The organism is Hydrogenophaga sp., assembly GCF_026125825.1.
GTDB lineage: Bacteria > Pseudomonadota > Gammaproteobacteria > Burkholderiales > Burkholderiaceae_C > Hydrogenophaga.
In genome coordinates, this window is sequence record NZ_JAHCKK010000026.1 from 1 (window position 1) to 49,843 (window position 49,843).

Consider the following 49,843-nt stretch of genomic DNA (forward strand, 5'->3'; position numbering starts at 1 on the left):
CGCGTCGCTGCAGTGCATGCAGGCCACCGAGATCGACTTCTCGCCAGGAATGCCGTCGTTGAGCGTGACCACGCGGCGGCGGTTCACGCCCCAGGGCACCTCGTGCTCGTTCTTGCAGGCGGTGACGCAACCGTTGCATTCGATGCAGCGTTCGGCGTCACAGATGAATTTCATTCGTGCCATGTGTTGCTCCTGGTCTTATGCTTTTTCGACGTTGCAGATCGTGGTCTTGGTTTCCTGCATCATCGTGACGATGTCGTAACCGTAGGTCGTGCCGGTGTTGACGGCCTCGCCGCGCACCACAGGGAAGGCGCCATCGGGGTAGTAAGGCTTCATGTCCACGCCTTGCCAGCGGCCCGAGAAGTGGAACGGCAGCCACACCGTGTCCGGCCCCACGCGCTCGGTCACCAGCGCCTGCACATTCAGGCGCGCGCCGGTCGGGGTGTTCACCCACACGCGCTCGCCATTGCGCACGCCGCGCTCGGCCGCGGTCTTGGGGTTGATCTCGACGAACATCTCCTGCTGCAGCTCGGCCAGCCAGGGGTTGGAACGCGTCTCCTCGCCACCGCCCTCGTACTCGACCAGTCGGCCCGAGGTCATGATGAGCGGGAATTTCTCGTGCATCTTGTCGTCCACGTTCTTCTGCTGGAGCGACTTGTAGAGGATGGGCAGGCGCCAGCGCGTCTTTTGGTCGTCGTGGCTCGGGTACTTGGCGATGAGGTCCGGTCGCGTGCCGTAGATCGGCTCGCGGTGCTGCGGAACGGCGTCGGGGAAGTTCCACACCACGGCGCGCGCCTTGGCGTTGCCAAACGGGTGGCAGCCATGCGCCATGGCCACGCGGATGATGGCGCCGCTCGGGTCGGTCTTCCAGTTCTTGCCTTCGGCGGCCTTCTGCTCGGCTTCGCTGAGGTCGGCCCACCATCCCAGCTTCTTGAGGAGCACGTGGTCGAACTCGGGGTAGCCGGTGGTGATTTCCGAACCGACCGAGTGGGAACCGTCTTCGGCCAGCAGGGACTTGCCCTCGCGCTCCACGCCGAAGTTGGCGCGGAAGTTGCCGCCGCCGTCCATCACGTGCTTGGAGGTGTCGTACAGGTTGGGCGAGCCGGGGTGCTTGATCTGCGGCGTGCCGTAGCAGGGCCAGGGCAGGCCGAAGTAGTCGCCGGTCATGTCGTAGCCGGTCTCCTTGTCCACCACCTTGCCCTTGGCCTTGAGCGTCTTCACGTCAAAGGCGTTCATGTTGCGCATGTGGGCCTTGAGGCGCTCGGGGCTCTGGCCGGTGTAGCCGATGGTCCAGACCGACTTGTTGATCTCGCGCAGGATGTCCTCGGGCACGGGCTCGTCCATGCCCTTGACCTTCTGCATCTTGTAGTTCTTGCTGAGCTCGGCGGCAAAGCCGAGCTTTTCAGCGAACTGGTGCATGATCATGTGGTCGCTGCGGCTCTCCCACAGCGGTTCGATGACCTTCTCGCGCCACTGCAGCGAACGGTTGGACGCGGTGCAGGAACCGCTGGTTTCGAACTGCGTGGCCGCCGGCAGCAGGTAGACCGCGCGGTTGGGGTTGAGGTCTTCGGGCTTGCCCGGCATGGCCGCCATCGACGCGGTGGCCGACGGGTACGGGTCCACGACCACCAGCAGGTCCAGCTTGTCCATCGCGCGCTTCATCTCCAGACCGCGGGTCTGCGAGTTGGGCGCATGGCCCCAATAGAACACACCGCGCAGGTTCGGGCCCTGGTCGATCAGCTCGTTGTTCTCGAGCACACCGTCGATCCAGCGCGAGACCGTGATGCCGGGCTTCTCCATCGTGCCGTCGGCGTACTGCTTTTTGATCCACTCGTAGTCCACGCCCCAGGCGTTGGCGAAGTGGCGCCACGAGCCGGCGGCCAGGCCGTAGTAGCCGGGCAGCGAGTCGGGGTTGGGGCCGACGTCGGTCGCGCCCTGCACGTTGTCGTGACCGCGGAAGATGTTGGTGCCGCCACCGCTCTTGCCCACGTTGCCCAGCGCGAGTTGCAGGATGCACGAGGCGCGCACCATGGCGTTGCCGATGGTGTGCTGCGTCTGGCCCATGCACCAGACGATGGTGGCCGGCTTGGCCTCGGCCAGCATCTTGGCCACCTTGAACATCTGCTCTTCCTTGACACCGCAGGCCTCTTCCACGGCCGCTGGCGTCCACTTCGCCATCACGTCGGCCCTGATGGCCTCCATGCCATAGACGCGGTCATTGATGTACTGCTTGTCTTCCCAGCCATTCTTGAAGACGTGGTACAGCACGCCGAAGAGGAAGGGGATGTCGGTGCCGGAGCGGATGCGCACGTACTCGTCGGCCTTGGCCGCGGTGCGCGTGAAGCGGGGGTCCACCACGATCATCTTGCAGCCGGTTTCCTTGGCGTGCAGCATGTGCAGCATGGAGACCGGGTGCGCCTCGGCGGCGTTGGAGCCGATGTACAACGCGCACTTGCTGTTCTGCATGTCGTTGTACGAGTTGGTCATGGCGCCATAACCCCAGGTGTTCGCGACGCCGGCCACCGTGGTGGAGTGGCAGATGCGCGCCTGGTGGTCGCAGTTGTTGGTGCCCCAGAAGCTCACGAACTTGCGCATGAGGTACGCCTGTTCGTTGCTGTGCTTGGAGGAACCGATGAAGTAGACCGAGTCGGGGCCGCTGGCCTCGCGCAGTTCCTTCATCTTCGCGGTGATCTCGTCGAGGGCGGTGTCCCAGCTGATGCGCTGGTACTTGCCGTTGACCAGCTTCATCGGGTAGCGCAGGCGGTACTCGCCATGGCCGTGCTCGCGCAGCGAGGCGCCCTTGGCGCAGTGCGCGCCGAGGTTGATGGGCGAGTCGAACACCGGCTCCTGGCGCACCCAGACGCCGTTCTCCACGATCGCGTCGGCCGCGCAGCCCACCGAGCAGTGGGTGCAGATGGTGCGCTTGACCTCGATCTTGCCCGAGCCGTCGATGGACTTGGCGCCCGAAGCCGCCTCGGCTTTCTTCACCAGCGTGAGCTGGCTCGCCGCCAGGCCGACGCCCACACCCAGGCCCGAGCGGCGCAGGAAAGCGCGGCGGTCCATGGTGGGCAGCGCGGTCGACAGGCCACGCTGCAGGCGGTGCACGAAGCCGGAGGATGTGGAAGCGGACGCACGCGAAACGTGCGCGCCCGACGGGGATTTCTTGGTCAGCAACATGGGGTGCGCTCCTGTTCGCTCAGATGCGGGTGGTCTGGTAATACTGCTTGACGTGATCGCTCAGCGAGTAACCACCGCCCTTGGTCGGCGCCGGCTTGGGCTCGGCGGCGGCCGCAGCCTCCTCGGGCGCCACGCGGGGCAACAGGGTGGCCGCGGCGGCCAGGGCGCCCACGGTGGAAGCGCCGGCAAACAGGGTGCGGCGCTTGAGGTTCGGACGGCCTTCTTCGGGCGTGGATCGTGGGGACTTGTTCATGCATGTCTCCTGTGGGTACCGGTCCCGCATCACAACATGCGGGCCTTTTGCATACGTGGAATCTAACCCGCCCCCACCCCCTATGCAAGCCATCCACAAGGCCGCCACGGCTGTGAAATGCGAGCGGTTCTCATCGCCGCATGTCGCAGCGCAGCATGCTGCTGCGCTTCCGAATTCATAGCCAGAACCGTGCCATGGTGCCGGCGTGCGGCGGCGCTCGAACGAACCACGAGGGGTTGCGGGGCGAAGCGCTTCGCGACCTAGGGATAACCCATGAGACGAACCGCCTACCTGGCGCGGCGCACCGTCAAACTGTCCATCGAGGGCGCGACAAATTGTCGCGACGGGTCAGCGGTGCAAACGGTCGGGAATGCGGCAATACCCCACTGTTTTCGTAGGCTTACTCCGTAGAATCCTACGGGGTGGACACCCCCTTTCTTCCCCCTTCGCCCGAAAGAACCCTGGAGGGTTGGCCCGACTGGTCGATCCTGATCGTCGACGACGAGCAGGGCATGCTCAACTTCCTCGTCAAGACGCTCGCACCGCGCTGCCACTTCGTGATGAGCGCGTCCAGTGCCGAGGACGGCGCGCAATGGCTGCGCGGCCACCACGTGGACCTGGTGATCCTCGACATCTCGCTGCCCGGCAAGAGTGGTGTGGTCTGGCTCAAGGAGTTGCGCGAACAGGGCTTCACGGGCGAGGTGATCCTCATCACCGCCTTTGCCGACCTGGACACCGCCATCGAAGCGCTGCGCGCGGGCGCTTCGGACTTCATCCTCAAGCCGTTTCGGGTGCCGCAGATCCTCAACGCGGTGAAGCACTGCTACGAGCGCTCGCGCCTGCGGCGCGAGAACTTCGTGCTGCGCCGCGCCGTGGTCACCAGCACACCCGGGCGCGCCGCGCTGGTCGGCGCCTCGACCGCGATGCAGCGGCTGCGCGCGTCGATCGCGCGCGTGGCCCCGGTCAACAGCACCGTGCTGCTGCAGGGCGAGTCGGGCACCGGCAAGGAGCTGGTGGCGCGCGAGCTGCACGCACTCGGCAGCCGTGCGGCCGGCCCCTTCGTGCCGGTCAACTGCGCGGCCGTCTCGCCCGAGCTGATCGAGAGCGAGCTGTTCGGCCACGCCAAAGGCGCATTCAGCGGCGCCACGCGAGCGCGCGACGGCCTGTTCCACTATGCGCAGGGCGGCACGCTGTTCCTCGACGAGATCGCCGAGCTGCCGCTGTCCATCCAGGCCGCGCTGCTGCGCGCGATCGAAGACCTCAACATCCGGCCGGTGGGCAGCGAACAGCTGGTGCCGCTGAACCTGCGCATCGTCGCGGCCACCAACCGGCAACTCAGCGAGGAAGTGGCGGCCGGCCGCTTCCGCAAGGACCTCTACTTCCGGCTCCAGGTGGTGGATCTCACACTGCCGCCGCTGCGCGAGCACAAGGACGACATTGCCGAACTGGTGGCGCACTTCATCGCGCAGCTGGCGCCCTCGCTGGGCGTGGAGCCGCTGACCATCAGCGAACCCGAGATGGACTTCCTGCGCCAGTACGACTGGCCCGGCAACGTGCGCGAGTTGCGCAACCTGATCGAGCGCTCGCTGATCCTGGGCAGCCTCAACGTGTCGGCGCTCTACCCGGGCCAGACGCACCGCCTGGCGACCAGCAGCGCCACGCCCACCGATCTGCACACGCTGGAGAAGATGCACATCCTCTCGGTGCTCGACTCGGTGCAGGGCGACAAGACGCGCGCGGCCCAGTTGCTGGGCGTCTCGCGCCGCACACTCGAACGCCGCGTGGCCGAATGGAACAGCCTGTGACGCCAGCCCTGCCGCGCTTCGCGCGTCCCCCTCAAGGGGGCGATGCGGGCGGCCTGGCACAGCCGGGGCCCCGGCATCTCTGGGTCAGACCGTGCGGGACACACGCATGAATCCGTGGCGCGCTCCCCGCTGGCTGGCCGGTTCGGTGCGCAACAAGCTGCTGGCGATGGCGCTGCTGCCCCTGCTGGTGGCGTTTCCGATGCTGGTGCTGGCCCTGGCGCTGTGGGGCAACGTGGCCTACGACCGCCTGCTCATCACCAAAGTTCGCAGCGACCTGGCGGTGGCGCACGGCTACTTCGAGCAGGTGCTCAGCGAGGTCGGCTCGGGCACGCAGGGCGTGGCCGGCTCGCAGGCGCTCTACACCGCGCTGCGGCCCGCCAACCCCACGGAGCGGCGCGAGGTCGGCGAACAGCTGGCCCTGGCCCGCGAGCGGCTCGGACTGGACTTCCTGCTGCTGTACACGCCGCAAGGCCAGCCGCTGGCGCGCGCGGTGCCCTCCGGGCTGAGCCAGGCCGACGCGAGCGCGCCGATTCCGCTCATGCCCTCCGCGCTCGGTGGCGCGGTGAGCGAGAACGGCCGCGCCGCCGCGCGCGCGCGGTTGCTGGTGCTGGAGCCGGATGCATTGGATGCGCTGGCACCGCACCTCTCGCCGCGGCTGCGCATCCCGCTGGTGGCCACGCGCAACGCCGCGCCCGACACCCGCGAAACCGAGCACCGCGCCATGGTGATGCTGGCCACGCACCCTGTGCGCGATGCGGCCGGCCAGACCATCGCGCTGCTCGCGGGCGGTCTGCTGCTGAACCAGAACCTGGATTTCATCGACCACATCAACCGCATCGTGTACCCCGAGGGTTCTTTGCCATTCGGCAGCCAGGGCACGGCCACGCTGTTCATGGACGATGTGCGCATCACCACCAATGTGCGCCTGTTCCAGGACCAGCGCGCGATCGGCACACGGGTGTCGCAGACGGTGCGCGACGCGGTGCTCGGCCGAGGCCAGACCTGGCTGGACCGGGCCTTTGTGGTCAACGACTGGTACGTCTCGGCCTACGAGCCGTTGCTGGACGCGCATGACCAGCGCATCGGCATGCTGTACGTGGGCTACCTGGAGGCGCCGTTCCGGCTGGTGCGCTACGCGATGCTGGGGGTAATGGGCCTGATCTTCCTGGGCGTGATGGCGCTCTCGGCCTGGTTTTCGCTGCGCTGGGCGCGTAGCATCTTCCAGCCGGTGCAGCGCATGAACCGCACGATGCAGCTGGTGGAAGAAGGACAGTCGGCCGCGCGCGTGGGCGAGATCGCGGCGCGCGACGAGCTGGGCGCGCTGGCGGGCCATCTGGACGAGTTGCTCGACGTGATCGACGAGAAGACAGCCGCCCTGCAGCGCTGGGGCGAGGAGCTGGATCACAAGGTGGCCGAGCGCACGGCGGAGCTGGAGGCAAGCAACGCGTCGCTGCAGCTGGCGCAGCAGCAGTTGGTCAAGAGCGAGAAGCTGGCGGCGATCGGTCAGCTGACGGCGAGCATCGCGCACGAGATCAACAACCCGATCGCGGTGATGCAGGGCAACCTGGATCTGATGCGCGAGACGCTGGGGGCCGCGAGCCGGCCGGTGGCATCGGAGCTGAGGCTGCTAGACGAGCAGGTGGAGCGCATGCGCATCATCGTGACGCAGTTGCTGCAGTACGCGCGGCCGACGGAGTACGCCGGTTATGTGGAGACGCTGGACATCAACCGGACGATGGAGGACTGTCTGGTGCTGGTCGGGCATCTGCTGGCGCAGACGCACATTGCGGTGGAGCGGGATTTGCAGGCGACGCGGCGCGCGGGCTGCAATCGGCAGGAGTTGCAGCAGGTGGTGATCAATCTGTTGATCAACGCCATTCAGGCGATGCCGCAGGGTGGGGTGTTGCGGCTGTTGACGCGGGATTGGGTGGATGAGGCGGGGCGTGGGGGGGTGCGCTTGTGGGTGCAGGACACGGGCCCGGGTCTTTCCGCCGAGGTGCTGGAGCGGCTGTTCCGGCCCTTCTTCACGACGAAGAACGATGGGAACGGGCTGGGGTTGTGGATCAGCCAGGGCTTGGTGGAGCGCTATGGGGGGCACATCACGGCCGAGAACCTCTCCGGTGGTTCCGGTGCTTCCTTCTGCGTGGCTTTGTTGACAGAGCCCCATGCGCCTGAGGCTGCGCCGACCCGGGATGGGAGGCCTGGGGGGCTCTGAGCTTCTTTCTGGTTTTTCGCGCAACCCGGCAGAGCGAAATCCAAAACCTCAAGCCAACATATCGAAGCCCTGCGCCTCCACGTTGACAAACGCACGGGTGAACCCCGCCAGGGCCGCATAAAACGAAGCCTTGGGATGCCCGGCAATCGCATCGCACATCTGCAACACCCAGGGCTGCAGGTGCGTGGTGAAGAACTTCTGTTGCTGCGTGAGGTTGGCCACCTCCACCTCGTCGCCCGCGATGAGATAGCGCATCACCTCGCAGAGGTACGCGATGTGGTCTTCCGTCTCCGGCATGGTTTCGTCGCGCGCCAGACCCAGCACTGCGAGATCGCTGCGCAGGGCCGCCAGCGGCTTCTCGTTCAGGAAGCCACTGAGGTAGTGCGAGCCGAACACGAACACGTCCGGCTTGCCCACGCCGCCAAACAGCGCGTCGTACTCCGCCGCCACGGCCTCGTCGCTCAGTGCGCGCGCAGCCGCCACCACCTCGCGCCACGGCTCCTCCAGAAAACCGCCGGCCGCCGGCGCCTCGGTCACGGCCACGCGCAACTGCGCCATCAGCTCCGCCGGGGGGGGCGCGTAGTACAGCGCCGCCAGCAGACCATAGACCTCGGCGCGGGCCGTTTCTTCGTCCAGCGCGGAGGACGTGACGGGAATGGCGTTGTTCATGTCAGACATCGTGAATCCGGGTCTCGCCCGGGTTGGAATACAGGTCCACCACACGGCAGTCGCCGCACATCTTGAGGCGCTCGAGCGCCTCGCCCTGGAACATCGCATGGCCCGAAAGCTTGGCCAGCATCACCTCGATGCCCTTGAGCGTGCCAAACGGCTTGGCGCAGCGGATGCAGTGGTACGGCTGAGCCTCGTTGAGCACGCGCAACTGCTTGCGCTGCTCGCCCAGCAGCAACCGGGGTTGCAGGGTGATCGCGTCCTCCGGGCAGGTGCTGGCGCACAGGCCGCACTGCACGCAGTTCTTCTCGATGAAGCGCAGCTGCGGGCGCTCGGTGTTGTCCTGCAGCGCGCTGGCCGGGCAGGCGCTGACGCAGCTCAGGCACAGGGTGCAGGTGTCCTTGTTGACGGCGATCGTGCCAAGCAGCGACGCGCCAGGCAGCGCGATGGCTTCCACCGGCGCGCGCTGGGCCGCGCTGTCTTGCATCAGATGGTCGAGCGCGAGTTCCACCGTGGCGCGCTTCTCGGCCTGGATGGCGAAGGTCGCGCGCCGCTTCACGGTCTGTGCCGGTGCGTCACCGAGCGCGGCGTCCAGCGCCTTCACATCCCTGGCTTCGATCAGGCGGAAATGCCGACCGCTGTAGCCCAGGCCATTCACGATGGCCTGCGCCACGTCCATCTGCGCGCGCACCGCGTCGCGGTACTGCGGTGCTTCGTCGCCGGTCATCAGCACCCAGACCTGCGAGGCGCCGTAGGCGAAGGCGGAGAGCCACACGTCCAGCCCGATGGAGGCGGTGTGCCACAGCGGCACCGGGATCACGCGCGCAGGCACGCCGCGCACCTGCTTTCGGTCGAGCGAGGCCGCGCGGCCCAGCTCACCGACGAGCGTCCCCCCCGACGCCTCGCTGTGCAGCAGCAGGGCGGCGTCGTGGCCGCCGGCCTTGGCATAGGTGGCCAGCAGGGTGCGCAGTTTCACGCCCTGCTCGCTCGCGCGCGGGTAGGCATACGACAGCGCACCCGTGGGGCACACCATGGTGCAGGCGCCGCAGCCCACGCAGAGGTTGGGGTTGACGACGATCTGGTTGCGCTTGACCTCGCTGCGGATGGCCAGCGCCGAACAAATCTCGACGCAGGCATTGCAGCCCACGGTTTCGTTGCGGCCGTGCGCGCACAGCTTCTGCTTGTAGGTGAAGAACTTGGGTTTCTCGAATTCGCCGACCAGGTCGCGCAGCCGCACGACGGTGGCCATGGCTCCCTCGGCCTTGAGGCCACCACGCAGGTGGAAATAGCCCTGCGGGTGCGCGTGCTGGGCGAAGGCCGGTGCATCGCGCAGGTCGAGCACGAGGTCGAAGCGTTCGCTGTGGGTCTGCGGCTCGCGCTGGAAGTTGATGGCGCCCACGGCCTCGCAGGCCTTCACGCAGGCGCGGTGGTCCTGGCACTGGGCCAGGTCGATCTGGTAATCCAGGCCGATGGCGCCTTCCGGGCAGGCGGCCAGGCAGGCATTGCAGCGCGTGCACAGGTCGAGATCGATCGGGTTGTCGCTGCGCCATTGCACGTCGAAGGCGCCCAGCCAGCCTTGCACCTGCTCCAGCGCGCCCGCGATCACAGGGTATTGCCGCGCCTGCATGCCCCGCCCACCCGTGGCCATGAGGCTGACCTCGAGCACGTCGCCCACCATGCCGGCGATGGGCTCGCTCTCGTCCAGCGCCCCGATGATCAGCAGGCGCCCCGTGCTCTGGTAACTCACGGTGGGCACCGGCTCGGGCTCGGGCAGGCGCGCCGCTGCAAGCAGGGCGGCCATCTTGGGCATGGCTTGCGCGCCTTCGCGGCCCCAGCCGCCGGTTTCGCGGATGTTCACGAAATGGATCGGCCGCACATCCAGCGGCACCGCGCCCTCGGTCTGTTCCGAGAGCTCGGTGAAAAGCCGGCTTTCCTGCGTGCAGGCCACCACGAGTTCGTCCTTGCTGCGACAGGCCTTCTGAAAGGCGGGCGCGTCGCGGCGGCACAGCGTGGTGTGCAGGCTCAGGTCTTCATCCAGCGCGTCGCCCAGAACTTGGGGGTTCAGGGACATCGTCTGGTTGCAATTGCAGATCAGCGTGGTCATCGTGGGGTGCCGCGTCTTGGGCGGCTGCATGGGGCTCGCGGGTGTCGGCGACAGGGCTGTCGTCGACGGCGTCGTTGGCTTGGGCCTGTGGGTCGGCCGTGGTGCCGGTGGGTGTGTCGGTGGACGGGGTGGCGGCGGTGGGCTTGACCTCGTTGGGATCGTCGACCAGCTTGAGGAACTGCGCCCCCACCATCTTGGCCATTTCGGCGGCGGTGATGGGGCTGGGCTGGGAGTAGTCGTCGATGTAGATGTCCAACCCGTCCATCACGTTGTAGTGCGGGTCGGTGAACAGCTTCTTCACGGCGGCGTTGCGCACGCTGGCGGGCACGTCGCGCGCCACGAAGGCCGAGTAGTCTGAATCGGGCGTGAGGCGGGCCACGTCGTCCAGCGTGAGCGCGGGTGGGGGCTCGGCAGGCGTGTCGGCAGGCGTGTCGGCGGGCGCAGGCACGGGCACGGGTGCCGGCTGCGCCACCACCGCGGCGGCGGCCGGGGCCACGGCTGGGGCGGGCGGCTCGGGCGGCAAGGGCTCACCGCTGCGCACCTGCACCTTGCGGCGCGACCAGCGCGAGAAGAAGTTGCTGTCGTCTTCAGCGGCCATGCTCATGCTCCGGGCGGCCCACCGCCACGCAGCTTGCTGGTGCTGATGCGCACAGGCTGGCCGAAGCGGTCGGTCAGCGGCTTGAAGCTGTCGGGCCGTTTGCGGCGCTTGGGCTCGGGCTGGTAGGTGGTGTCCACGAAGGCGCGCAGCCAGCCCACCACCTCGTCGGGCGCGGCGACCTGGTCCACGCGCTCCTGCGCATCGAGCCAGCGGCCCGCATCGTGGTAACTCAGCGTGACGATCTGCGGCACGGCCATGGGCTCGCCGTCAAGCAGGCGCTCTTCGTCGGCGCGCCAGAACACCCAGAAGCAGGGGCTCGGGCTGTTGAGGTTGAGGAAATAGCCTTCGGCGTCGTCGCGGAACAGCTCGACGCGAAAGCGCGGAAACAGCCAGTGCGTGGCCTGGGCGTCGACGCCGTGGGCGTCCACCGGCTCGACCGCCTGGGGCTCATGGCTTTCGTGCTCGGGTGCCGGGCCGGTCTCGTCGGGATCGCTGTGCACCATCACGTCGGCCAGCACCCAGCGCCAGGCCTGCCAGCGGCTCATGGGACCGCTCACCGGCTCGCGGCGCATCACCACGTCGACCTCGATGGCGGGTCGGCTGCGGGTGGTGGGCAACGTATGTTCAATCTTCATAGGAAGACCGCAATGTAAGCCATCCACCCTGGGCGAGCGCACGGCGGTGCGCATCACCCCGCCCCCCACTGCGGCATGCGCGGGGAAACCCTGAGCGATGGCGCGCCAGCCACGCCCCGACCCCGGACGCCTGGGCACTGCCTTTGCCGGGCCTGCGGTGTCGCCCCCTCGGGGTGACGCACCGCAGGCGCGGCGCGGGGCAGGTTCAGTACGTCTCGAGGTGCAGCCGGCCTTCGCGCTTGAGCGCGCCGCCCACGGTGTCCCAGTTCAGGCCTGCGCCCTGCGCCACGTCGCGCAGCGCGAGCACCACGCCCTCTTCCATGCTCTTGAGACCGCACACATAGAAGTACGTGTTCGGGTCCTGCAGCAGCACGGCCAGGTCGGCTGCGCGTTCGCGCATCACGTCCTGCACATAGCGTTTGGGCTGGCCAGGCGTGCGGCTGAACGCGAAGTTGGTGTCGATGAAGTCCTTGGGCAGGCTTTGCAGCGGGCCGAAGTAAGGCAGCTCTTCCTGCGTGCGCGCGCCGAAGAACAGCAGCAGCTTGCCGCCCTCGAACTTGCCCGAGGCGCGCAGGCGCCGGCGCCACTCGGTCATGGCGCGCATGGGCGCGCTGCCGGTGCCGGTGCAGATCATCACGATGTTCGAACGCGGGTGGTTGGGCATGAGGAAGCTGGTGCCGAACGGCCCGATCACCTCCACCTTGTCGCCCACCTTGAGGTCGCACATGTAGTTGCTGGCCACCCCGCGCACCGGTTCGCCGTCGTGGTCTTCGAGCACGCGCTTGATGGTCAGCGACAGGTTGTTGTACCCCGGCCGCTCGCCGTTGCGCGGGCTGGCGATGGAGTATTGGCGCGCATGGTGGCGGCGGCCGATGTCGTCGACGCCCGGCGGCACGATGCCGATGCTCTGCCCCTCCAGCACCGGGAAAGGCATGGCGCCGAAATCCAGCACAATGTGGTGGGTGTCGTAGTCGCTGCCGGCGGTCTTGCCGACCTCTGTCACGCGCACGTTGCCCACCACGGTGGCGGTCACGGTCTTCTGCGCGGCCTTGGGGCCATAGAGGTTGCTGTAGGCGTGCGCGGCCGACCAGGGCGGCAGCGTCGAGCCAAAGGACGACGAATTGAAGGCTTCCTCACCGCTGGGGTCTTTCGCCACCGCAGGCGCGGCGGCAGGCGGCGGGGCCACGGAAACGTCGGCCTCGGCGTTCGCCAGGCCCTCGAGCTCCTCGGGCGGCAGCTCGGCCGGCAGCGATTCCCAGGTGAGCTGCTCGGCGGTCGTGTAGGCGCGCACGCGCGGCATCATGCGCCAGTTGTCGATCGAGCCCGTGGGGCACGGCGAGATGCAGTCCATGCACAGGTTGCACTTGGACGCATCGACCACGTAGTTGAGGTTGTCGTGCGTGATCGCCTGCACGGGGCAGATCGCTTCGCAGGTGTTGCAGCGGATGCAGATCTCGGGATCGATCAGGTGCTGCTTGATGACAGCGGCTTCGGCAACAGCGTTCATGTTGGTGTCTCCAGGAATCGAGACAGTGTAGGAGCGAGTAGATGTTCAACCAAGGTCGCCGCGGCACTGGCTTGGCCAGGCCGCCAGCGACGCCCCCTGGGGGGAGACGCGCCACAGGTGCGGCGCGGGGGGATCAACGATCAGCCAAACCTGACGTATTCGAAATCGACCGGTTGGCGGTTGATGCCCATGACGGGCGGCGCGATCCAGCCGGCGAACTTGCCGGGGTCGACCACACGGCCCATGAGCGAGGCGACGAAGGCGAAGTCTTCCGGCGTCGGCAGCCATTCGCTTTTCTTCGCGGCCCATTCGGCCTCGCTGACCACGCGGCCTTCGGGCGACATCTTGATGCCTGCGAGCGCGCCAATCTGGCGGTTGAAGGCCTTGTGCGGCACGGTCAGGCGCGTCGGGATGCCCGCTTTTTCCAGCACCTTGTTCCAGCGGTTCACGCCGGCCACGGAGTCGGCGATGAAATCGTCGCGCAGCACTTCGTTGAGCGCGTTGAGCATGGGCACGTCCTTCTCGACGAGCTGGCCGTCCTTGACTTCGAGCACCTTGTAGGTCTGGCCCTTGAGCACGTGGTCGTCGGTGCGCTTGCCTTCTTCGTAACGGCCCTTGAGACCGGAGCTGTAGAAGATGGCGGCGTTGCTCGACTGGTCGGCCCCGAACAGGTCGATGGTGACGCTGTAGTGGAAGTTCAGGTAGCGCTGGATCGTGCCCAGGTCGATGGCGCCGGCTGCGCGCACCTTCTGCGCGTCGTCGGTCTTGAGTTCGTTCATCACCTGCGCGGTGCGCGTGAGCACGCGCGAGACACCGCTCTCGCCCACGAACATGTGGTGGGCTTCTTCGGTCAGCATGAACTTGGTCGTGCGCGCCAGCGGGTCGAACGCGGACTCCGCCAGGGCCGAGAGCTGGAACTTGCCGTCGCGGTCGGTGAAGTAGGTGAACATGAAGAAGGCCAGCCAGTCGGGCGTCTTCTCATTGAACGCGCCCAGGATGCGCGGGTTGTCCTGGCTGCCCGAGGTGCGCTGCAGCAGCGCCTCGGCTTCTTCGCGGCCGTCGCGGCCAAAGTGCTTGTGCAGCAGGTAGACCATGGCCCACAGGTGGCGGCCTTCTTCCACGTTGATCTGGAACAGGTTGCGCAGGTCGTACATGCTGGGCGCGGTCAGGCCCAGGTGGCGCTGCTGCTCGACCGAGGCGGGCTCGGTGTCGCCCTGCGTGACGATGATGCGGCGCAGGTTGGCGCGGTGTTCGCCGGGCACGTCCTGCCATGCCTTTTCACCCATGTGGTCGCCGAAGTGCACCTTGCGCTCGGCATCGCCCGGGTTCAGGAAAATGCCCCAGCGGTAGTCGCGCATCTTCACGTGGCCGAACTGGGCCCAGCCTTGCGGGTCCACACTGACCGCGGTGCGCAGGTACACCTCGTGGTTGGTCGAGCCCTCGGGACCCACGTCGTCCCACCAGTTGATGAAGTTGGGCTGCCAGCCTTCGAGCGCGCGCTGCAGTGTGCGGTCCTCGCTCAGGTTGACGTTGTTGGGGATCTTCTCGCTGTAGTTGATGCTGGACATGGCGTTTCTCCTGGGGCGGTTATGGGTAGGAAGACACGGGTCGAGGACAGAAGGTCAAGGGGCGCAGGGGGGGGCTTCTCAAACCCGGTTGAAATCGAAGGCGGCTTTGTCGCCCTTGCCGTAGACCTTGAGCGCGCCCTTTTCGCCGACGGCGTTGGGGCGGATGAAGATCCAGTTCTGCCAGGCGGTGAGGCGCCCGAAAATGCGGGTGGCCATGTTTTCCTTTTGCGCGAAACGCAGGTTGGCTTCCAGGCCGGTGAGCGCGTCGGGCGACATGGAAGCGCGTTCCTCGAGTGCCATGCGCACTTCGTCGGCCCAGTCGATGTCGTCGGGCGCGGCGGTCACCAGGCCCAGGGCCAGCGCGGCGTCGGCGTCCAGCGCCTGCCCGATGGCCGCGCGCGCGGCTTCCATCGGGGCCGTTTCCTCGTAGAAGCGGCGCTGCAGTCGCGACTGCTCGTTGACCATGGGCAGGAAGCCGAAGTTGAACTCGTCGAGCTGCAGCTTGGGCGCGGCATCGGCATCGTCGGGCAGGGCCAGCATGTAAGCGCGGTCGGCGCAGAAGGCCAGCTCGGCCAGCGAACCGGCGAAGCACGAGCCGGATTCGATCAGCGCAAACAGGCTGCGCGAGGACACGTCCAGGCGGGCGAAGGTGCGGCGCATCAGGCCCAGGGTCTCGCGCACCAGCCAATGGTCCTTGTTCGCGAGCATCAGCGCGTCGCTGGCGAGCACGGCGGCGGCATCGCCTTCGGTCTTGAGCAACCAGGTGCCGATGTCGAGTTCGTTGGTGCGCAGGCAGAGGATGGCGTCGTCGAGTTCGCGCGCCATCTGCAGCGGCCACCAGGCGGCGCCCGCGGCCTCGATGCCGGCGATGTCCTTCGGCTGCGCGCCGGCCGGTGCTTTGACCGTGAGGGTGACGTTGCGCTTGGCGCGGTCGATCGCCACGTTCACATACTGGTAGCTGATGCCGTCGGCGCGATCGGTGCGCTCGACGCGGGTCAGGGCCACGCCCTTGGCGCCAGCCGGGCGGTCGCTCTGGGCGGCCAGCGCGGCGGCGCGCTCCTTCACGTGGGCGGCAAACTGCTGCGGCTTCGCGATCGAATCGACCAGGCGCCAGTCCACGGCCTTCTGGCCGCGCACACCTTCGCTGGTGGTGCAGAAGATGTCGGCCAGGTCGTGGCGCACGTGGCGCTTGTCGGTCACGCGGGTCAGGCCGCCCGTGCCGGGCAACACGCCGAGCAGCGGCACCTCGGGCAGCGAGACGGCCGAAGAGCGGTCGTCCACCAGCACGATCTCGTCGCAGGCAAGGGCCAGCTCGTAGCCGCCGCCGGCGCAGGCGCCGTTGAGGGCGGCGACAAACTTCAGGCCACTGTATTTGGAGGAGTCTTCGATGCCGTTGCGGGTCTCGTTGGTGAACTTGCAGAAGTTCACCTTCCAGGCGTGGCTGGAGAGGCCCAGCATGAAGATGTTGGCGCCGGAGCAGAACACGCGGTCCTTGCCGCTGGTGACGACCACGGTGCGCACCTCGGGGTGCTCGAAACGCACGCGGTTGAGCGCGTCATGCAGTTCGATGTCCACGCCCAGGTCGTAACTGTTGAGCTTGAGCTTGTAGCCGGGGCGGATGCCGGCGTCTTCATTGATGTCGACGGCCAGGGTGGCCACATCGCCGTCGAAGGACAGCTTCCAGTGGCGGTACTGGCTGGGGTCGGTGCGGTAATCGACGGCGGGGGGCGTGGCGGTGGCGCTCATGGGGTGTCTCCGGGCGGTGTCTGAAGTCGATGGCGGTCCGCAGCGGACTGCGGCGGGTCAGGCCCGACGACCTGCACTCATGCGCCGGTCCGAACCTGGTGATGTGAATAATAATTCACAAAGTCGAAAACGTCAATGCACTTTCATGCATGTTTTTCTTCGAGCCCAATCGCCTCGCGCACCTGGGCCCGCAGCGCATGGAAAGCGTCTTCCAGGTTGTAGGCGCTGGTATCGAAGGCCATGTCGGCCTTGGAATAGAAAGCCGATCGCCCGGCCAGGATGCGCTTGAGGTCTTCCATGGCTTCGCGGCTCGCGGCCATGGGCCGCAGGTCACCCTGGGCGGCCACGCGGCCCATGTGGTCGGCCGGGTCGGCCTGCAGCCAGACCGTGGTGCAGTGCGACAGCAGCAGGTTGAAATTGGCCGCGTCGGACACCAGGCCGCCCGGGGTGGCGATCACCACCTCGGGGTAGATCTGGATCGCCTCCTCCAGGGCACGGCGCTCGTAGCGGCGGTAGGCCGGCGTGCCATAGAGGGAGTGGATTTCGTTGATGCTGCAGCCGGCGAACTTCTCGATCTCGCGGCTGAGCTCGATGAAGGCAAAACCCAGATCGTCGGCCAGGCGCTGGCCCAGGGTGGATTTGCCCGCGCCGCGCAGGCCGATGAGCGCAATGCGCGCCTTGCGCCCGGGGTCGCCGCCGCTGGCCGCGCCCCCGCCCAGCAGGCTGCCGATGGCGATGCGGGCACGCCGCAGGTCGGGTTCGCTGCGCTTTTCGAGCAGCTCACGGATCAGCAGCCATTCAGGTGAGCTTGTGCTCACATCACCGAGCAATTCAGCCAGGGAACACTGCAGCGCCTGCGCCACCTGCAGCAGCACGAGGATGGACGCGTTGCCGGTGCCGTACTCGAGGTTGGCCAGGTGCCGCTCGGACACATCGGCCGCGATCGCCACCGCCTTGCGCGTCATGCCCCGGCGTGAGCGCAAGGTGCGCACGCGCTCACCCAAAGCCACCAGAAAAGGGTGGCGCTCTTCTTCGGCACCGGGCTGCTTGGCCTCGCTGGCGGCCATCACGCCGGTCGCGTCGATGTCCATGTTGGGCTGACCTTTCTGTGGATCGGTTGGGCGGAAAAACCCTTGGGGGGCTTGCCATTCGGCAAAACATGCACTTTAATGCACAATCCGGAAAACGCAAGATAGTGCATTTATAGCGCCATTCTCCCCCTGAGGCCAGTGCCCGGGGGTCCGCCCACCCCACAGAGACAAGCACCATGACCACCTCTTCCCTGCTCCCCAATTTCCTCGGCGGCCAATGGCAGACCGGCACCGGCGAGGGCACACCGCTGTTCGACCCGGTGCTCGGCACCGAACTCGCGCGCGTGAGCAGCGCCGGGCTGGACCTGGCCGCCGGCTTCCGGTTCGCCCGCGAACAGGGTGGCCGGGCCCTGCGCGCCCTGAGCTACGGCGAACGCGCCGGGCTGCTGGCGGCCATCGTCAAGGTGCTGCAGGCCCACCGCGAGGCCTATGGCGAGATCGCCACCGCCAACTCGGGCACGACCGCCAAGGACTCGGCGGTGGATATCGACGGCGGCATCTTCACGCTCGGTTTCTATGCCAAACAAGGCGAGTCCCTGGGCGGCGCGCACGCGCTGCTCGATGGCGAGCGCATCCGCATGGGCAAGGACCCGGTGTTCCAGACCCAGCACGTGCTGCAACCCACGCACGGGGTGGCGCTGTTCATCAACGCCTTCAACTTTCCGAGCTGGGGCCTGTGGGAGAAGGCCGCGCCCGCCCTGCTCTCGGGCGTGCCGGTGATCATCAAGCCGGCCACGGCCACCGCCTGGCTCACGCAGCGCATGGTCAAGGACGTGATCGACGCGAACATCCTGCCGGTGGGCGCGCTCTCGGTGGTCTGCGGCTCTTCCGCCGGTCTGATGGATCAGCTGCAGCCGTTCGACGTGGTGTCGTTCACCGGTTCGGCCGACACCGCGGCCATCATCCGCAGCCACCCCGCCGTGGCCTGCGCCGGGGTGCGTTGCAACATCGAGGCCGACAGCCTCAACAGCGCCCTGCTCGACCCCGCCGCGACGGCCGACAGCGAGGCCTTCAACCTGCTGGTGAGCGAGGTGGTGCGCGAGATGACGGTCAAGAGCGGCCAGAAGTGCACCGCGATCCGCCGCGTGTTCGTGCCGCGCGCGCTGTACGACGCCGCCGCCCAGGCCATCGGCGCCAAGCTCACCAAGATCAGCGTGGGCAACCCGCGCAACGAGAGCGTGCGCATGGGTTCGCTGGTGAGCCAGGCGCAGAAGGCCAGCGTGCTCGAAGGCATCGCGAAGCTGCGCACCGAAGCCGAGGTGCTGTTCGACGGCAGCGGCGTGGCCCTGGTGGACGCCGACGCGGCGGTGGCCGCGTGCGTGGCCCCCACGCTGCTGGGCGCGCGCGAACCCGCGAAGGCGAAGGTGCTGCACGAGGTCGAGGTGTTCGGCCCGGTGGCCACGCTGATGGCCTACGACAGCATCGAAGAGGCTTACGAACTCATTCGCCGCGGCGAGGGCTCGCTGGTCTGCTCGGTCTACAGCGCCGACCCGGCCTTCACCGCCGGCGCGGCGCTGGCATTGGGCTCGGCCCACGGCCGCGTGCACGCCATCTCGCCCGACGTGGCGGCCAGCCAGACCGGCCACGGCAACGTGATGCCCATGTCGCTGCACGGCGGCCCCGGCCGCGCCGGCGGCGGCGAAGAACTCGGTGGCCTGCGCGCACTGGGCTTCTACCACCGCCGCAGCGCGGTGCAGGCCAGCAGCGCCGCACTGGACGCGCTGGCCGCCTCGGCGGTAGCCTTGAAATACTGAGCCCGAACCCCGCGAATCGCAGAGGAGACAACCCCATGGACACCAACGTCGCGCCACCCCCCGAGCGCTTCAACTTCGCGCGCCACCTGCTCGAGCTCAACAGCGGCCGAGCGGCCAAGACCGCCCTGATCGACGACCAGGGCCGGCTGAGCTACGGCGAACTCGGCGACCAGGTGCGGCGCTTTGCCGCCGCGCTCCATGCGCTGGGCCTGCGCCGCGAGGAGCGCGTGCTGCTGCTCATGCATGACAGCAGCGACTGGGTGGTGGCTTTTCTCGGCGCGCTGCACGCAGGCGTGGTGCCGGTGGCGGTGAACACCCTGCTGACCGCGCAGGACTACGCGTACATGATGGCCAACAGCCGCGCGCAGGCCGCGCTGGTGTCGGCCGCGCTGCTGCCCACGCTGCAGACCGCGCTGGACCACCTGAACACCCAGGGCGGCCACGAGGTGAAACACGTCATTGCCTCGCGCTCCACCGGCGCCCTGCCCGAGGGGGTGCACCACTTCACGACCCTGGTGGGCAGCCACGCGGCGGCGGCGCAGGCCGCCGACACGCACGGCGATGAGCCCGCGTTCTGGCTGTATTCATCGGGCTCCACCGGCGCGCCCAAGGGCACGGTGCACACCCAGGCCAACCTGTACTGGACCGCCGAGCTGTATGGCAAGGGCGTGCTGGCGCTGCGCGAGGACGACGTGGTGTTCTCCGCCGCCAAGCTGTTTTTCGCCTACGGCCTGGGCAATGCGCTGAGCTTCCCGCTGACCGTGGGCGCCAGCGTGGTGCTGATGGCGGAGCGCCCGACACCGCAGGCTTGCTTCAAGCGCTTCAAGGAGCTGCAGCCCACGGTGTTCTACGGCGCACCCACCGGCTACGGCGGGATGCTCGCCGCGGCAGACCTGCCCACCCGGAGCGAGGTGGCGCTGCGCCTGTGCTCCTCGGCGGGCGAAGCCCTCCCGCAGGACATCGGCCAGCGCTGGACGAATCACTTTGGCGTGGAGATCATCGACGGCATCGGTTCCACCGAGATGCTGCATGTGTTCCTCTCCAATCGCCCCGGCGACGTGCGCTACGGCACCACCGGCAAACCGGTGCCGGGTTACGAGATCGAGCTGCGCGGCGAGGACGGCCGGCCCGTGGCCGACGGCGAGATCGGCGACCTCTACATCAGGGGCCCCAGTGCCGCCTTGATGTACTGGAACAACCGCGGCAAGAGCCGCGACACCTTCCAGGGCGGCTGGACCAAGGCCGGCGACAAGTACACACGCGATGCGGACGGCTACTGCACCTACGCGGGCCGCAACGACGACATGCTCAAGGTCAGCGGCATCTACGTGAGCCCGTTCGAGGTGGAGGCCACGCTGGTGCAGCACCCGGCCGTCCTTGAAGCCGCCGTGATCGGCAAGACCGACGCCGACGGCCTGACCAAGACCAAGGCCTTCGTGGTGCTCAAGGCGGGCGCGCAGGCCACCGAGACCGAGCTGCAGGCCTTCGTGAAGGAAAGGCTCGCGCCCTACAAATACCCGCGCTTCATCGAGTTCCTGCCGGAGTTGCCGAAGACGGCGACGGGCAAGATCCAACGCTTCCGCCTGAGGGAGCGGGAGGCCCATTGAGCCTCCTGGCGCCATGAAAAAAGCCGGCCAGGGCCGGCTCTCGCCTGGGCAGCCAGGTCTCAGGTGTCCTTCGAGATCTTGATCGAGGGAAACTTGCTGGAGAAGTCCTTGGACTTGGCCGCGATCTTGATCGCCACCTGCCGCGCCACACCTTTGTAGAGGTTGGCGATCTCGCCCTCGGGGTCGGCCACCACGGTGGGCATGCCGCTGTCGGCCTGCACGCGGATGCTCATGTTCAGCGGCAGCGCGCCGAGGTAGTCCATGCCGTACTCGGCCGCCATTTTCTTGCCGCCGTCGGCACCGAAGATGTGCTCCACGTGGCCGCACTTCTCGCACACGTGCACCGCCATGTTTTCCACGATGCCCAGGATGGGCACGCCCACCTTCTCGAACATCTTGATGCCCTTGCGCGCGTCGAGCAGCGCGATGTCCTGCGGCGTGGTCACGATCACCGCACCGGTGAGCGGCACGCGCTGGCTCAGCGTGAGCTGGATGTCGCCGGTGCCTGGCGGCATGTCGACGATCAGGTAGTCGAGATCGGACCAGTTGGTCTGGCGCAGCAGCTGCTCCAGCGCCTGCGTGGCCATGGGCCCACGCCAGATCATGGCCTCGTCGCGGTCGATCAGGAAGCCGATGGAGATCACCTGCACGCCGTAGTTTTCCAGCGGGTCCATGGTCTTGCCGTCCGAGCTCTCGGGCCGGCCTTCCACGCCCATCATCATGGGCTGGCTGGGGCCGTAGATGTCGGCATCGAGGATGCCGACCTTGGCGCCTTCGGCGGCCAGCGCCAGCGCGAGGTTGACCGCCGTGGTGCTCTTGCCCACCCCGCCTTTGCCGGAGGCCACGGCGATGATGTTCTTCACGTTGGGCATGAGCTGCACGCCGCGCTGCACGGCATGCGCCACGATCTTCGTGCCCATGTTGACGGACACGTTGTCCACACCGGGCACGGCCTTGGCCGCCGCGATCAGCGCACGGCGCAGCGACGGCAGCTGGCTTTTGGCCGGGTAGCCCATCTCCACCTCGAACGAGACATCGCCATCGGCCACCTGCAGGTTTTTCAGCGCCTTGGTGGAGACAAAATCCTTGCCGGTGTTCGGATCGACAACGGCTTGCAGCGCGGTCAGCAGTGCCTGGGAATCAACGGCCATGGAAAACAGTCTCCTGAGAGGGGGTGGGGTATGGGTCTAGAGGGGGTGCGGGAGCGTGGGGAAGTCTACCGTGCCCCCCGGGTCAAGGGCATACACACAGGCGCCATGAGGGCATCGGCCCGTAAAATGGCCGGTTCCCCGACAGAAAGCCCTTCCCATGAGCCAGCGACGCCTGTTCGTCACCACCGCCCTGCCCTACGCCAACGGCCATTTCCACATCGGCCACATCATGGAGTACATCCAGGCCGACATCTGGGTGCGGTTCCAGCGCATGCAGGGCCACGATGTGAACTTCGTCTGCGCGGACGACGCGCACGGCGCACCCATCATGATCGCCGCCGACAAGGCGGGCAAAACCCCGCAGCAGTTCGTGGCCGACATCGCCGCTGGCCGAAAGCCCTACCTGGATGGTTTCCACATCGGCTTCGACAACTGGCACAGCACCGACGGCCCGGAGAACCACGTGCTGGCCCAGGACGTGTACCGCGCCCTCAAGGCCAACGGCCTGATCGAGACGCGCACCATCGAGCAGTTCTTCGACCCCGAGAAGAACATGTTCCTGCCCGACCGCTTCATCAAGGGCGAGTGCCCCAACTGCCACGCCAAGGACCAGTACGGCGACAACTGCGAGGTCTGCAGCAAGGTCTACAGCCCGACCGACCTGATCAACCCCTACTCGGCCCTCTCCGGCGCCAAACCGGTGCTCAGGCAGTCGGACCACTTCTTCTTCAAGCTCTCCGACCCGCGCTGCCTGGCCTTCCTGGACCAGTGGACGCAGAGCGGCGCGGTGCAGCCCGAGGTGCTCAACAAGATCAGCGAGTGGATCGAACCGGGTGAGGACGGCAAGCCCAGGATGGGCGACTGGGACATCAGCCGCGACGCGCCCTATTTCGGCATCGAGATCCCGGACGCGCCGGGCAAGTATTTCTATGTGTGGCTGGACGCCCCCGTGGGTTACCTCGCCTCGCTGAAGAACCTGTTCGACAAGACCGGTCGGGACTTCGACGCCTTCATGGCCGACCCGACCACCGAGCAGTACCACTTCATTGGCAAGGACATCATCACCTTCCACACCCTGTTCTGGCCCGCGATGCTGAAGTTCAGCGGCCGCAAGGTGCCCAACGCGGTGTTCGTGCATGGCTTTCTCACCATCAACAATGGCGAGAAGATGAGCAAGAGCCGGGGCACCGGCCTGGACCCGCTGAAGTACCTGCAGCTGGGCATGAACCCGGAGTGGCTGCGCTACTACCTGGCCGCCAAGCTGAGCAGCCGCAACGAAGACATCGACTTCAACCCCGAAGACTTCATGCTGCGCGTCAACAGCGACCTGGTGGGCAAGTACATCAACATCGCCTCGCGCGCGGCCGGCTTCATTGCCAAGCGCTTCGACGGCCGGCTGGGCGAGGTCTCGGCCGACGGCGACGCGCTGCTGGACCACCTGCAGAGCGCAGCCCCCCATGTCGCCGAGCTCTACGCCGAGCGCGAGTACGGCAAGGCGCTGCGCGAGATCATGCTGCTGGCCGACCGCGTGAACGCCTACGTGGACCAGAACAAACCCTGGGAACTGGCCAAACAGCAGGGCATGGACGGGCGTTTGCACGACGTGTGCACCACCTGCATCGAGGCCTTCCGCCTGCTCACGCTCTACCTCAAGCCGGTGCTGCCCGCGCTTGCCGCGCAGGTGGAGGACTTCCTGCAGGCCGCACCGTTGCAGTTCGCCCACACCACCCGCCTGCTCGGCAAGGGACACGCGATCAAGGCCTACCAGCACCTCATGCAGCGCGTGGACGTGAAGCAGCTCGACGCCCTGTTCGAGCCGCCGCCGGAGCCTGCCAAGCCCGCCACGGTGCCCGGGGGCGAGCCCATCGCCGACACGATTTCCATCGACGATTTCGCCAAGATCGACCTGCGCATCGCGCAGATCGTGAAATGCGAGGCGGTCGAGGGCTCGAGCAAGCTGCTGCGCCTCACGCTGGACGTGGGCGAGGGCCGCACGCGCAACGTGTTCAGCGGCATCGCCAGTGCCTATGCCCCCGAAGACCTGGTGGGCAAGCTCAGCGTGGTGGTGGCCAACCTTGCGCCCCGCAAGATGAAGTTCGGCGTCAGCGAAGGCATGGTGCTGGCCGCCAGCCACGCCGACGAGAACGCCGAGCCCGGCATCCACGTGCTCCACCCCTGGCCGGGCGCCACGCCCGGCATGCGGGTGCGCTGAACGGACACCCACCCGTGTTCAAACCGATCCGGGGTTTCACCAGTCTGCAGCGCACGCCGCAGACCGATCTGAAGCTCGGCTCGGTGCTGGCCTTTGTGGCCGGAGCGGCCAACGCGGGCGGCTTGCTGGCCGTGGGCCAGTACACCTCGCACATGACCGGCATGGTGTCGTCGGTGGCCGACCACCTGGTGCTGGGCGAACTCACGCTGGCCCTGGCCGGCCTGGGCTCGGTGCTGGCCTTCCTGCTCGGCGCCATGACCACGGCCTGGCTGGTGAACTGGGGCCTGCGCCACGAGCTGCGCAGTGCCTACGGCCTGCCCCTGGTGCTGGAGGCCGCCGCGCTGCTGGTGTTCGGCCTGTTTGGTGCCGCCATGGGGTTCATGACACCGGTCTTCCTGCCACTGACCGTGGTGCTGCTGTGCTTCATCATGGGACTGCAGAACGCGGTCATCACCAAGATCTCGCGCGCCACGATCCGCACCACCCACGTCACCGGCCTGGTGACCGACCTGGGCATCGAGCTGGGCAAGCTGCTGTACGTGAACCGGCAACCCGGCGCCGCACCGGTGCGGGCACACCGCGGGCGGCTGCGCGTGCACGGCCAGCTGATCGCCTGTTTCTTCTTCGGCGGGCTCGCGGGCGCCCTGGGCTTCAAGCACCTGGGGTTCATCAGCACCTTGCCGCTGGCCCTCATGCTCCTGCTGCTGGTGGCTCGCCCGGCGCTGGACGACTGGCAGCGGCTGCGCGCCGCCTGACGCCGCCGCTCAGCGGTTCTTGTCCAGGTCCGGGTCGCGCGCCGACATCGTGCGGACCACCTTGAGGTCGGCGTCGAACACCACGGTAAAGACCTGGGACTCCCCCACATTGGGGCTCTCGAGGTAGCGCCAGTCGTAGTGCGTCTCGCGCTTGAGCGCGTAGTTGGTGATCTTCATGGGCTTGCCCAGCATGCGGCGCACGGCCTCCATGGGCATGCCCGGCTGCACCTGGGCGAACGTGCGCGGGTTGAGCACCTGGCGCAGCGAGGCCATCTTGCCGTCGGGGCCGATGGTGATCATGTAGTTCGTGTGGCCCGCGGGCTGGCGGTTGTATTCGTAGATCTGCGCACCGTCCTCGCCCTCCCACACCGCCTCGGGCGCGCCGAAGCGTTCGCGCACGTCGGCTTCTGTGGACACACCCTCTTCCAGTTCGCTGATGTTCTGCGGATCGCAGGCGACGAGCAGGCCCGTCAGGCCGATCGCGCCCAGCAGCCCCAGCGCGCCACGCCACGTCTTGCCCCTCGCCGCTGTTCGCATGTCGGTCCTTGTCTGGAATCAAAAGGCCAGTCTAATGCCCGACCCCCTGGCTCAAGCTTGGCCGGCCGCGCGAACCGTAGCCAAAGGTAACATCGGCCCATGTTCCAAGGCCTGCCGCCCCTGGCGCCGTTTCGCCCCCGCCTGCTGAAAGACCTGCACGGCTACAACCGCGAGAAGTTCGCGCGCGACGTGGGTGCGGGCGCCACGGTGGGCATCGTGGCGCTGCCGCTGGCCATGGCCTTCGCGATCGCCAGCGGCCTCAAGCCCGAGGCCGGCCTGTGGACCGCGATCATTGCCGGCTTTCTGATTTCGGCACTGGGCGGCACCTCGATGCAGATCGGTGGCCCGGCCGGCGCCTTCATCGTCATCGTCTACGGCATCGTCGAACGCTATGGCGTGGCCAACCTGCTGATCGCCACCGCCAGCGCCGGCGTGCTGCTGTTCCTGCTGGGCCTGTTTCGCCTCGGCACGCTGGTGCGCTACGTGCCCGTGAGCGTGGTGATTGGCTTCACCAACGGCATCGCGGTGCTGATCGCGCTGTCGCAGGTGCGCGACCTGCTCGGGCTGGAGATCGCCAAGATGCCGGGCAGCTTCTTCGGCCAGATGAAGGCCCTGGCACAGCACATCGACAGCTTCAACCCCTTCGCGTTCGCGCTCGGCGGCCTGTGCGTGCTGGGCCTGTTTGTCTGGCCGCGCCTGTGGGCGGTGGACTTCCAGTTCCGCCGCCAGATCGAGAAACTGGACCGGGTCAGCGCGCTCAAGGCCACCTCGCGCCTGCCCGGGCCGGTGGTGGCCCTGGTCACGCTCACGCTGCTGGCCTGGGCCCTGAGCCTGCCGGTGGAAACCATCGGCACGCGCTTTGGCGGCATCCCGCGCGGCACGCCCGCCTTCGAACTGCCCGACTTCTCCTGGGAGACGGTGCGCCTGCTGGTCACGCCCACGCTGACCATCGCGCTGCTGGGCGCCATCGAATCGCTGCTGTGCGCGCGCGTGGCCGACCAGCTGAGCGACGCGCCCAAGCACGACCCCAACCAGGAGCTGATGGCGCAAGGCATCGCCAACGCCGTGGTGCCCTTCTTCGGCGGCATGCCCGCCACCGGCACCATCGCGCGCACCGTGACCAACATCCGCTCCGGCGCCGCCTCGCCGGTGGCGGGCATGGTGCACGCCCTCACGCTGGCCGCCGTGGTGCTGGTGGCCGCGCCGCTGGCGTACCACATCCCCTTGGCGGTGCTGGCCGGCGTGCTGCTGTTCGTGGCCTGGAACATGGGCGAGTGGCGAGAGTTCGGGCGCCTGAAGCAGTTCAGCAACCACTACCGGCTGATGCTGCTGTCCACCTTCTTCGTCACCATCGTCTTCGACCTGACCGTGGCGGTCGAGCTTGGCCTGGTGCTGGCGGTGGTGCTGTTCGTGCGCCGCCAGAGCGAGATCTTCCGGGCCGAGCCGGTGGCGCGCACCGAACAACAGGCCACCTACAAGCTCTACGGCTCGCTGTTCTTCGGTGCCGTGGCCAAGATCGATCCCATCGTCGCCGACGTGGAGCGCTCCCCCACGCCGCTCAATGTGATGCTCGACGCCAGTCAGATGATCTCGCTCGACACCACCGGCCTGGATGCGCTGGAACAGCTGCACAAGGCGGTGCACAAGCGCGGCGGCCACCTGGGCATGGTGGGCCTGCACGCCCAGCCACGTTCGCTGATCGAACGCTCAGGCTTCGCAGGGCGGCTGAGCACCTTTCAGTGATGGCTGGGGGCGGCCCGGTAAAATCGGCCTATTTCCCTCCGCGCACCACCGAACCCACCATGTCCATCTTCCGCCGCCCCGATTACCAGTCCGACACGACGCAGTTCATCGAGCAGCTCAAGGCCGGCAAGCCGGGGCTGGAGCAGTCGCAGCGCCAGGGCCGCGCCCTGCTCTGGGACAAGCAGATCGACCGCGAATTCCAGGCCAAGGCCGAAGCCGCCCGCGTGCCCCAGCAGCCCTACGTCTACCAGACCGGCTCCGACCACGCCTGATCAGGCCCCGGCATGAGCGATCCGCACACGCTCAACGAGGCCCCGCAGGGCCTGGACGAGGTCCTGCCATCGGTGGTGGACCACGTCGCGCTGGCGCGGCTCTACGGCGAACCGCTGTTTGCCATGCCGCGCGACCTGTACATCCCGCCGGACGCGCTGCAAATCTTCCTGGAGGCCTTCGAGGGCCCGCTGGATCTGCTGCTCTACCTGATCCGCAAGCAGAACTTCAACATCCTCGACATTCCGATGGCGGCCGTGACCCGCCAGTACCTCACCTACGTCGATGAGATTCGCGCCAGCAACCTGGAGCTGGCGGCCGAGTACCTGCTGATGGCGGCCATGCTGATCGAGATCAAGTCGCGCATGCTGCTGCCGCCCAAGAAGACGGCCGAGGGCGAGGAACCCGAAGACCCGCGCGCCGAACTGGTGCGCCGCCTGCTCGAATACGAGCAGATGAAGCTCGCCGCCCACCGCCTGGCCGACAGCCCGCAATACGGCCGCGATTTCCTGCGTGCCCAGGTCTACGTGGAACAGGCCCTGGTGCCGCGCTTCCCCGATGTGAGCGCGATCGACCTGCAAAGCGCGTGGCGCGACATCCTCAAACGCGCCAGGCTCGTGCAGCACCACAAGATCAGCCGCGAGGAGCTCTCCGTGCGCGAGCACATGAGCATCGTGTTGCGCCATTTGCAGGGCCGCAAGTTCGTCGAGTTCGGTGAGCTGTTCGATCCGTCGCAAGGCTCGCCAGTGCTGGTGGTCACCTTCATCGCCATGCTCGAACTCGCCAAAGAGACGCTCATCGAGTTGACCCAGGCCGAGGCCTTCGCCCCCATCTACGTCCGGCTCGCCTACACCCCTGCATGAGCACCCCACGCTGCGCCGCTGCGCGGGTCGGCCACCTTGGGAGCGGCCCGGCGTCGGCCCTGTCCCTCTTCATCCTCTCAACGCCATGACTGATCCACACCGCTTCGACGTCCTCATCATCGGCAGCGGCCTGGCCGGTCTCACCGCCGCGCTGCACCTGGCCAAGACCCATCGCGTGGCGGTGATCACCAAGCGAGCGCTCAGCGACGGCTCGAGCAATTGGGCGCAAGGCGGCATTGCCGCCGTGCTGGCCGAGGGGGACAGCGTGGCCTCGCACGTGGAAGACACCCTGGTCGCCGGCGCCGGTCTGTGTGACCTGGAGGCCACGCAGTTCACCGTGGAGAATGCACCGGCCGCGATCGCCTGGCTGCAGGAACTCGGCGTGCCCTTCTCACTGGAAGACGGCGAGCTGCACCTGACCCGGGAGGGCGGCCACAGCCACCGCCGCATCGTGCACGCGGCCGACGCCACCGGCGCGGCCGTGCAGGCCACGCTGATCGAGCGCGTGCGCGGCACGCCCGAGATCCGGCTGTTCGAGAACCACATGTTGGTGGACCTCATCACCGACCGCCGCCAGCCGGGCGCCAATGCCCAGCCGCGCTGCTTCGGCGCCTACGTGCTCGACACTGAGCGCGACGAAGTCCTGACCTTCAGCGCCACACACACCGTGCTGGCCACGGGCGGGGCGGGCAAGGTCTACCTGTACACCACCAACCCCGACACCGCGACCGGTGACGGCATCGCCGCCGCCTGGCGCGCCGGGTGCCGGGCAGGCAATATGGAGTTCATCCAGTTCCACCCGACCTGCCTGTACCACCCGCATGCCAAGAGCTTTCTCATCACCGAGGCGGTGCGCGGCGAAGGCGGCCACCTCAAGCTGCCGCCCCACCTGGGCAGCCACCGCTTCATGCCCGACCACGACCCCCGCGCCGAGCTCGCCCCGCGCGACGTGGTGGCGCGCGCGATCGATTTCGAAATGAAGAAGCACGGGCTGGACTGCGTGTACCTCGACATCTCGCACCAGCCACCCGAGTTCCTGCGCGAGCACTTCCCCAATATCCTGGCGCGCTGCGCCGAACTGGGCATCGACATCACGCGCGAGCCCATACCGGTGGTGCCGGCCGCGCACTACACCTGCGGCGGCGTGGTGACCGATCTGGCGGGCCACACCGACATCGCCGGCCTCTACGCGGTGGGCGAAACAACCTGCACCGGCCTGCACGGCGCCAACCGCCTGGCCAGCAACTCCCTGGTGGAATGCATGGTGTTCGCGCAGGGCGCGGTCAACGCGATTCGCAACGCGCCCAGCGCGCCCGCCGCACCCACCACGCCGCTGTGGGACGACAGCCGCGTGACCGACGCGGACGAGCAGGTGGTGATCTCGCACAACTGGGACGAGCTGCGCCGCTTCATGTGGGATTACGTGGGCATCGTGCGCACCAACAAGCGCCTGGAACGAGCGGCGCACCGCATCGCGCTGCTGCAGAGCGAGATCCAGGAGTTCTATTCGCAGTTCCACGTCACGCGCGACCTGCTGGAGTTGCGCAACCTGGTGCAGGTGGCCGACCTGATCGTGACATCGGCCCAGTTGCGGCACGAAAGCCGCGGCCTGCACTTCAGCCGCGATTACCCCGGGCTGCTGCCCGAGGCGAAACCGACGATCTTGGTACCGCCCGCGCGCTGAAGCGCCCCAAGGGAGGCGATGCCTGCGGCCTGGCCAAGCCAGCTCCGCGGCATCCTGGGTCACGACACTCGCTATGCCGCGCCGATGTTGGGCACCAGCGCGCCAGGGTTCTGGCCATTGCGCTGCGCGGCCGTGAAGGCGAGCATGCGGTCGATCGGCCGACGCGCCAGCGGGATCAGCGCCGGGTCGACGTGGATCTCGTTGAGGCCCTTTTCGAGAATCTGCGCGACGCCCGCCAGGCCGTTCATCGCCATCCAGGGGCAGTGTGCGCAGCTCTTGCAGGTGGCGCTGTTGCCGGCGGTCGGTGCCTCGATGAACACCTTGCCCGGGTTCTGCTGGCGCAGCATGTGCATCATGCCGTTGTCGGTGGCGACGATGAACTCCGGCGCATCCAGCGTTCGCGCGGCCTTCAGGATCGCCGAGGTCGAGCCCACGGCATCGGCCAGCGCGATCACGTCGGCCGGGCTTTCCGGGTGCACCAGCACCTTGGCCCTGGGGTGCTCCTTCTTGAGCGCCTCGAGCTCGAAGGCCTTGAACTCGTCATGCACGATGCACGAGCCGGTCCACATCACCATGTCGGCGCCGGTCTCGCGCTGGATGTAGGCGCCCAGGTGCTTGTCGGGCGCCCACAGGATCTTGTGGCCCTTGTCCTTGAGGGCCTGCACGATGTCGAGCGCGCAGCTGGAGGTGACCAGCCAGTCCGAACGCGCCTTCACGGCCGCACTGGTGTTGGCGTAGACCACCACGGTGCGGTCGGGATGGGCGTCACAGAAGGTATTGAATTCATCGATCGGACACCCCAGGTCGAGCGAGCAGTTCGCGTCGAGGTCCGGCATGAGCACGGTCTTCTCGGGGCTCAGGATCTTGGCCGTCTCGCCCATGAAGCGCACGCCCGAGACCACCAGCGTGGTCGCGGCGTGGTCGCGCCCGAAACGCGCCATCTCCAGCGAATCGCTGACGATGCCGCCGGTCTCGATGGCGAGGTCCTGCAGGTCGGGGTGCACGTAGTAGTGCGACACCATGACCGCGTTGCGCTCCTTGAGCAGCTGGCGGATGCGCTCCTTGAGCGCAGCGCGCTGCCTGGGGCCGGGCTCGACCGGCACGCGCGCCCAGGCATGCTGCGTGGGGCAGGCCGGCTGTTCGTATTCCACGTCGATGACGGAAGAGTCTGCGGTATTCATGGGGTCGTTGTGTCTGGGAGTTCCGCGCTTCAGAGCGTCTGGAAGCGCATGGAAAAATCGGTGGCCTTGACGTCCTTGGTGAGGGCGCCGACAGAGATGCGGTCAACCCCGGTTTCTGCAAGGGCCCGCACGGTGTCCAGGTTCACACCACCGGAGATTTCAAGCACCGCGCGGCCCGCGTTGAGCCGCACCGCCGCGTGGAGCGTGGGGATGTCCATGTTGTCGAGCAGGACCATGGTGGCGCCGCAGGCCAGGGCCTCTTCGAGCTGGGCCAGGGTCTCGACCTCGATCTCGACGAAACGCGCCTCGGGCGCGGTCTCGCGCACACGCTGCAGCACCTGCGCCACGCCGCCGGCCGCGGCGATGTGGTTTTCCTTGATCAGCACCGCGTCGTACAGGCCGATGCGGTGGTTCACGCCGCCGCCGGTCTTGACCGCGTACTTCTGGGCCAGGCGCAGGCCTGGCAGCGTCTTGCGCGTGTCCACGATCTGCGCGCGCGTGCCGGCCACCGTGTCGACAAAGGTGGCGGTCTTGGTGGCCACGGCCGAGAGCAGCTGCAGGAAATTGAGTGCGGTGCGCTCGGCGGTGAGCAGCGATTGCGCGCGGCCTTGGATGGAGAGCACGGTCTGGTCGGCAGCGCAGCGCTGGCCTTCGCCGACGTGCCAGGTCAAGGTGGCCTCGGGGTCGAGCGCGTGCACGGCGGCCTCCACCCAGGGCGTGCCGCAGATCACGGCCGCTTCGCGCGCCAGAATGCGGGCCTGCGCGGGACGCTGCGCGTCCACCAACGCGGCGGTCAGGTCACCGGTGCCCACGTCTTCGGCCAGCGCCTGCGCCACATCGCGCCGGGCCAGCTCCTGCACGTCGGCCAGGGTGAATTCAGAGAGGTGTTTCATGGGGCGCAAGCATAGCGGTTTGGTCTATAGTGCCCGATTCTCACCCACCCCCAACCCCTGCGGGAATTCCAGATGAGCACCCCCACAACCCCCACGCCCATGGCCACCCCCTACGGCACCCTGCCCGCGGCCTCGCCCCTGCCCCAGCGCAAACCGGTGAGCCTGCCGCGGTTGAGTGAGCTGCGCGAGCGCGGCGAAAAGATCACCATGCTCACCGCCTACGACGCGACCTTCGCCGCCGTGGCCGACGCCGCCGGCGTGGAGTGCATCCTGGTCGGTGATTCGCTGGGCATGGTGTGCCAGGGCCTGCCCAGCACGGCGGGGGTGACGCTGGAGACCATGGCCTACCACGTGGAGAGCGTGGCTCGCGGCCTGCGCCGCGTGCAGGGCACGGCCTGGCTGCTCGGTGACCTGCCGTTCGGCAGCTACCACGAGTCCAAGGAGCAGGCCATGCGCAGCGCGGCGCAGCTGGTGCACGCGGGTGCCCACATGATCAAGCTCGAAGGCGGCGGCTGGACCGCCGATACCGTGCGCTTTCTCGTGGAACGCGGCATCCCTGTGTGCGCCCACCTGGGCCTGACCCCGCAGACCGTGCACGCCCTGGGCGGCTACCGCGTGCAGGGCCGTGGCGACGCGGCCGCACTCACGCTCAAGCGCCACGCGCTGGAGCTGCAAGACGCCGGCGCCACCATGCTGGTGCTCGAGATGGTGCCGGCCGCGCTGTCGGCCGAGATCACCGGCCAGCTGCCGCATTGCCACACCATCGGCATCGGTGCGGGCAAGGGCACGGCAGGCCAGGTGCTGGTGATGCACGACATGCTCGGCGTGAACCTGGGCAAGAACCCGAAGTTTGTGCGCAACTTCATGGAAGGCGCCAGCAGCGTGCGCGATGCCATGGCCGCCTACGTGGCCGCCGTGAAGGACGGCAGTTTCCCCGACGACAGCCTGCACGCCTGGTAAATCAACGATCCACCCATGAAACTCGTTCACACCATCGAAGAGCTGCGCGCCGCGCTGCGGCCCTTCAACGCGCCTGCCCTCGTGCCCACCATGGGCAACCTGCACGCCGGCCACCTGGACCTGGTGCGCGCCGCCAAGCCGCTGGGCGACGTGACCGTGGCCAGCATCTTCGTCAACCGCCTGCAGTTCGCGCCGCACGAGGACTTCGACACCTACCCCCGCACCCTGCAGGCCGACTGCGACAAGCTCGCAGCCGAAGGCTGCGACGTGGTGTTCGCCCCATCGGAGAAAGAGCTGTACCCCGAGCCCCAGGGCTTCAAGGTGCAGCCGCCCGCCGAACTGGCCGACATCCTCGAAGGCCATTTCAGGCCCGGCTTCTTCACCGGGGTCTGCACCGTGGTGATGAAGCTGTTCCAGTGCGCGCTCACCGAAGGCAAGGGCCCGCGCCACGCGGTCTTCGGGCAGAAGGACTACCAGCAGCAGATGGTGATCCGCCGCATGGCTCAGCAGTTCGCCTTGCCGGTGAACATCGTGAGCGTGCCCACCCAGCGCGCGGCCGACGGCCTGGCGCTGAGTTCGCGCAATGGTTATCTGAGCGAGACCGAGCGCGCCGAGGCGGTGCAGCTCTCGCTGGCCTTGCGGGCGCTCGGGCGCGATGCCCTGGCCGCCGCCGATGGCCTGGCGCGGCACCTGCCGGGCCTGGAGGAGCGTGCCATGAAGGCCCTGGCCGCGCGCGGCTGGCAGCCCGACTACCTCACCGTGCGCCGCCGCACCGATCTGCAGGTGCCGCAGGCCGGCGACCCACTGGTCGTGCTGGGCGCGGCGCGCCTGGGCAAGACACGGCTGATCGACAACTTTGAAATCTGAGCTTCGGAGGTTCGCCATGCTGCAACTGCGCCCCAACTGCGAATGCTGCAACCGGGACCTGCCCAACGAAAGCACCGAGGCGCGCATCTGCACCTTTGAATGCACGTTCTGCAGCGACTGCGCGGACACCCGGCTGAACCACACCTGCCCCAACTGTGGCGGCGAATTGGTGCGCCGCCCGCGCCGACCGGCCGCGGCACTGGCGCGCCATCCGGCCTCGACCGAGCGCGTGCTCCAACCCGAAGGCTGCGCGCCGGCGGCCGCCTAGAGGCCTTCTTCTTTCGGGTCGCGCCCCATGAGCGCGGCCACGGCCTGCGCTGGCTTCAGACGGCCCTCGATCAAGGCCACCACGCCCTCGCTGATCGGCATGTCCACGCCGAGCAGGCGCGCGCGCTGCACCGCGGTGCGCGCGCTGTACACGCCTTCGGCCACGTGGCCCAGCGAATCCACCGCCTGCTGAAGGCTCATGCCCTGCGCCAGCAACTGGCCGACCCGGCGGTTGCGCGAGAGGTCGCCGGTGGCGGTGAGAACCAGATCGCCCAGGCCCGACAGGCCCATGAATGTCTCGGCTCGTGCGCCCAGGGCCAGCCCCAGGCGCGTCATTTCAGCCAGGCCACGCGTGATCAACGCGGCGCGCGCGTTCAGACCCAGCTCCAGGCCATCGCACAGGCCGGTGGCGATGGCCAGCAGGTTTTTCACCGCGCCGCCCACTTCGACGCCCACGATGTCCTCGTTGGCATACACGCGCAGCGTGGGACTGTGGAACGCGGCAACCAGCACGTCGCGCACGCTGGCGTGTTCGCTCGCCGCCACCAGCGCGGTCGGCTGGCCCCGCGCCACTTCCTGCGCGAAGCTCGGACCGCTGAGCACCCCGGCCTTGAGCCGCGGCGCCACCTGGGCACGCACCTCATGGCCCAACAGGCCAACGCCCCCTTCGCGCGGTGCCTCGAAGCCTTTGCACAGCCAGGCCACGGGCGCAGGATGCGAGGCCAGCGCCTCCAACATGCCGCGCAGGCCCGACATGGGCGTGGCGATGATCAGCAGGTCGGCACCGGCCAGCATCTTCGAGGCGGCATCGAGCCGACCGTCCTCGATGCCCATCGACGGTGGCAAGGCCACACCCGGCAGGTAGCGCCGGTTCTCGCGCCGCGTGCGCATCTCATCGGCCTGCTGCGCGTCGCGCGCCCACAGCGTCACCTGGCGGAACTCGCCGCCTTGGGCGGCCGCGCCGACGGCCAGCGCGGTGCCCCAGGCGCCCGCTCCGAGCACGACGATGTTCATGGGTCCCCCGCGAGAGGACTTACTGCGTGACGATGCGCGGCGCGTCGTCGGCGGCTTGCGCCTGCTGTTGCTCGTACATGGCCTGGAAATTGATTTCGGCCAGGTGCACCGGCGGGAAGCCGCCGCGCTGGACGATGTCGGCCACGTTGCTGCGCAGGTAGGGGTAGACGATCTGCGGGCAGGCAATGCCCATGATCGGGCCCATCTGGTCCTGCGGCAGGTTGCGGATTTCGAAGATGCCTGCCTGTTTGGCCTCGACCAGGAACACGGTCTTGTCCTTGATCTTGGTGGTCACCGTGGCGGTGACGCAGACCTCGTACACCCCGTCGGCCACGGGGCTGGCTTCCACGCCCAGCTGGATGTCCACCGTGGGCTGTTCCTGTTCCAGCAGGATGGCCGGGGAATTGGGTTGCTCCAGGGACGCTTCCTTGAGGTAGACGCGCTGGATCTGGAAGATGGGGTCCTGGTTTTCTGCCATGGTGGTGTCTCGAAAGAATCGGAGAGGAAAAAACAAACCCGCCGGGGATCGAAGTCCCTGCGGCGGGCACTGTCCGGGATTATGTCAGCCCGGCAAGGCAGCGAACGGGATCAAGCCTGCAGCATCGGCACGAGGCCGCCACGCCCATCGAGCGCATGGAGGTCGTCGCAGCCGCCCACATGGGTGTCCCCGATGAAGATCTGGGGCACGCTGGTGCGCCCGGTAAGCTGCGTCATCTGGGCGCGCAGTTCAGGCTTGCCATCCACGTACACCTCCTCGAGGTCGGAGACGCCTCGTCGGTCGAGCAGGGCCCGGGCCCGGCTGCAATAAGGGCAGTACGCACTGGTGAACATCTTGACCTTGGCCATGCGGAACTCCTGTCAAACCGGATGAAAACAGGGCCAGATGATCAGGCTTTTTCCACCGGCAGGTTGGCCGTGCGCCAGGCACCCATGCCGCCGGTCAGGGCATGGGCATGCTCGTAACCCAGCTTGCGGGCGATGGCCACGCCCTTGTTGGCGTTCGCGCCATTGGCGCACACGAAAATCAGCGGGAGCGCCTTGTTCTTGACCGTGGTCGGCAGCTTGGCCTCCAGCTCGGCCAGCGGCAGGTGCTTCGCGCCGATGACGTGACCGGACGCAAAACCCTCGGCGTCGCGCACGTCCACCACCACCGCCTTGTCACGGTTCATGAGCTGCACGGCTTCGGTCGTGTTGAGGGACCCCGCCCGACCACCCGCAGAGGCCAGCGGCCAGAGCAGGAAGGCCCCGGACGTGATGGCGACGGCAATCAGAACCCAGTTTTCGATGAAGAAACTCACAGATACACCTTTCGAGTAAGCCCGGGATTTTAGAATGCTTGGCTGTGCCGCGCCGGCCCCGCTCCGGTGGCACGTCACCCGACAGGCCGCATGGCCCGGCTTGTGATCTTCCGTCCGTCCCCATTTCCGATCTTCAACGCACGCCCTGCCCATGTACAAACTCGTCCTGATTCGCCATGGCGAATCCACCTGGAACCTGGAAAACCGCTTCACCGGCTGGACCGACGTGGACCTCACCCCCACCGGTCTGGAACAGGCCAAGAACGCTGGCCGGCTGCTCAAGGCCGAAGGCTACGATTTCGATCTGGCCTACACCAGCGTGCTCAAGCGCGCCACGCGCACCTTGTGGCATGCGCTGGACGAGATGGACCGCACCTGGCTTCCCGTGGTGCACAGCTGGCGCCTCAACGAGCGCCACTATGGTGCATTGCAAGGCCTGAACAAGGCCGACATGGCCAAGAAGTACGGTGACGAGCAGGTGCTGGTCTGGCGGCGCAGCTACGACACGCCGCCGCCGGCCCTGGACGCCAGCGACCCGCGCAGCGAGCGCGGCGACCGCCGCTACGACCGCCTCAAGCCCGAGGACATTCCGCTCACCGAGTGCCTCAAGGACACGGTGGCACGCGTCTTGCCTTTCTGGAACGAAGCCATGGCGCCGGCGATCAAGGCCGGCAAGCGGGTGGTGGTGGCGGCGCATGGCAACAGCATCCGCGCCCTTGTGAAGTACCTCGACGGCATTTCCGACAACGACATCGTGGGCGTGAACATCCCCAACGGCATTCCGCTGGTGTACGAGCTCGATGCCGATCTGAAGCCGATCCGGCATTTCTACCTGGGCGACGCCGAGGCCGCGGCCAAGGCCGCCGCGGCGGTGGCCGCGCAGGGCAAGGCCTGAAACCGGCGATCCGTCACGACACCCCGGGGAATACCACTGCGCAGCCCCGGGAACCGAAGCATCTCGCCATGCTCCAAGGTGTATATTGACCCGAGAGGGTCTCGCAGGCCCTGCACGGGCTTTTTTACTGGGGTAATTCGATGGCAAAACAGGTGAGTCACAAGCTGAAGATCGCAGGCTGGGTGGCCATTGGCGTGGTGGCTGGTGCGCTGACCACGGTGCAGCTGCAGGCGGTGGCACGTGGCGCACTGGCGCCGCTGCCGCTGGAGGAACTGCAGCAGCTCGCTGCGGTCTTCGGCATGGTCAAGAGCGACTATGTGGAGCCGGTGGACGAGAAGAAGCTCATCTCCGAAGCCATTTCGGGCATGGTGGCGAGCCTGGACCCGCATTCCCAGTACTTCGACAAGAAGTCCTTCAAGGAATTCCGCGAGGGCACCAGCGGACGCTTCGTGGGCGTGGGCATCGAAATCACGATGGAGGACGGCCTGGTCAAGGTCGTGTCGCCGATCGAGGATTCCCCCGCATTCCGCGCCGGCCTCAAGACCGGTGACCTGATCACCAAGATCGACGACACGCAGGTCAAGGGCCTGAGCATCAACGACGCGGTCAAGCTCATGCGCGGGGAGCCCCGCACCAAGGTGCTGCTCAACATCTACCGCAAGGAAGAGAACCGCAGCTTCCCCGTGACGATCACGCGCGAGGAAATCAAGACGCAGAGCGTGAAGTCGCGCGTCGTGGAACCCGGTTACGCATGGGTGCGCGTCTCGCAGTTCCAGGAGCGCACGATCGAGGATTTCGCCCGCAAGATGGAAGACATCTACAAGGCGGACCCCAATCTCAAGGGCATGGTGCTCGACCTGCGCAACGACCCGGGTGGGCTGCTCGATGCGGCCGTCGCCCTGTCCGCCGCCTTCCTGCCCGAGAACGTCACCGTGGTGTCCACCAATGGCCAGCTGGAGGACAGCAAGTTCACGTACAAGGCCATTCCGCAGCACTACCTGCGCCGTGGCGGCAGCGACCCGATCAAGCGCCTGACCGACAACACCCAGGGCGCGCTTAAGCGCGTGCCGCTGGTGGTGCTGGTCAACGAAGGCTCGGCCTCGGCCAGCGAGATCGTCGCTGGCGCCCTGCAGGACCACAAGCGCGCCACCATCCTGGGCAGCCAGACCTTCGGCAAGGGCTCGGTGCAGACGGTGCGCCCGCTGGGTCCCGATACCGGCCTGAAGCTCACCACGGCGCGCTATTACACGCCTTCGGGCAACTCCATTCAGGCCAAGGGCATCGTGCCCGATGTGATGGTCGATGAAACGCCCGAGGGCAATGTGTTCGCCGCGCTGCGCACGCGCGAGGCCGATCTTCAGAAGCACCTGAACAACGGCACCGAGGCCGCCAAAGGCGATCAGGCCATGACCGACGCCCAGCGCGCCGCCGAACAGCAGCGCGACGAGGCCCGCGAAGCTGCGCGCAAGCGCCTGGAAGAGGAAGCCAAGAAGAACCCGAACCAGCGCCTTGTGCCCGAGTTCGGGACCGACAAGGACTTCCAGCTGACGCAGGCGCTCAACCAGCTCAAGGGCCAGCCGGTGCTGATCAGCAAGACGCTGTCGGTGCGCACCGAAGAGAAAAAAGAAAACTGATGGATGCCGCGGGCGCTCGCCGCCCGCGGCAACACCCTTGGACGACGCCCAGCTCCTGCGCTATTCGCGCCACATCCTGCTCAACGAACTCGGGGTCGAGGGCCAAGAGGCCCTGCTGGCTTCGAACGCACTGGTGATCGGCGCAGGCGGCCTCGGCTCTCCCGTGGCGCTGTACCTCGGCAGTGCCGGTGTCGGCCACATCACCCTGGTGGACCACGACACCGTCGACGAGACCAATCTGCAACGGCAGATCGCGCACAACCTGGCGCGCGTGGGCCACCTCAAGGCCGAATCGGCCCGGGAGGCGATCACCGCCATCAACCCGGACGTGCGTGTGACCACCGTCACCCAGCGGGCCGATGCGGCGCTGCTGGAGCAGCTGGTGTCGCAAGCCGACGTGGTGCTCGATTGCACCGACAACTTCGCCACCCGACACGCCATCAACCGCGCCTGCGTGCGCCATCGCAAGCCGCTGGTGTCCGGCGCGGCGATCCGCATGGATGGCCAGCTCAGCGTGTTCGACTCACGGACCCCGGGCAACCCGTGTTACGCCTGCGTGTTTCCCGAGGACGCCGGGGTGGAAGAGGCCCTGTGCGCCACCATGGGCGTGTTCGCGCCCTTGGTGGGCATCGTGGGCACGATGCAGGCGGCCGAGGCGCTCAAGCTGCTGACCGGCTTGGGCTCGCGCCTCACGGGCAAGCTGCTGATGATCGACGGCCGGGACCTGGCCTTCACGCCCATCTCGCTGCCGCAGAACCCGCAATGCGCGGTCTGCGGCGGCGCCCACTGAGCCCCCTTCCTCAGTCCGGCCGCTGGCAAGGGCCGTGGCGGCGCCGGAAGTCGCGCGGCAACTCGGCCGAGGCCTGGGCAAACAGGCCTTTTCGGCCCTGCCTGGCGCGCGCCTCCTCGGCCTGGAACGGGCCCAGGCTGCGGCGCCAGCGGTAAGACCAGGCATGACCTTGCGCCACCATCCAGGCGGCGATGTCGTCGTCCTGGTGCCTGATCCTGGCCAGCCCACGCCCGTAGTCGTCGCGGTGTCGAACGCTGACCGCCACCACCTGGTTCAACACCCGCCGGGCCAGGACATCGCGCGAGGCGGTGCCACCGGCCTGGCAGATTTCGGGCGCGTCGACGCCATCCAGGCGAAGCTTTTGGTAGCGGCCACCGTCCAGCGGCTTGACCCACAAGGTATCACCGTCAAACACGCGGGTGACCCGGGCGGCATACACCTCAGGTTGATCCGCCGCCTGCAGCGTCCCGGCGCTGGCCAGCGCCAGGAGAGCCCAGAGGACCGCCCGCCTCAACCCTTCTTGCCGCCCAGCACCAGCAGCGCTGCGCCGACCACGATGGCGCCGACGCCAGCCCACACCGGCACGTTGACGGTTTCCTTTTGCTTGACCGACAGCTCCAGCGGTCCCAGCTTCACGGCTTCCGTGTCCTTGGTGTAACTGAAGCTGCCGTAGACCAGGCCGAGCACACCGGCGACGATAAGAACGATACCGACCAGCTTGGCTGCATTCATGGGGATTCCCTCGATGGCTTGTGCTTCCGCCGGCCGACCCCAGTGTCGGCGGCGCAGCGCAAGCGCCGATGATGCACCAAGTGCGGACTCCCGGTGCGCGACCCGGCTCAGGGCGCCGAACAGCGCGGCCGCCCAGGCAAGGCCAGACCGCGGCTTCAAGCCTGCCCGGGATCGCCGGATGCCATCAGATCTGGACCGCATCCCGCCCACCAGAGCTGCGCCACGAAAGGGCGCAGACGGGCGAAGGCTGGCGTTGCAGCGACATGGCGAACGACTTGTGCCCCATCGCCGCCGCGCGCTCAAGGCGCCGGTCTTCAGGCGACGGTGGTCGGGCTCAGCAGCGCGTCCAGGCGGCGCAGGCCGGCAACGGTCTGCAGGCAGGCCTGAGCGGCTTCGGTGCCTTTGACGGCAAAGTGGCGCAGGAAGTACTTCCGGTGCTCGGCATGTTCGTGGAAATGGTGCGGCGTGAGCACGGCCGAGATCATCGGCACGCCGGTGTCGAGCTGCACATCCATGAGCGCCTGCACCACCGTCTGCGAGACGAAGTCGTGGCGGTAGATGCCGCCGTCGACCACCAGCGCGCTGCCGACGATGGCGGCGTAGCGGCCAGAGCGGGCCAGCCGCTGGGCGTGCAGCGGGATCTCGAATGCACCGGGCACATCGAAGACATCGATGGCCTCGGCACCGAAGCCCGCTTGGGCCATTTCGGCGAAGAAAGCGTCGCGCGCCTGGTGAACGATGTCGGCGTGCCAGGCAGCTTCGACGAACGCAAAGCGAAGGCCGGCGGGAAGGTGAAGGTGGTGGGAAGACTCGGTCTGATTCATGGTGTCCTCAAAAAAAGGAGGGGCCAACAAATCAGGGCGCACAAGCGCACGCGCCACCGGCACGCGAGCGCGCACGGAGGAGCCTGGCTCGCGCTCTCTTTCATCCGGACTGTCAAGCGGGTCGGTCAGACCCGCTTCTTACCGTCGGTCCCGGGATCTCACCGGGTCTGCTGACCCCCTGCGCCGGACGGACCGGCGCAGGGGCGCTCGCGGCACTCGTGCGGTCGTGTCGCCACGCCGCCATCACCGCCGGTGGGGAGTTTCACCCCGCCCTGAGAACGCTTGTGTGCGGCGCGAACGCCGTACCCGATGCATTCTAGGCAGTGCCGCATTCCCGCGCAGTCGCACGGTTACCCGATCTTCAGGCGGTGACGATCCAGCCCTCGAGTGGGTCGAACGCCGGCAAGCCCCAGCGCGGCAGGCCGGCGCGGTGCTGCTGTTCCGCCCAGGCGGCCTGCAACAGGCAGAGCACGGCGTCCAGGCGATCGCCGCTGGCGTCGTCGGCCAGCGCATCGCGCTGGGCGTGCGTCAGCCTCAGGCGCAGGCCCACGGCCTGCAGCAGCGGGGCCTGGCCGTTCTCCAGCGCGTTGATGAGCGTCTTGCGGGCGATCAGGCGCTCGGCCGTCTGTTTGGCCTTGTCGTCGCTCTTGTACGACACCGCGCCCAGCACGCTGCGCGCGAGCAGGCCCGGATAGGCCTCCAGCCCCACACGGCTGCCATCACCCTCGCACAGGCCCGGCAGGGTGACGCCAGCGGCGATCAGGCGCGGCACGCCCGCGTGCAGCATGAAGGCCACCGGGGGATTGACCCACTTCATGCTCGGGCTGGAGCCGGCGGGGCCGTCGGTGGCCCGGTGCGCGAACTTGCCGCCCACGGGCCGCGCATCGCAGAAAGCGGCAAAGGCCTCGCGAATCGACTCACGGCTCAGGCTGCCATAGTGCGCCATGCAGCCCAGCCAATCGGTGGGCCAACCCAAGGTGGTGACGAGTTCGCGAGGCAGACCGAAGGGCAGATCGAAGCCGCCCACCCAGCGGCCCGGTGCCGCGAGGCGCTCGCTCCAGGCCTCGAGCGACTCGAAGTGCTCCACCCCCTGGAGTACCACGCGGCCCCGGTCGGCCTGGCCCACGGCGAGGGTGATGGGCTTGCGCCGGCTCGGCGCGCTGCTGAAGTCGCAGCCCAGCAGCTGAAAGCCCGCCACTTCACGCATGGCCGCCGCTCACCCGAGGGCCAGCGCGGTCACGCCGGCGGCGATGCACAAGGCACCAAAGATGCGCGCCACGCGGTCACCTTCGCCCAGCAAGTGGCCGCCGATCAGTGCCGCGAACAGCATGGACACTTCGCGCGCCGGCGCGACGTGCGACAGCGGCGCTTCGCGCATGGCGTAGAGCACCAGCACATAGGCGATGGGGCTGACCACGGCCACGAGCAACGCGTAACGCCACTGCACGCGCCAAAGCTGTCTGGCCGTGGGCAGGTCGCGCAGCACGGCAGGCGCCAGCAGCCCAACGCGCACGAAGTTGCCCATGTAGTCGACCAGAATGGGCGACATCAGCAAAACCTTGACCGCATAGCCATCCACCACGGTGTAGGAGGCGATGAACACACCGGTGAGCACGCCGTAGACCATGCCCTTGTGCACGCGCCGCCGCGCCACCGGGTCGTGTGCAGCGCGCAGCAGGCCAGGGCCACCGGCGATCAGGAACACGCCGCCCACCACGCCCAGGATGCCCACAGCGCCCAGCGCCGAGATGCGCTCACCCAGGAAGACGATGGCCACCAGCGAGGACAAGAGCGGCCCCGAGCCCCGCGCCATGGGGTAGACCACGGTGAGGTCGGCCTTGCGGTAACCGCGCAGCAGGATCACGTAGTAGATGACGTGCAGCACGCCGCTGGCCACCACGAACGCCCATTCCGTCGCGCCCCAGCGCGGCACCTCCTCGCGGCCCAGCCACCAGCCCAGCGGCGCCCACACCAGCATCATCAGAAAGGCGTTGAAGAAAGCGAAGCGCGCGTCGCCCGCGGCCTTCTTGGCGACGATGTTCCAGCCGGCGTGGATCAGGCCTGCCAGCACGATGAGACAGAACGCGTTGAACGACATGCAGCGTCAGAAGAAGCCAAGCCCCAGGGGCACAGAGGGTCCGGCTGCGCCGGCCCGAGGTGCCGTTCCCCCTCGAGGCGCCGCGCAGCAGCGCATGGGGGAGATCCTCAAGCTCTGCCGATGATGCTGGCGGTGGCCATCAGCTCTTCGAGCAGGGCCAGCGAAACCCGGCCCGAGACGGCGTAAGGATCGAACTCCGGGCGTTCGGAGTACTTCAGGACGATGGAGGTGTTGAGCTTGGAAAGATTGACCTGGCCCATGGTCCAGCCACCGAAGCGGCGCTCGGTGATCTCTTCGTAGTGCAGCAGCACCACCTCGGTGTGGCGCGGGTCGGCCACGATGTGGTTGTAGAGGTTGTTCACGGCATTGCGGCCGCCCTCGATGGCCTGAAGGAACACGCCGCCGCCGTAGCAAAGCACGCCGGTGATGCCGTTGCCCAGGTTGTGGGTGCGCGACGACTCCAGGATGGATTCGATGGCTTTGGCGGAGTCCTTGTCGACAGCGCGGCTGACGTAGAGCAGGCGTACCAGCATTTTGTGCCTCAGGATTGACGGGGGATGAGGGCCAGGAATTCGCGGCGCAGGTTGGGGTCCTTGAGAAACACGCCGCGCATGACCGAATTGATCATCTTGCTGTGCATGTCCTTCACGCCACGCCAGGCCATGCAGTAGTGGCTGGCCTCCATCACCAGCGCCAGGCCGTCGGGCTGGGTTTTCTCCTGGATCAGGTCGGCCAGCTGCACCACGGCCTCTTCCTGGATCTGCGGGCGGCCCATGATCCACTCGGCCAGGCGAGCGTACTTGGACAGGCCGATCACGTTGGTGTGCTCATTGGGCATGACGCCGATCCAGATCTTGCCGATGACCGGGCAGAAGTGGTGGCTGCAGGCACTGCGCACCGTGATCGGGCCGACGATCATCAGCTCGTTGAGGTGCTCGGCATTGGGAAATTCGGTGATGCTCGGAGCCTTCACATAGCGGCCGTTGAACACCTCCTTGAGGTACATCTTGGCCACGCGGCGCGCGGTGTCGCCGGTGTTGTGGTCGTTCTCGGTGTCAATGACCATCGCATCGAGCACGCCCTGCATCTTCTCGGTCACTTCGTCGAGCAGTTTCTCCAGCTCGCCTGGCTGGATGAACTCGGCGATGTTGTCGTTGGAGTGAAAGCGCTGGCGTGCGGCCTTCACGCGCTCGCGGATCTTGACGGAGACGGGCACGCCGTGGTCGTCGTCGGGGGAGGCTGCGGGGGTCATGTCGGATGCGGTTTTCGTCAGCATGGGGCATGCTAACACCGGACTTCCCAGGACTGCCCGGCCTGGGGGCATTGCGCAATGGGCCTCAGCCGCCCATGCCGGCCAGCAGTTGCTCCAGGTCCTGCAGGGTATTGGCCTCGTGCAGCGGCTTGTCGTCGCGGATGCGCTGCATGCGGGGAAAACGCAGCGCCACGCCGCTCTTGTGGCGCGAGCTGCGCGCAATGCCCTCGAACGCGAGCTCGAACACCAGCGTGGGCCGCACACTGCGCACGGGGCCGAACTTCTCCAGAGTGTTCTGGCGGATGACCGCGTCCACCGCCTTGAACTCCTCATCGGTCAGGCCCGAATAGGCCTTGGTGAACGCCACGAGCTGCAGGCCACCGGGGTCGGCCGGGCGGCGTTGCGCGATGGCTTCGACCACCGCCTGCGCCTCGGCCGCATCCACCGGCGGGCGGTTCCACACTGCAAAGGTGTAGTCGGTGTAGACCGAGGCGCGGCGCCCGTGGCCGGCCTGGGCGTAGATCAGCACGCCGTCGATGGTCAGCGGGTCGATCTTCCATTTCCACCACGCCAGCAGACCCGGGCCCTCGCCGCGCTTCTGCCGTCCTGTGCCGTAAGCGCTTTCGCGGTGCTTGAGCATCAGCCCTTCCACGTCCAGCGGGCGCGCCTGCGCGCGCCAGCGCGCCAGCTCGGCCCAGTCTCTGGCTGGTATCAGGGGCGAGAGCCACAGGTGCGGACCAGGGGTGTCGTTGAGCGCGGCGACCAGGGCCTCCAGGCGCAGGCGGCGTTCGTGCTGCGGTACCTGGCGCAGGTCGTCGTGCCCGGCTTCGAGCAAGTCGTAGGCCATGAAACTGACCGGCGCTGCGGCCAGCACCTTGGGGCCCAACGTCTTGCGCCCGATGCGCTGCTGCAGCAGGGCAAACGGCGCAGGCCCCCCCGATCGGTCGCTGCCGGGAAGCCGGGGCGTGGCCGGCTCGCCGTCGTCCCATACCAGGATCTCGCCGTCCAGCACGGTACCGTCGGGCCATCGCTGTGCGAGCGCCTGCAGCTCGGGGAAGCGCTCGCTCATCAGTTCTTCGCCGCGAGACCACACCCAGACCTGCCCGGCGCGCTTGACAATCTGGCCCCGGATGCCATCGAATTTCCACTCGGCCAGCCAGTCGCTCGCGGGGCCTAGGCGGGCTTCCATCGTCTGGGCCGTGCCTGCGCTCGCCATCTCCATGGGCAGGAGATCGTCGCCGGCCTCCGCGTTGAGCGGACTGGCCAGGAAGAAGGGGTAGGGCAGACTGGGATCGCGGCCCCCCTGGCCCTCGCCGGCCGCTTCGGCTGGCGCGACCAGGGCGCGGTATTGGGCAGGCGTGGGCAAGCGTTTGCTGTCGGTGAAGCCCATCATGCGCGCGGCCACCAGCTTGGCGTCCAGCCCGGCGTGCAAGGCGATGGCGCGCTGCACCAGCAGCTTGCTCACCCCCACCCGAAAGCCCCCGCCCACCAGCTTCACCAGCAGGAAGCGCCCGGCGGCGTCGAGTTCGCGCCACCACGCACCCAGGGCCATGGCCACGGCCTCGTCCCCCTGTCCACGCAGGGGCAGCAGCCGTTCCTCCATCCACTCGCTCAGCCGTGTCTCCATGCCTTGGGCCTGCTGCGGCAAGGGCAGCACCAGCGCAATCGTCTCGGCCAGATCGCCCACCGCCTGGTAGCTGGCCTCGAACAACCACTCGGGCAGACCCGAGGCGGCGATGGCCTGCGCGCGCAATTGCGCCGTCTTGATGAGCTGGCGCGGCTTGCCGCCGGCCAGAAAGTACACGGCCCATGCTGCATCGGCGTCGTCCACTTCAGCCAGGTAGCGTCGCAATGCAGCCACCTTGGCGTTGGTCGCGGTGGTCGCGTCCAGTTCGTCGAACAGGGCCGCGAAACGCTTCATGCGCCGGCCTCGGTCTCGTCGCCGTACTCGGTGTCGAAGCTTTCGGCCTGCAGGCCCTGTTCCTGCAGGTAGCGGACCAGCACCGGGACACTGCCGTGCGTGACGATGACGCGCTCCGCCCCGCTGGCACCGATGGCGCTGAGCAGGCCGGGCCAGTCGGCGTGGTCGCTGAGCACGAAGCCGCGATCCAGGCCGCCGCGCCGCCGCCAGCCGCGCACCTGCATCCAGCCGCTGGCAAAGGCGTCGGAAAAATCACCGAAGCGCTTGATCCAGGGGGTGCCCAGCGCCGAGCCCGGGCACAGCACCAATGCGCGGCGCAGGGTGGCGGGGTCGCTGATCTCGCTCACCTGCAGCGTGTCGGGCAACGGAACGCCGGCCGCGCGGTAGGCGCGGTTCAGCGGCTCCACCGCGCCATGGCACACGATGGGACCGATGGAGGCGTCCACCCCGGCAAGAATGCGCTGCGCCTTGCCCAGGCTGTAGCAGGACAGCACGCTGGCGCGGCCGGTGCTGGCGTTGTCCTGCCACCAGCGGTTGATCTCGCCAAACAACTCGGCATCGGAGCGCCAGCGGTAGATCGGCAGGCCAAAGGTGGACTCGGTGATGAACACGTCGCAACGCACCGGCTCGAACGGGGCGCAGGTGCGGTCGGGCACGGCACCGGCGGGCGTGGTCCGGTAGTCGCCGCTGGCGACCCAGACGCGCCCCTGGTGCTCCACCCTCACCTGGGCGGAGCCGAGCACGTGGCCCGCCGGGTGCAGCGAAAGCCGAACGCCGTGGTGCTCCACCGCCTCGCCATAGGCCAGGCCCTGAAGGCGAATGTCCGCCCCCAGCCGCGAGCGCAGCAAGCCCTCGGACACTGCGGTGGCCAGGTAGTGCGCATGGCCGGTGCGCGCGTGGTCGGCATGGGCGTGCGTGATGACGGCGCGCTCCACGCGGCGCCAGGGGTCGATGTAGAAATCGCCCGGTGGACAGTACAGCCCCTCGGGCCGCTGGACGATCAGGTCCAAGCCACCCCCCACCTCGCCTCACGCCACTCGCAACGAGAGCGGCACCCCTCACCAGAGCCACCCAGGGCCGGCCACGCAGAAGGAAAGTCACGCCACGGCGCAGGGGCGAGTTTCATTTCAGTACCGATGACCGGTCACGAACAAGGTCATCCGCATGACGGCAAAGGCAATGCGGTCGAGCTGGCGCTGCACCCAGGGGCGCCGGTTGAGGGCGCTGGCGTCGATCAACTCGCCGGTGCGTTGCAGCAGCCCGTCGAGATGGGCGTGCAGCAGGCTGGAGAAACGCCGGTCGCTGGTCATCACATTGGCCTCGCGCGCCAGCAGCATGGACAACGGGTCGAGGTTGGTGGACCCCACGGTGGACCAGCGCCGGTCCACCACGGCGACCTTGGCATGCAAGGCGCTGGGCGCGTACTCGTGGATCTCGATGCCCGCGTCCACCAGCCGCTGGTACACCGGGCGCGCCGCGCGGTACTGCAGGAAGTGCTCGTAGCGCCCCTGCAGGAGCAGGCGCACGCGCACGCCACGGGCGGCGGCCATCGTGAGCGCGCGGCGCAGCTTGCGCCCGGGGATGAAGTAAGCATTGGCGATCACCACTTCCTGCCGCGCCTCGCCAATGGCTTTCAGGTAAGCACGCTCGATGTCGTGCCGGTGGGTCACGTTGTCGCGCAGCAGCAGCGTGGCGCGCGCCCCATCCACCCCCAGCGGGGACGGCGCAGACTCGCCATCGGCGCCCTGCCCTCCCGCGTCCTCCTGCGCCTCGGCCAAGGCTTCGATTTTCTGCAGCAGGCGGGAGAAATCGCCCACCGGGCGCGAGGCCCGCAGCGCGTCCCAGGCGGCCTTGAACTCCCGCTGGCGCACGCGCCGGGCCGCCAGGGTGCGCCACCAGAGCTGTTCCATGGTGTCCACCATGTCCTCCACCAGGGGGCCGGCCACGCGCAGCGCGAAGTCCAGCCGGGGCGCGGTCAGCCGGCCCAGCGCGACGTCGTCCTGGTCGTCGATGATGTTGATGCCGCCACAGAACCCCACCACCCCATCGACCACGCAAAGCTTGCGGTGCAGCCGACGCCAGTTGCGTGGCGCCAGCAGCCCCAACCGGCCCAGCGGCGCATAGATGCGCATCACCACACCGGCCTCGGCAAAGCGGCGCTGCCACTCCTGGGGCACCGCGGGGGTGCCCACGCCATCGATGAGCAGCCGCACCACGACGCCGCGCCGCGCCGCGCGCTCCAGCGCCTCGGCCACGCCGAGGGCCGAGCCTGCGAACTCGAAGATGTAGGTCTCCAGATGCACCACCATGCGCGCTGCGTCCATCGCTTCGACGAGCGCGGGAAAAAACTCCGCACCGCCTTGGAGCAACAGCAGCTGGTGGCCCCTTCGCATAGATGCGTGCCGCGCGCTTGCCGAACGAAGGGGCGCCGCGCTCACAGTTCGAGCTCGGCGATCAGCGGCAGGTGGTCCGACATGCGCGACCACACCCGGCCGTGCGGCACGTGGGCCGACACCGGCCGCAGGCCGCGCGCGAAGATGCGGTCCAGGTGCAGGAGCGGCAGTCGCGAGGGATAGGTGGCCAGGCGGATGCCCTCGAAGGTGCGCAGGTCGAGTGCCGCCATGGGACGCAGCAGTTGTGCACCCCAGTCGTTGAAGTCGCCCGCCACCACCAGCGGCGCGCTTAACGGCACGGCGGTGGCGATGTACTCGCCCAGGCGCTGCACCTGGCGCTCGCGGCTGGCGTGGATCAGCCCCAGGTGCACCACCACCACATGCACATCGGCACCATCGACCAGCAACTGCACATGCAACAGGCCGCGCTGCTCGAAGCGATGGTCGGACACGTCGGAGTGCTTGATGTCGATCACCGGCCAGCGCGAGAGCAGTGCGTTGCCGTGTTCGCCATGGCGCGTGATCGCGTTGGTCCGGTAGACCGATTCGTAACCCTCGGGCGAGAGATAGCCCGCCTGATCGAGTTCGGGCCATCGGGTGAAGTGCTTTTCGAGCTTGCGGTTGTGGCGCCGCACCTCCTGCAGGCACACAATGTCGGCATCGAACTGCTCCACCGCATGGGCGATGTTGTGGATCTCCAGCCGGCGCCCCGGCCCGATGCCTTGCACGCCTTTGTGGATGTTGTAGGTCGCGATCCTGACGATGCTCATGGGCAAATCATGCCACCAAGGCGCGGCAGCCAGCCAATGGCCTCGGCGTTGGATGGGGAGAAGCAGCGCTCGGCGGCCTGCGTCCAGGGAAGCCACACCTGGCTGCGGTG

Annotated in this window: 45 protein-coding genes, 2 pseudogenes and 1 riboswitch; of the genes and pseudogenes, 16 read left to right on the forward strand and 31 right to left on the reverse strand. The window is 67.7% G+C overall.

Annotated elements, in window-relative coordinates:
• The 3 genes and pseudogenes from KIT86_RS10860 to KIT86_RS10870 all read right to left on the reverse strand — a co-directional run.
• Positions 1-183 (reverse strand): annotated as a pseudogene (locus KIT86_RS10860) (formate dehydrogenase); the annotation flags it as partial.
• Positions 184-198: 15 nt separating this feature from the next.
• Positions 199-3,177 (reverse strand): formate dehydrogenase subunit alpha, encoded by a 2,979-nt coding sequence (locus tag KIT86_RS10865; RefSeq protein ID WP_297398175.1) that lies wholly within the window; start codon positions 3,175-3,177, stop codon positions 199-201.
• A 19-nt stretch (positions 3,178-3,196) separates the two neighbouring features.
• Positions 3,197-3,430: a formate dehydrogenase gene (locus KIT86_RS10870; protein WP_297398177.1), complete on the reverse strand. Its 234-nt coding sequence runs from the start codon at positions 3,428-3,430 to the stop codon at positions 3,197-3,199.
• A 422-nt stretch (positions 3,431-3,852) separates the two neighbouring features.
• On the opposite strand from KIT86_RS10870, the gene KIT86_RS10875 reads away from it, so the two are divergent.
• Together KIT86_RS10875 and KIT86_RS10880 are read left to right on the forward strand one after the other, a co-directional pair.
• The gene (locus KIT86_RS10875; RefSeq protein ID WP_297398179.1) at positions 3,853-5,235 is read left to right on the forward strand and encodes a sigma-54 dependent transcriptional regulator; all 1,383 of its coding nucleotides are present in this window, start codon (positions 3,853-3,855) and stop codon (positions 5,233-5,235) included.
• Positions 5,236-5,341: 106 nt separating this feature from the next.
• Positions 5,342-7,450 (forward strand): cache domain-containing protein, encoded by a 2,109-nt coding sequence (locus KIT86_RS10880; RefSeq protein ID WP_297398181.1) that lies wholly within the window; start codon positions 5,342-5,344, stop codon positions 7,448-7,450.
• A 48-nt stretch (positions 7,451-7,498) separates the two neighbouring features.
• Here the strand turns inward: KIT86_RS10880 and KIT86_RS10885 are convergent, their stop codons facing one another.
• From KIT86_RS10885 to KIT86_RS10920, 8 genes are all read right to left on the reverse strand, one after another.
• Complete coding sequence (locus KIT86_RS10885; protein WP_297398184.1) at positions 7,499-8,119, reverse strand: molecular chaperone TorD family protein; 621 nt, start codon at positions 8,117-8,119, stop codon at positions 7,499-7,501.
• A 1-nt stretch (position 8,120) separates the two neighbouring features.
• On the reverse strand, positions 8,121-10,223 hold the full coding sequence (locus KIT86_RS10890) for a 4Fe-4S binding protein (RefSeq protein WP_297398186.1): 2,103 nt from the start codon (positions 10,221-10,223) through the stop codon (positions 8,121-8,123).
• Positions 10,150-10,821: a DUF3306 domain-containing protein gene (locus KIT86_RS10895; protein ID WP_297398188.1), complete on the reverse strand. Its 672-nt coding sequence runs from the start codon at positions 10,819-10,821 to the stop codon at positions 10,150-10,152. Before KIT86_RS10895 ends, KIT86_RS10890 begins: the two co-directional genes overlap by 74 nt.
• 2 nt (positions 10,822-10,823) lie before the next feature.
• The gene (locus KIT86_RS10900) at positions 10,824-11,456 is read right to left on the reverse strand and encodes a DUF3305 domain-containing protein (protein ID WP_297398190.1); all 633 of its coding nucleotides are present in this window, start codon (positions 11,454-11,456) and stop codon (positions 10,824-10,826) included.
• A gap of 205 nt (positions 11,457-11,661) precedes the next feature.
• Positions 11,662-12,963, reverse strand: a complete 1,302-nt coding sequence (gene boxA, locus KIT86_RS10905; RefSeq protein ID WP_297398192.1) for a benzoyl-CoA 2,3-epoxidase subunit BoxA — start codon at positions 12,961-12,963, stop codon at positions 11,662-11,664.
• A gap of 140 nt (positions 12,964-13,103) precedes the next feature.
• The gene (boxB, locus tag KIT86_RS10910) at positions 13,104-14,531 is read right to left on the reverse strand and encodes a benzoyl-CoA 2,3-epoxidase subunit BoxB (RefSeq protein WP_297398194.1); all 1,428 of its coding nucleotides are present in this window, start codon (positions 14,529-14,531) and stop codon (positions 13,104-13,106) included.
• 78 nt (positions 14,532-14,609) lie between these two features.
• On the reverse strand, positions 14,610-16,277 hold the full coding sequence (boxC, locus tag KIT86_RS10915) for a 2,3-epoxybenzoyl-CoA dihydrolase (RefSeq protein WP_297398197.1): 1,668 nt from the start codon (positions 16,275-16,277) through the stop codon (positions 14,610-14,612).
• A gap of 143 nt (positions 16,278-16,420) precedes the next feature.
• Positions 16,421-17,344 (reverse strand): helix-turn-helix transcriptional regulator, encoded by a 924-nt coding sequence (locus tag KIT86_RS10920; RefSeq protein WP_297398261.1) that lies wholly within the window; start codon positions 17,342-17,344, stop codon positions 16,421-16,423.
• A gap of 200 nt (positions 17,345-17,544) precedes the next feature.
• Here KIT86_RS10920 and KIT86_RS10925 point away from each other — a divergent pair, with 200 nt between their 5' ends.
• Positions 17,545-19,122: a 3,4-dehydroadipyl-CoA semialdehyde dehydrogenase gene (locus KIT86_RS10925; RefSeq protein WP_297398198.1), complete on the forward strand. Its 1,578-nt coding sequence runs from the start codon at positions 17,545-17,547 to the stop codon at positions 19,120-19,122.
• Between the two features lie 35 nt (positions 19,123-19,157).
• Positions 19,158-20,729, forward strand: a complete 1,572-nt coding sequence (locus KIT86_RS10930) for a benzoate-CoA ligase family protein (protein ID WP_297398200.1) — start codon at positions 19,158-19,160, stop codon at positions 20,727-20,729.
• A gap of 59 nt (positions 20,730-20,788) precedes the next feature.
• Here KIT86_RS10930 and apbC read toward each other — a convergent pair whose 3' ends face one another.
• Entirely contained in the window at positions 20,789-21,880 is a 1,092-nt protein-coding gene (gene apbC / locus KIT86_RS10935; RefSeq protein WP_297398202.1) for an iron-sulfur cluster carrier protein ApbC, read from the reverse strand.
• Between the two features lie 157 nt (positions 21,881-22,037).
• Between apbC and metG the strand changes: the two genes are divergently transcribed.
• Together metG and KIT86_RS10945 are read left to right on the forward strand one after the other, a co-directional pair.
• Positions 22,038-24,092, forward strand: a complete 2,055-nt coding sequence (gene metG, locus KIT86_RS10940; protein ID WP_297398204.1) for a methionine--tRNA ligase — start codon at positions 22,038-22,040, stop codon at positions 24,090-24,092.
• Positions 24,093-24,106: 14 nt separating this feature from the next.
• The gene (locus tag KIT86_RS10945; protein ID WP_297398206.1) at positions 24,107-24,847 is read left to right on the forward strand and encodes a YoaK family protein; all 741 of its coding nucleotides are present in this window, start codon (positions 24,107-24,109) and stop codon (positions 24,845-24,847) included.
• 9 nt (positions 24,848-24,856) lie between these two features.
• Here the strand turns inward: KIT86_RS10945 and bamE are convergent, their stop codons facing one another.
• Complete coding sequence (gene bamE, locus KIT86_RS10950) at positions 24,857-25,384, reverse strand: outer membrane protein assembly factor BamE (RefSeq protein WP_297398208.1); 528 nt, start codon at positions 25,382-25,384, stop codon at positions 24,857-24,859.
• Positions 25,385-25,483: 99 nt separating this feature from the next.
• On the opposite strand from bamE, the gene KIT86_RS10955 reads away from it, so the two are divergent.
• From KIT86_RS10955 to nadB, 4 genes are all read left to right on the forward strand, one after another.
• A complete protein-coding gene (locus tag KIT86_RS10955) occupies positions 25,484-27,127 on the forward strand; it encodes a SulP family inorganic anion transporter (protein WP_297398210.1) in 1,644 nt (547 codons plus the stop codon).
• A 59-nt stretch (positions 27,128-27,186) separates the two neighbouring features.
• Positions 27,187-27,399 (forward strand): DUF3460 family protein, encoded by a 213-nt coding sequence (locus KIT86_RS10960; RefSeq protein WP_297398212.1) that lies wholly within the window; start codon positions 27,187-27,189, stop codon positions 27,397-27,399.
• A gap of 12 nt (positions 27,400-27,411) precedes the next feature.
• Entirely contained in the window at positions 27,412-28,260 is an 849-nt protein-coding gene (locus KIT86_RS10965) for a ScpA family protein (RefSeq protein ID WP_297398214.1), read from the forward strand.
• 85 nt (positions 28,261-28,345) lie between these two features.
• The gene (nadB, locus tag KIT86_RS10970; RefSeq protein WP_297398216.1) at positions 28,346-29,944 is read left to right on the forward strand and encodes an L-aspartate oxidase; all 1,599 of its coding nucleotides are present in this window, start codon (positions 28,346-28,348) and stop codon (positions 29,942-29,944) included.
• A 71-nt stretch (positions 29,945-30,015) separates the two neighbouring features.
• Here the strand turns inward: nadB and nadA are convergent, their stop codons facing one another.
• Together nadA and nadC are read right to left on the reverse strand one after the other, a co-directional pair.
• On the reverse strand, positions 30,016-31,125 hold the full coding sequence (gene nadA, locus KIT86_RS10975) for a quinolinate synthase NadA (protein WP_297398218.1): 1,110 nt from the start codon (positions 31,123-31,125) through the stop codon (positions 30,016-30,018).
• Positions 31,126-31,154: 29 nt separating this feature from the next.
• Positions 31,155-32,018 (reverse strand): carboxylating nicotinate-nucleotide diphosphorylase, encoded by an 864-nt coding sequence (gene nadC / locus KIT86_RS10980; protein ID WP_297398220.1) that lies wholly within the window; start codon positions 32,016-32,018, stop codon positions 31,155-31,157.
• Between the two features lie 72 nt (positions 32,019-32,090).
• Between nadC and panB the strand changes: the two genes are divergently transcribed.
• From panB to KIT86_RS10995, 3 genes are read left to right on the forward strand one after another with little or no spacing between them, the layout of a single operon-like run.
• Positions 32,091-32,978: a 3-methyl-2-oxobutanoate hydroxymethyltransferase gene (gene panB / locus KIT86_RS10985; protein ID WP_297398222.1), complete on the forward strand. Its 888-nt coding sequence runs from the start codon at positions 32,091-32,093 to the stop codon at positions 32,976-32,978.
• Positions 32,979-32,993: 15 nt separating this feature from the next.
• Positions 32,994-33,845 (forward strand): pantoate--beta-alanine ligase, encoded by an 852-nt coding sequence (gene panC, locus KIT86_RS10990; protein ID WP_297398224.1) that lies wholly within the window; start codon positions 32,994-32,996, stop codon positions 33,843-33,845.
• A gap of 16 nt (positions 33,846-33,861) precedes the next feature.
• The gene (locus KIT86_RS10995) at positions 33,862-34,113 is read left to right on the forward strand and encodes a DUF1272 domain-containing protein (RefSeq protein WP_297398226.1); all 252 of its coding nucleotides are present in this window, start codon (positions 33,862-33,864) and stop codon (positions 34,111-34,113) included.
• Here the strand turns inward: KIT86_RS10995 and KIT86_RS11000 are convergent.
• The 4 genes from KIT86_RS11000 to KIT86_RS11015 form a co-directional block, all read right to left on the reverse strand.
• Positions 34,110-35,126, reverse strand: coding sequence for an NAD(P)H-dependent glycerol-3-phosphate dehydrogenase (locus KIT86_RS11000; RefSeq protein WP_297398228.1), 1,017 nt, complete (start codon positions 35,124-35,126; stop codon positions 34,110-34,112). The genes KIT86_RS10995 and KIT86_RS11000 overlap by 4 nt on opposite strands.
• 19 nt (positions 35,127-35,145) lie before the next feature.
• On the reverse strand, positions 35,146-35,604 hold the full coding sequence (secB, locus tag KIT86_RS11005) for a protein-export chaperone SecB (RefSeq protein ID WP_291114995.1): 459 nt from the start codon (positions 35,602-35,604) through the stop codon (positions 35,146-35,148).
• A 110-nt stretch (positions 35,605-35,714) separates the two neighbouring features.
• Positions 35,715-35,972, reverse strand: a complete 258-nt coding sequence (gene grxC / locus KIT86_RS11010) for a glutaredoxin 3 (protein WP_291114993.1) — start codon at positions 35,970-35,972, stop codon at positions 35,715-35,717.
• Positions 35,973-36,013: 41 nt separating this feature from the next.
• Positions 36,014-36,424 carry a rhodanese-like domain-containing protein gene (locus tag KIT86_RS11015; RefSeq protein WP_297398231.1) on the reverse strand — a complete coding sequence of 137 codons (411 nt, stop codon included), beginning with the start codon at positions 36,422-36,424 and terminating at the stop codon, positions 36,014-36,016.
• Positions 36,425-36,575: 151 nt separating this feature from the next.
• Here KIT86_RS11015 and gpmA point away from each other — a divergent pair, with 151 nt between their 5' ends.
• The 3 genes from gpmA to KIT86_RS11030 all read left to right on the forward strand — a co-directional run bounded on the left by gpmA (position 36,576) and on the right by KIT86_RS11030 (position 39,743).
• Entirely contained in the window at positions 36,576-37,319 is a 744-nt protein-coding gene (gene gpmA / locus KIT86_RS11020) for a 2,3-diphosphoglycerate-dependent phosphoglycerate mutase (protein ID WP_297398233.1), read from the forward strand.
• A 152-nt stretch (positions 37,320-37,471) separates the two neighbouring features.
• Entirely contained in the window at positions 37,472-38,953 is a 1,482-nt protein-coding gene (locus KIT86_RS11025) for a S41 family peptidase (RefSeq protein ID WP_297398235.1), read from the forward strand.
• 37 nt (positions 38,954-38,990) lie between these two features.
• On the forward strand, positions 38,991-39,743 hold the full coding sequence (locus KIT86_RS11030) for a HesA/MoeB/ThiF family protein (protein ID WP_297398237.1): 753 nt from the start codon (positions 38,991-38,993) through the stop codon (positions 39,741-39,743).
• A gap of 10 nt (positions 39,744-39,753) precedes the next feature.
• Here the strand turns inward: KIT86_RS11030 and KIT86_RS11035 are convergent, their stop codons facing one another.
• The 12 genes and pseudogenes from KIT86_RS11035 to KIT86_RS11090 form a co-directional block, all read right to left on the reverse strand.
• Positions 39,754-40,257: a thermonuclease family protein gene (locus KIT86_RS11035; RefSeq protein ID WP_297398239.1), complete on the reverse strand. Its 504-nt coding sequence runs from the start codon at positions 40,255-40,257 to the stop codon at positions 39,754-39,756.
• Positions 40,254-40,475 (reverse strand): hypothetical protein, encoded by a 222-nt coding sequence (locus KIT86_RS11040; RefSeq protein WP_297398241.1) that lies wholly within the window; start codon positions 40,473-40,475, stop codon positions 40,254-40,256. The genes KIT86_RS11035 and KIT86_RS11040 overlap by 4 nt, the downstream gene beginning before the upstream one ends.
• A 314-nt stretch (positions 40,476-40,789) precedes the next feature.
• Positions 40,790-41,299 carry a 6,7-dimethyl-8-ribityllumazine synthase gene (locus KIT86_RS11045; protein WP_297398243.1) on the reverse strand — a complete coding sequence of 170 codons (510 nt, stop codon included), beginning with the start codon at positions 41,297-41,299 and terminating at the stop codon, positions 40,790-40,792.
• 88 nt (positions 41,300-41,387) lie between these two features.
• Positions 41,388-41,583: riboswitch (FMN riboswitch) on the reverse strand.
• A 77-nt stretch (positions 41,584-41,660) separates the two neighbouring features.
• Positions 41,661-42,506 (reverse strand): DUF429 domain-containing protein, encoded by an 846-nt coding sequence (locus KIT86_RS11050; RefSeq protein WP_297398245.1) that lies wholly within the window; start codon positions 42,504-42,506, stop codon positions 41,661-41,663.
• 9 nt (positions 42,507-42,515) lie between these two features.
• The gene (locus KIT86_RS11055; RefSeq protein ID WP_297398247.1) at positions 42,516-43,397 is read right to left on the reverse strand and encodes an EamA family transporter; all 882 of its coding nucleotides are present in this window, start codon (positions 43,395-43,397) and stop codon (positions 42,516-42,518) included.
• Between the two features lie 107 nt (positions 43,398-43,504).
• The gene (locus KIT86_RS11060) at positions 43,505-43,930 is read right to left on the reverse strand and encodes a BLUF domain-containing protein (protein ID WP_297398249.1); all 426 of its coding nucleotides are present in this window, start codon (positions 43,928-43,930) and stop codon (positions 43,505-43,507) included.
• Between the two features lie 8 nt (positions 43,931-43,938).
• Positions 43,939-44,673: a GTP cyclohydrolase I gene (gene folE / locus KIT86_RS11065; protein WP_297398251.1), complete on the reverse strand. Its 735-nt coding sequence runs from the start codon at positions 44,671-44,673 to the stop codon at positions 43,939-43,941.
• Between the two features lie 61 nt (positions 44,674-44,734).
• A complete protein-coding gene (locus tag KIT86_RS11070) occupies positions 44,735-46,570 on the reverse strand; it encodes an ATP-dependent DNA ligase (protein WP_297398253.1) in 1,836 nt (611 codons plus the stop codon).
• Positions 46,567-47,580: a ligase-associated DNA damage response exonuclease gene (locus tag KIT86_RS11075; protein WP_297398255.1), complete on the reverse strand. Its 1,014-nt coding sequence runs from the start codon at positions 47,578-47,580 to the stop codon at positions 46,567-46,569. Before KIT86_RS11075 ends, KIT86_RS11070 begins: the two co-directional genes overlap by 4 nt.
• 117 nt (positions 47,581-47,697) lie before the next feature.
• Positions 47,698-48,963, reverse strand: a complete 1,266-nt coding sequence (gene clsB, locus KIT86_RS11080; RefSeq protein WP_297398257.1) for a cardiolipin synthase ClsB — start codon at positions 48,961-48,963, stop codon at positions 47,698-47,700.
• Between the two features lie 41 nt (positions 48,964-49,004).
• Positions 49,005-49,733, reverse strand: coding sequence for an endonuclease/exonuclease/phosphatase family protein (locus KIT86_RS11085; protein ID WP_297398259.1), 729 nt, complete (start codon positions 49,731-49,733; stop codon positions 49,005-49,007).
• Positions 49,730-49,843, reverse strand: a pseudogene (locus KIT86_RS11090) (dihydroneopterin triphosphate diphosphatase); the annotation flags it as partial. The gene KIT86_RS11085 and the pseudogene KIT86_RS11090, both read right to left, overlap by 4 nt.

Bases quoted from the DNA above. Each gene is read 5' to 3' on its own strand.
- KIT86_RS10865 (WP_297398175.1), bottom strand. From the start codon at position 3,177: ATGTTGCTGACCAAGAAATCCCCGTCGGGCGCGCACGTTTCGCGTGCG.
- KIT86_RS10870 (WP_297398177.1), bottom strand. From the start codon at position 3,430: ATGAACAAGTCCCCACGATCCACGCCCGAAGAAGGCCGTCCGAACCTC.
- KIT86_RS10880 (WP_297398181.1), top strand. From the start codon at position 5,342: ATGAATCCGTGGCGCGCTCCCCGCTGGCTGGCCGGTTCGGTGCGCAAC.
- KIT86_RS10885 (WP_297398184.1), bottom strand. From the start codon at position 8,119: ATGAACAACGCCATTCCCGTCACGTCCTCCGCGCTGGACGAAGAAACG.
- KIT86_RS10890 (WP_297398186.1), bottom strand. From the start codon at position 10,223: ATGACCACGCTGATCTGCAATTGCAACCAGACGATGTCCCTGAACCCC.
- KIT86_RS10895 (WP_297398188.1), bottom strand. From the start codon at position 10,821: ATGGCCGCTGAAGACGACAGCAACTTCTTCTCGCGCTGGTCGCGCCGC.
- KIT86_RS10900 (WP_297398190.1), bottom strand. From the start codon at position 11,456: ATGAAGATTGAACATACGTTGCCCACCACCCGCAGCCGACCCGCCATC.
- boxA (WP_297398192.1), bottom strand. From the start codon at position 12,963: ATGAACGCTGTTGCCGAAGCCGCTGTCATCAAGCAGCACCTGATCGAT.
- boxB (WP_297398194.1), bottom strand. From the start codon at position 14,531: ATGTCCAGCATCAACTACAGCGAGAAGATCCCCAACAACGTCAACCTG.
- boxC (WP_297398197.1), bottom strand. From the start codon at position 16,277: ATGAGCGCCACCGCCACGCCCCCCGCCGTCGATTACCGCACCGACCCC.
- KIT86_RS10920 (WP_297398261.1), bottom strand. From the start codon at position 17,344: ATGGCCGCCAGCGAGGCCAAGCAGCCCGGTGCCGAAGAAGAGCGCCAC.
- KIT86_RS10925 (WP_297398198.1), top strand. From the start codon at position 17,545: ATGACCACCTCTTCCCTGCTCCCCAATTTCCTCGGCGGCCAATGGCAG.
- KIT86_RS10930 (WP_297398200.1), top strand. From the start codon at position 19,158: ATGGACACCAACGTCGCGCCACCCCCCGAGCGCTTCAACTTCGCGCGC.
- apbC (WP_297398202.1), bottom strand. From the start codon at position 21,880: ATGGCCGTTGATTCCCAGGCACTGCTGACCGCGCTGCAAGCCGTTGTC.
- metG (WP_297398204.1), top strand. From the start codon at position 22,038: ATGAGCCAGCGACGCCTGTTCGTCACCACCGCCCTGCCCTACGCCAAC.
- bamE (WP_297398208.1), bottom strand. From the start codon at position 25,384: ATGCGAACAGCGGCGAGGGGCAAGACGTGGCGTGGCGCGCTGGGGCTG.
- KIT86_RS10955 (WP_297398210.1), top strand. From the start codon at position 25,484: ATGTTCCAAGGCCTGCCGCCCCTGGCGCCGTTTCGCCCCCGCCTGCTG.
- KIT86_RS10960 (WP_297398212.1), top strand. From the start codon at position 27,187: ATGTCCATCTTCCGCCGCCCCGATTACCAGTCCGACACGACGCAGTTC.
- KIT86_RS10965 (WP_297398214.1), top strand. From the start codon at position 27,412: ATGAGCGATCCGCACACGCTCAACGAGGCCCCGCAGGGCCTGGACGAG.
- nadB (WP_297398216.1), top strand. From the start codon at position 28,346: ATGACTGATCCACACCGCTTCGACGTCCTCATCATCGGCAGCGGCCTG.
- nadA (WP_297398218.1), bottom strand. From the start codon at position 31,125: ATGAATACCGCAGACTCTTCCGTCATCGACGTGGAATACGAACAGCCG.
- nadC (WP_297398220.1), bottom strand. From the start codon at position 32,018: ATGAAACACCTCTCTGAATTCACCCTGGCCGACGTGCAGGAGCTGGCC.
- panB (WP_297398222.1), top strand. From the start codon at position 32,091: ATGAGCACCCCCACAACCCCCACGCCCATGGCCACCCCCTACGGCACC.
- panC (WP_297398224.1), top strand. From the start codon at position 32,994: ATGAAACTCGTTCACACCATCGAAGAGCTGCGCGCCGCGCTGCGGCCC.
- KIT86_RS10995 (WP_297398226.1), top strand. From the start codon at position 33,862: ATGCTGCAACTGCGCCCCAACTGCGAATGCTGCAACCGGGACCTGCCC.
- KIT86_RS11000 (WP_297398228.1), bottom strand. From the start codon at position 35,126: ATGAACATCGTCGTGCTCGGAGCGGGCGCCTGGGGCACCGCGCTGGCC.
- secB (WP_291114995.1), bottom strand. From the start codon at position 35,604: ATGGCAGAAAACCAGGACCCCATCTTCCAGATCCAGCGCGTCTACCTC.
- grxC (WP_291114993.1), bottom strand. From the start codon at position 35,972: ATGGCCAAGGTCAAGATGTTCACCAGTGCGTACTGCCCTTATTGCAGC.
- gpmA (WP_297398233.1), top strand. From the start codon at position 36,576: ATGTACAAACTCGTCCTGATTCGCCATGGCGAATCCACCTGGAACCTG.
- KIT86_RS11040 (WP_297398241.1), bottom strand. From the start codon at position 40,475: ATGAATGCAGCCAAGCTGGTCGGTATCGTTCTTATCGTCGCCGGTGTG.
- KIT86_RS11045 (WP_297398243.1), bottom strand. From the start codon at position 41,299: ATGAATCAGACCGAGTCTTCCCACCACCTTCACCTTCCCGCCGGCCTT.
- KIT86_RS11050 (WP_297398245.1), bottom strand. From the start codon at position 42,506: ATGCGTGAAGTGGCGGGCTTTCAGCTGCTGGGCTGCGACTTCAGCAGC.
- KIT86_RS11055 (WP_297398247.1), bottom strand. From the start codon at position 43,397: ATGTCGTTCAACGCGTTCTGTCTCATCGTGCTGGCAGGCCTGATCCAC.
- KIT86_RS11060 (WP_297398249.1), bottom strand. From the start codon at position 43,930: ATGCTGGTACGCCTGCTCTACGTCAGCCGCGCTGTCGACAAGGACTCC.
- folE (WP_297398251.1), bottom strand. From the start codon at position 44,673: ATGCTGACGAAAACCGCATCCGACATGACCCCCGCAGCCTCCCCCGAC.
- KIT86_RS11070 (WP_297398253.1), bottom strand. From the start codon at position 46,570: ATGAAGCGTTTCGCGGCCCTGTTCGACGAACTGGACGCGACCACCGCG.
- clsB (WP_297398257.1), bottom strand. From the start codon at position 48,963: ATGCGAAGGGGCCACCAGCTGCTGTTGCTCCAAGGCGGTGCGGAGTTT.
- KIT86_RS11085 (WP_297398259.1), bottom strand. From the start codon at position 49,733: ATGAGCATCGTCAGGATCGCGACCTACAACATCCACAAAGGCGTGCAA.